The following is a 57671-nucleotide window of genomic DNA, read 5'->3' as shown; positions in this document are numbered from 1 at the left end:
TTGTTTGCATATGGATTCTGGCTGATGAAGCCGTTCTTAGTCTCAAGCAGCGCGCTGACACCGTTAATGGCAACATTTGCCAGCAGTTTATGCCAGATGGCATTCATGACGTTGTCATGGACATCAACATCCAGATCTGCTGCACGGAAAGCTTCTGCCACTTCAAGTACCTTCTCCTTAGGTGCCTTGATGGTTCCGATATTCATTGCGCCATAGCCAGTATGCTTGACATGTCCCGGTTCTACTGGAGTTGCTCCGAATGCCGTATTTCCAATCACGATCTGTTCTTCCGGAACAACCTTGGCAATCTCATCATAATTTCCATAGCCATTCTGCAGGCACATAACCATGGTATGCTTATCGATCATCGGAAGGGCATTTCTGACAGCCGATTCCAGATACTGATAGTGAACAAATACAACGAGGATATCGACAACTCCGATTTCCTTCGGGTCAGTGGTGGCAATGGCAGGATGAACGGCAACCGTTTCTCCGTTTCCATGACCCGGAGCGCACTGATCTACCAGGATTCCATGTTCTTTAACGGCATTGATTACCTTCTCTGATGTATCCAGAACACAGACCTCATGTGCCTTTACTAAATAGCTGGCATAGCAGCTGCCAATTGCTCCGCATCCAACAAATCCAATTCTCATGATAAATAAGCTCCTTTCAGTCTTTTATCCAGGCAATAATTCGACCCGGTATTCCGCCGGCTTTCCCAGTCTATTAACATCCTACGTAGCATGTATATATCATCCTACGTCCTATCATGGTTTGACTGTAACACATATTTGTTCTTCTGTCAAAACTTTATTTATCCATTTCATTATTTTGACAGGGCTCTTCTGCAGTGTTAAGATAATGAATACAGAAGAATAACATGTACGTACATAAAGGGGAGCTGAAAGGCTGAGAAAGGTAATAACCTGACCCTGAAAACCTGATTTGGATAATGCCAGCGGAGGGATTATGGAAGATGAATTTTGAAGGGGCTGTTCCGGAAAGGAAGGCCCCTTTTTCAATGCGATCGGCATTTTCCTTGCTGCAGGCGGAGTTTCAGAGGGGCTTTCCGATTGAGGCTTCGCTGCGCGCATGCTTCTTCCTGCGGCGGATTGGGGGCACCACCTTCGGCCGCAATAGAAAATTAGTGCGTTTCTGAGAAAGGAGATCTCAAGATGAAGATGAAAACCGCATTAACAATCGCTGGATCGGATTCCAGCGGAGGCGCTGGAATTCAGGCAGACATTAAGACGATGACGGCCAACGGAGTTTATGCCATGAGCGCGATTACCGCTCTGACGGCACAGAACACCACCGGCGTTGCCGATGTCCTGGAGTCCACGCCTGAGTTTCTGGGAAAGCAGCTGGACTGCATTTTTACAGATATTTATCCGGACGCGGTAAAGACAGGAATGGTATCCTCTAAGGAACTGATTGCAGTAATTACGGAAAAGCTGGAGCAGTACGGCGCAAAGCACATCGTCGTGGATCCGGTTATGGTAGCGACCAGCGGTGCGCGGCTCATCAGCGAAGATGCCGTAGATGCCTTGAAGAATAAGCTTTTGCCGCTGGCAGAAGTGATTACACCGAACATCCCGGAGACGGAAGTCCTGGCGGAGATGCCGGTAAAATCAGAAGAAGACATGATTACCGCTTCAAAGAAGATCATGGAGCATTACGGCTGCGCTGTCCTCTGCAAGGGCGGCCATCAGCTGAGCACCGCCAATGACCTGCTGTTTGACGGGGAAGGCGCACACTGGTTCAGAGGAAAGCGGATCGACAATCCGAATACCCACGGAACGGGCTGCACCCTGTCCAGCGCCATTGCGTCCAATCTCGCAAAGGGCCGGGACCTGAAGACTTCCGTCCGCCTCGCAAAGGCGTATATTTCCGGCGCGCTGGCAGCCATGCTGGATCTGGGAAAGGGCAGCGGCCCGATGAATCACGCGTTCAGAATTGAAGGAGAGTACGGAGATCTGCTTCCGGAGGAGGACGCAGATGACTAAAAAAACTTCGACTTTCAGCAACGCGCTGATCTGGTTCGGCGCAGGCGTGTCCATCGCGGAAATCCTGACCGGCACGTATTTTGCGGGACTTGGCTTTAAGAAGGCTCTTCTCGCAATTCTGCTGGGCCATCTGATCGGCGGCGTCATGATGCTCCTGGCCGGTCTGATCGGAGGATTTGAAGAAAAGAGCGCGATGGAAACTGTCAGCATGAGTTTCGGAACCGTCGGCTGCAAGCTGTTCGCGATCCTGAATGTCCTGCAGCTTCTCGGCTGGACGGCCATCATGACCTACGACGGAGCCGTTTCCGCCCAGTCGATTTTCCATATGGGTGTCTGGTTCTGGGCGCTGATCATGGGAGTTCTGATCCTGATCTGGATTCTGGTTGGCGTGACCAATCTGGGAAAACTCAGCCTGGTTTCCATGGTCCTGCTTCTGATTCTGTCGGTGATCCTCTTCAAGCTGGTTTTCTTCAGCGGGAACAGCATGGGGAAGGTTTCAGCGGGAACGCTGACCTTCGGAGGCGCCGTAGAGCTTGCGGTTTCCATGCCGCTCAGCTGGCTCCCGCTGATTTCCGACTACACGAGGGAGGCGGAGAAACCGGCCGCGGCCGCTGCAGCAAGCGTGGTGACCTACAGCATCGTTTCCGTCTTCATGTTCGTGATTGGAATGGGAGCATCGCTGTTTACCGGAGAGACGAACATCGCCGTCATCATGACCAAGGCGGGTCTTGGAATCGCCGGACTTCTGATCGTCATCCTGTCCACAGTAACGACAACCTTCCTGGACGCATACTCCGCGGGGGTATCCAGCGTGACGGTTTATCATAAGATCAATGAGAAGCACGCGGCGCTGATCGTAACGATTATCGGAACTGCCGGCGCCATGATGTTTAACATGGATAACATCACTAATTTCCTGTATTTCATCGGAAGCGTTTTTGCGCCGATGATTGCCGTGCAGGCGGCGGATTACTTTATCTTGAAGAGGGCGGACTGTGAAGACCGTTTCAACAGGGTCAACCTGATTGTCTGGCTGATTGGTTTCATTCTTTACCGCTGGCTCATGACGGTGAATACCCCGGTGGGGAATACCCTTCCGGATTTCGTCATTACCATGGTAATCTGCGTGATTGCGAACCTTCTTGCAGGCAGAGGCCGCAGGAGGGCCTAGACAAAAAATTACCGTATGACGGGAAAAAACAAGGAGTCTCCTTGCTTCAGGCCGTCGGAAAGCTTTTGGTTTTCAAGGCTTTCCGGCGGCCGTTTTCTTTTTGTCCGGGAAAATAAACATAAGTTAGACTTGTTTCATGATACCCTATGGGGGTATAATGCATGTGTCAGCGAGAGATGAAAAAAGACAGAAGATAAATCACTGCCGAGGAGGGGATAGAATGTCGTGTGAAGCATGTGAGAAGATGCCGGATGAGCAGAATCCGCCAAAGCACGCGGATGCTGCAGTCCACGCGGACGGATCGGTGACGGTCGACGACGGATGCTGCAAGATGAAGAAGCGTTCGCCCAAAGAGTACCGGGACCTGGTTAACCGGCTGAGCCGCATTGAAGGACAGATCCGGGGAATCCGGAGGATGATCGAGGAAGATGCCTACTGCCCGGATGTGCTGAGACAGTCCTCGGCCGCGGCAGCAGCGTTGAACAGTTTCAATAAGGTGCTTCTGGCCAGTCATATCAAGACCTGTGTCGCCGATGACATCAGAAATGGAAAGGATGAATCCATCAACGAGCTGGTGAATATGCTGCAAAAAATGATGAAGTAGCCGGAGAAAGGGGGATTCACAATGAACGTTGGAGTTATCGTTGTAATAGCCGTTATTGCCTTGATTCTTGTTTTTGCCATCAGAAAGTCGATTAAAACCGTTAAAGGCGGATGCTGCGGCGGTGGCGGCGGAGATCTGAAGCCGCTGAAGAAGGAACTGGACGGCAAGGTCGTTTCTGAAAAGGTCATGCACATCGACGGAATGCACTGCAAGAACTGCCAGTACCGCGTGCAGAGAGCGCTGGACCGGATCGACGGGGTATCTTCCGATGTAAGCTTCAAGAAAAACCAGGCGATTGTAAAGATGGACCGCGAGGTTTCCGACGAGCGTCTGTCTTCCGCAGTAACGAATACGGGATATGAGGTTTCCGGAATTGAAACGGTTCCGGTAGCGTAAGAACATACATGGCACAGGCAGGGGTAAAGCAGAATGCCTTGGAAATAAGGGGATCTGAGGCGTGCGCCTGATGCGGAAATCTGGGATAAGGAAAAGAGATTGCGGTTGTCAGGGTATTGATAAGGAAAGGAAAAAGAGATGAAGCAGGATTATAACGTTACGGGAATGAGCTGTGCGGCCTGCCAGGCGAGAGTCGAAAAGGCTGCAGGAAAAGTTCCCGGTGTGGAGAGCTGCACCGTCAGCCTGCTGACCAACTCCATGAGAGTTGAAGGTGATGTGTCTCCGGGCGAAATTATCAGGGCTGTGGAGGATGCGGGATACGGCGCCGAGCTGAAGGGCGGCGAAGCGAACAAGTCCACTGCGGATATGTATGCAGAAGAAGAGAAGGCGCTGGAGAATAAGGACGTGCCGGTGATGAAGAAGAGACTGATTTCTTCCGTCATCTTCCTGCTGGCGCTGATGTATTTCTCTATGGGCCACATGATGTGGAACTGGCCGCTGCCGTCCTTCTTTGAGGGAAATATGGTGGCAGTAGGCATTCTGGAAATGCTGCTGGCCGGAATTATCATGGTGATCAATCAGAAATTCTTTATCAGCGGATTTAAGTCGCTGATTCACAGAGCGCCGAACATGGACACGCTGGTCGCAATGGGCTCGATGGTGTCCTTTGCATGGAGTTTCGTCGTACTTCTGAAGATGACCAGAGACCAGATCACCGGTGGAGACGCTGCGGCGATGGCCGAGATGCACAACCTGTACTTTGAGTCTGCCGCGATGATCGTCACCCTGATCACCATCGGAAAGCTGCTGGAAGCCATTTCCAAGGGCAGAACCACCGACGCGCTGAAGGGCCTGATGAAGCTGGCTCCGAAGACTGCTGTCGTCGAAGTGAATGGTCAGGAGCAGGAGGTTCCGATCGATCAGCTGAATGTCGGCGATGTGTTCGTCGTCCGTGCCGGAAGCAATGTTCCGGTTGACGGAGAAATCATTGAAGGAAACGGATCTTTCGATGAATCCGCCCTCACCGGAGAGAGCATTCCGGTGGATAAAGAAGTGGGTGACCGTGTTTCTGCGGCAACCACAAGCAGTTCCGGCTATGTCAAGGCCAGAGCCCTGAGAGTCGGAACAGATACAACTCTGTCTCAGATCATTCAGATGGTCAGCGACGCGGCGGCAACCAAGGCCCCGATCGCCAAGATTGCGGACAAGGTATCCGGAGTTTTCGTACCGGCCGTTCTTCTGGCCGCACTTGCGACTTTCCTGATCTGGCTCCTGGCAGGCGGCGCACTTCCGTATGCTCTGTCCAGAGGCATCGCCGTGCTCGTCGTCAGCTGCCCGTGCGCACTGGGACTCGCAACACCAGTTGCCATCATGGTCGGCAATGGAAAAGGCGCCAAGAACGGAGTCCTGTTTAAGACCGCGGCTTCCCTGGAAGAGACAGGCCGTGTGGATATCGTCGCGCTGGATAAGACCGGAACCATCACAGAGGGTCATCCACAGGTAACCGACATTATCCCGGCAGAGGGATACACGGAAGATCAGCTTCTCAAGCTAGCCGGAGCACTGGAATCCAAGAGTGAGCACCCGCTGGCCAGAGCAGTCATGGACAGGCTTTCTGCTTCCGGTATGGAAGAAGAAGCCGTGGAAGATTACCAGACCCTGTCCGGCAGCGGCGTTTCCGGAGTTTATCATGGAAAACAGCTCTTCGGAGGAAACGCCCGTTTCATTTCGACAAAAGCTGAAATTTCAAGGGAGCAGTCGGAAACGGCTGACCGCCTGGCCGATCAGGGAAAGACCTGCCTGTACTTTACTGAAGATGGAAAATCCGCCGGCATGATCGCCGTTGCCGATACCATAAAGGAAGAAAGTGCCCAGGCCGTGAAAGAACTGCAGAACATGGGTATCCATGTAGTCATGCTGACCGGAGATCACGAGAAGACCGCAAAGGCAATCGGAGCTCAGGCCGGTGTGGATGAAGTCATTGCAGGTGTTCTGCCGGACGGAAAAGAAGCCGTCATCCGGAAACTGCAGAAATTCGGTAAAGCAGCCATGGTCGGTGACGGAATCAACGATGCGCCGGCCCTGACCAGAGCGGATACGGGAATTGCCATCGGTGCCGGCGCAGACGTTGCTGTCGACGCAGCCGATGTCGTCCTGATGAACAGTAAGCTGACCGACGTATCTGCAGCCATCCGCTTAAGCCGCGCGACCCTGCGGAACATCCACGAAAACCTCTTCTGGGCATTCTTCTACAATGTCCTGCTGATGCCGCTGGCAGCCGGCGCCTACGCCCACCTGCTCGGCATCACCATGAATCCGATGCTTGGCGCTGCGGCCATGAGCCTGTCCAGCTTCTGCGTTGTCACCAACGCCCTGAGACTGAACCTCTTCGACCTGCATAACGCCGCAAAAGATAAAAAGAAAAAGAACGCGATTTCAGCAGAAAGCCTGATTACCCAGGATTCTGAGGAAGATAAAGAGACAGCGGGAAATAACGCCGCCGCAGCAATCACGGAAGGAGAAGACGATATGAAAAAGACAATCAAGATTGACGGAATGATGTGCGAGCACTGCGAAGCTACAGTAAAAAAGGCCCTCGAGGCATTGGACGGAGTTGATTCCGCAGACGTCAGCCATACAGCAGGACAGGCTGTCGTTTCCATGAGCAGTGACGTCGCTGACGACGTCCTGAAGAAGGCCGTAGAGGACAAAGACTACGAAGTCAAGAGCATTGCGTAGTTCCTGATACGGGTCTGAAGTGTGTGACAGATAAATACTGCTGAAAGCGGCAGCCGTCTTAAGCGCAAAAGAGCCTGAGGCGGCTGCCGGAAACCGTGGAGGGAAGTGCAGAGGAGTGCTTTCCGCCGTGGTTTTTTCCTTGTGACTGAAAAATGGAAAAAAGCAGGTGAAGGTACGCGGCCCGGAGAAGGCCGGCGGAGTCGGAAGCGTGAGCATGCGCGAAGGAGCCGAGAGGTGTTCCAGGCATAGGCCGCGTACGGCTCACAAAACAACCTGTAGATCTGCCAGCAAAAACTCCCAGCGGCTTTTGACACCATCGTTCATGAATAAGGTTTTGACAGAAGAACAAAAGTATGTTAAAGTCAAATCAATATAGAACGTAGGATGATATATAACAAACTACGTAGGATGTTAAACATTAGAAGGTGTGCACGGGTGTGAGGCAGAGTTTCCTGCCATGAACATGGAGTGCCGCTGCCTGAAGCCGGACCAGAGACCGGCAGCGGGATATTTCCCGGTATCAGGTAAGGATAAAGAAACAGGAGGTGCTGTGCGATGAAACTGAAAAAGATAAAGAGTGAATCTGTGGTGCAGCAGATTATAGACAGTCTGACCGATGCGATAGCGAAGAGGGAGCTTCGTCCTGGTGACAAGATTCCAAAGGAAATGGAACTTGCGCAGCAGCTTGGCGTTGGCAGAAATTCTGTTCGGGAAGCTGTAAAAATTCTGGTTTATCTGGGTGTGCTGGAGATCAGGAGAGCGGAAGGAACATTTGTCTGCGAGGGCTTTTCTGAGGAAATGATCGACCCGATGGTTTACGGTCTGATTCTGGATAAGTCTGAGGATTATCACGATCTGATGGAAATAAGAGAGATGGTAGAGGTCGGTATTATGCGTCTGGCAATCCGCCATTCCAGTGAAAAAGAGCTAAATCAGCTTTGGGATCGTCTGCAGAATCTGAGAAAGCAGGCTGAGAAGGGCAGTGTGGATGATGCGTTTGAGGCGGATAATGCGTTTCATGATGAAATTACCCAGATGTGCCATAATCCGATTGCGATGAAAATCGACAGTGTCGCCAGACAGCTGACCTATCAGATGCGTTATGAGTCTGTAAAAGGGATGATCGAGTCGGGAAGGGCAGATGAACTGCTAAGTGCGCATGAGCGGCTTTATAATATTATTAAGGATAAGAATGAAGAGAATCTGAATCATGCTGTCCGGGGAACGTATTTCGTGAAGGCCGGCATGGATAATATGAAGCTGACAGATGTGGAAGAAGAGGAGGCAGACGAGAAATCTGCTGCATCTCCTGCTTCCGCATAACCGGGGAGAAATAATATGAAAAGGGCCGGGAAAGCCGTGGGAATTCTGCTTTTATCCCTGACAGTCGTCTTTTCTGCAGCTGCCTGCGGGGACGATAGTGACGAGTATTCTTATGACGGTCATTATATCGGAAATGAAGAGGATAACGGTTCGGCCTATGATGAAGATAATGACAGTGACAGCGCAGAGTCTGACGATGAATATGATGATTATGATGAAGACGACTATGATGCTGGCATTTCATCCGGCAGTTCTGATAGCGAGGACAGCGGCAGTTACGATCCGGATCTGGATAATTACGATGATCCGGATGACTATGCTGACGACTATGCAGAAGAATTTGGCGACGGAGATTATGACGAAGGCTGCGACGATGCCTATGACTATTATGAGGAAAACAAGGACGGCGAATAGGAGAGATCCTTTGCCGTCGTTTACGATGAATAAATGATTACGTGCGAAGCAGTTGCCCTGGTAGGAATTGAATATTAAGAATATTCAGTTTTAAATAGAAGCTTGGGAAAGTATTTTGTCTGGTACACATCTGCGGAGCCGGGCAGCCAGTATGAAGGGATTATTCGGAAAGGTGGCCTTTTCAGGCTGTTCGTTATCGTGAGTGGGAACGGAAACCGATCGGGGCACACGACCAGACCGGAAATGCCGTGCTGGGCAACGGTGCCGTATAATGAATATTGTATACAGAAATAACAGAAAATTTTATAAGTTTTTTACGTAGGATGTTGACAAACCCAACGTAGGATGTTAGGCTGATGTCAGCGAGATTACGTAATCATTAATTCTGGTTTACAGTACAGCAGGAGGTTTTCTATGAAGAAGAAAATTATCGCGGCGGCAATGGCCATCGTGGTGGCTGCAGCCATGCTCACAGGGTGTGGAAGCAGTTCATCCTCCCAGAATAGCAGCTCGAACAGAAGCGGGAAGTACAAGAAAATGGAACTGGTTATGGCGGTCAATGGAACGGATAACCAGATCGATTCGAAGGTCGCAGAGAAATTTGCTGATCTCGTATCGAAGAAGTCTGGCGGACAGGTCACGATTTCAGTTTTCCCGAACGATCAGCTTGCAGGAGGAAATGCAACAAAAGGTATCGAAATGGTTGCCGGAGGCAGTGTGGACCTGGCAGCTTATGCAACAAGTACTTTGTCCGTTATCGATGAAAAGCTGTCCGTGGGAACTATTCCATGGAGCTTTGACACATACGGACAGGCGGCAAAAACAATTGACAGCAAGGGGTATAAATATTATTCAAAGCGCCTGTCCAGAAAGGGCCTGACTTATCTAAGCTCTTTCCACAACGGTTTCAGACAGCTGACCAACAGCAAGAGAGAGGTAGCCAAACCGTCTGATCTCAAAGGACTCAAGATCCGTGTTCCGGGTTCCCAGGTTTACATGGGTGTGTTCAAAACTTTACATGCCGATCCGGTAGCCATGAGCTGGAGTGAGGTTTTCACCGCGATTCAGCAGGGCACTATTGACGGTCAGGAAAATGGAATCAGCATTACGTCCTCAGCGAAGATGGATGAAGTCCAGAAGTATATGACGCTCTGGCGTTACGCATATGACAGCGATCTGATTATTGCAAATACCAAGGTCTGGAAATCCCTGGATCCGAATACACGGAAACTGCTGAGCAGCTGTTCGGAAGAAGCCAGCGAATGGGGAAGAAAAGAGCTTGTAAAAGAGGAAAGTCAGCTGCTGACGAAGTTTGAAAAGAACGGCATGAAGGTGACGAAGCTGTCTGACAGCCAGATGGATGCTTTCAAGAAATCCGTAAACTCCTTCAGAAATCAGATGATTGACTTCTATGGACCTGAAGCATGCAAAGCATTCAACATTAAGAAGAGATAGGAGGGCGGACATCGATGAAAAAACTTCTGAAAATCTGCGATTGGATTGAAGAGATCGTAGCAGGCGTTTTCCTGCTGATGATGCTGGCGATTACAGTAGTTAACGTTGCATCCCGCTATATCTTCCATGCATCGTTCTCCTTCGCAGATGAGATTACGACATATTCATTTGTTCTGGTAACCCTGCTGGGTGCCGCGATTGCGGCCAAGCGCAGAGAACATCTGGGACTCTCCATTCTGACCGACAGAGTAAGTCCTGCAGCACGAAGGATTCTTCTGATTATCGGATTCGGATTCGGAACAGCTTTTGCACTCTGCATTTTCATTTACGGTATCCTGATGGTAAAAAGTCAGATCCTTCTGGGTCAGGTAACGGCTGCCATGCAGTGGCCTGAGTGGGTATTTGGATCTTTCGTACCAATCGGTTCCTTCTTCGTTGTCATCCGCTTTCTGCAGGCGATGATCGAGGAAATCCGTAAAAGCCCGGAGGATGAAGTCGTTGTCGATCCGGGAGAGGAGATCGTTGACAGAGAGAAGGAGGATATGAAATGATTGCTGGTACGCTGTTTATTTCTTTCGCGATATTGCTTATAATTGGCGCTCCTATCGCAGTCTGCCTCGGTGTATCGAGTATCTTCACGATGCTGGTTATGGGAGGCGGCCGTCCGATCGAGGCGGTCATGAGCGCCGTGCCGATGATTGTATCCGCATCGTCCAGTAAATTCGTTCTTCTGGCGATCCCTTACTTCATCCTGGCGGGAAACATTATGGATAAGGCCGGTGTATCTGAAAAGCTGATCCGGCTGGCAGATGCCTGCCTTGGCCATCTCAGAGGCGGCGTTGCCATCGTCTGCGTAGTCGTAGCCTGCTTCTTTGCCGCAATTTCCGGTTCCGGTCCGGCAACGGTAGCTGCTCTCGGACTGACCTTGATCCCGGCTCTGAAATCATCCGGTTACAGTTCTCCGTTCTCATCCGCCCTGATGGGCGCTGCAGGAGCGATCGGCGTAATTATTCCGCCGTCCATCACCTTTGTCGTGTATGGTTCTATTGCCGATACATCCATCGGAGACCTGTTTAAAGCGGGCATGGTCCCTGGAATTATCATGGGCGGTGCCTTCATCATCGTGGCTCTGCTTGTTGGAAAGAAATCGAACCTTGTAAAGAAACCGAAGGCTTCCGGAAAGGAACGCTGGGCGGCCTTTAAGGATGCGATCTGGGGTCTGATCATGCCAGTCATCATCCTTGGCGGAATTTACGGAGGAATTTTCACACCGACCGAGGCAGCGGCAGTCTCTGCTGTATATGGTCTCTTTGTAGGCGTGTTCATCTATAAGAGGGTAAGACTGAAGGAATTCTGGAGTATTATCGTTGATACTCTGTCTACCTCTGCAACCGTTATGTTTATTACAGCGGCAGCAAGTCTGTTCGCTTATGTCCTGACCAGAGCACGTCTGGATGTTGCGATTTCCAATGCACTGGTCAGTGCGACACATGGAAGCACGATCATCTTCTTCCTGATCGTAAACATCATTCTGCTGATTGCAGGATGCTTCCTGGATTCCACATCCGCGCTGTATATTTTCACACCGCTGATCGTCCCGGTAGCTACAGCGCTGAATGTCAACCTGATCCATCTCGGCGTTGTCATGATCGTAAACCTGGCAATCGGCCTGTTTACGCCGCCGGTTGGTGTTAACCTCTACGTTGCATGCAATGTCGGAAAGGTTAAGCTGAACGAAATGATTCGGGCAGTTATACCGCTTCTGATCGCGGCCCTGATTGTACTGCTCCTGATCACCTATATTCCTAAGATTTCACTCTTCCTGTTCTAGGCAGGAGAAAAATGTTTCGCATGGCTCTCCGCTTCTGCTCCGGCAGAAACGGGAGCCAGTATCATTCTGCTGCTGCAGAAATATTTTCAAAAAATGCAAATCTATACTTGACAGATACTACGTAGGACGTTAGGATGTGGCTGAAAGGTGAAGGGCACAAGAGAGGACCTGAAAAACGGAGATTTGAAGATCCAATGAGATCTGTCATCCGTAATGAGTGCCGGCGGAAACCCCGAGTCCTTCCCTGGAAGAATCCGGACAACAGAATTATTTATAGCATGAATGAACATACAGTTGACAAATTGAAAGCCGTTTTTATGCCAGATGAAAAGGAGAATGGGAAATGAAAAAGGCGAATATTACAGAATTAAAAAAACAGTGCCTGGAACTGAAGAAGAAGGTCATCACGATGATCTATAAGGCACAGTCAGGCCATCCGGGCGGGTCTCTTTCCGCAGCGGACTTCACTACAGCCTGCTATTTCTACGAAATGAACGTGGATCCGAAAAATCCGAAATGGGCAGACCGAGACAGATTCATTTTATCAAAAGGTCATGTTTGCCCGATTCAGTATGCTTCTCTGGCAACGCTTGGATACTTTGATGAGTCTGTTCTGGATACACTCAGAAAAGAAGGATCCATTCTCCAGGGTCATCCGGATATGAAGAAGTGCCCGGGCATTGATATTTCCACCGGTTCTCTCGGACAGGGACTGGCCTGCGGCGTAGGAATGGCCATCGCGGGAAAGAAAGACAAGAAAGATTACAGAGTCTTCGTCGTTGTCGGCGATGGAGAATGCCAGGAAGGCGAGATCTGGGAGGCTGCGAATACTGCTCATAAATATGAACTGGACAATCTGATCGTATTTGTCGACGCAAACAACCTGCAGCTGGACGGCATTACAGATGAAGTTATGCCGAATATGGATCTGGGTAAGCGTTTTGAGCAGTTCGGTTTTGAAACTTATGAGATCGATGGAAACGACATGGAGCAGATTGTAGATGTTCTGGACCGCATCCGCATGACGAAGAATGGTAAGCCGAAGTGCATTTATGGACATACAGTTAAAGGAAATGGTGTATCCTTCATGGAGAATGAGTGCGACTGGCATGGAGTTGCTCCGAATGACGAGCAGTATGCTCAGGCAATGAAGGAGCTTGATGAACAGCTCGCAGAGCTTGCATAGCCGGGCATCGGCCAGATAAATTCAGCGTTCACCTGAGGATTAATCATATTGGAGGAAACAGAATGAGCACGGAAATGAAGGCAACCCGCAACGGTTTCGGCGAAGAGATCGTAGAACTGGGAAAACAGAATAAAGATATTTATGTTGTTGATGCGGACATCGGAAAGTCCTGCAGAACGGCAGAGTTCAGAAAACAGCTGCCGGACCAGTACCTGAACGTCGGAATTGCAGAGCAGAACTGCGCAGGTGTAGCTGCTGGTCTTGCAACGACAGGAAAGATTCCTTTTGTCGTCACATACGCAGTATTCGGATCCCTGAGAATGGCAGAAATGATCCGTCAGGAGATCTGCTATCCGAAGCTGAATGTAAAAATTGCCTGCTCTCACGGCGGCGTTACACCGGCCAATGACGGTGCCAGCCATCAGTGTATCGAGGACTTTGGTGTCCTGACTACGTTCCCGAACATGACGGTCATCATGCCGGCTGACTATGTTTCAGCAAAGAAGCTGGTAAAGGCTGCCGCAGAGATGGATGGACCGGTTTACCTGAGATTTACCAGAGATGCGATTCCGGTAATCTATGATGAAGACACAGATTTCAAGATCGGCAAAGCGCATAAGATCCAGGACGGAAAAGATGTCACAATCATCGCCAACGGCGATACAGTCAGACTGGCCATTGATGCCGCGAAGAAGCTGGAAGAAAAGGGCGTGTCCGTAAAGGTATTTGATTTCCACACGGTCAAGCCGCTGGATAAGGACGCCGTTATGGAGGCCATTGAAGAGACGGGAAAGATCGTCACTGTTGAGGATCATAACATCATCAACGGACTCGGAAGCGCGGTTTCCAGCGTCGTCGCCGAGAGCGGAAAGGCAGTCGTCCGGAAGGTCGGCATCCAGGATCAGTTCGGTCAGTCTGCTCCTTATGAGAGACTGCTGGCCATGAATGGCATCACGGTAGAAGATATCGTTGCAAAAGCAGAAGAACTGCTGAAATAGAATACTAACATCAAGGGCGGATCTCACATGAACGAAACGTTCATTTTTCGCCAGTAAGAAACTGAAAAAAGAAATTTCCTGATAATCCCATACCAAACACAAGGAAAGGAGCCGAATATCCGGATAGGAGTTCCGGCTCCTTTTCTCTATCTGGAGATGAGAGAGTTGTGCGGCTCAGAGGAATGAGCCGGGGAGGAGCATTATGGCAGAGGAAAAGGTAAAAACAATTGGTGTACTGACCAGCGGCGGTGACGCGCCGGGCATGAATGCGGCTATCCGGGCCGTCGTCCGGCGCGGCCTGGTAAAAGGCTTTAAGATAAAAGGAATCCGCAGAGGATACCTTGGGCTTTGCAATGAGGAAATCATCGACATGGAGGCGGATGATGTTTCCAATATTCTCCAGCGCGGCGGCACGATTCTGGAAACAGAGCGCTATCCGGAGTTTGCGGAGACGGAAGTCCAGCAGAAGGCGGTCGATATCTGCCGTAAACATGGAATCGATGCTCTGGTGATCATCGGTGGAGACGGCTCTTTTGCGGGGGCGGAAAAGCTGGCGGCGCTGGGACTGAATGTAATCGGCATACCGGGGACGATCGACGGAGATATCGGCTGCACCGATTATACCATCGGCTTTGATACCGCGATTAATACGGCGATGAGGGCGATCGACAATATTCAGGATACGGCCAGTTCCCATGAACGGTGCAGTATGATCGAGGTAATGGGCAGAAATGCCGGATATATCGCCCTCTGGTGTGGTCTGGCCTGTGGCGCCGAGCAGGCCCTGATCCCGGAAACCTTTGACCACAATGAGAAAAAGGTCGCCGAAAAAATCTTAAAACACCGCGCCTGGGGAAAGAATAACAACATCATTGTAAATGCCGAGGGTGCCGGCACTGTCGATCAGATCGCAGAGAAGGTCTCTGAATACAGTGGCATCAGCATCCGGAAAACTGTCCTCAGCTATATTCAGCGAGGCGGAAGTCCGACCTGCCGGGACAGGGTCGTTGCTTCCATAATGGGAGCGATGGCCGTGGATATTCTGGAAGATGGCGGGAAAAATCGCGTGATTGCAATGAAAAAAGACGATTACGTCGATTATGACATCCATGAAGCGCTGCAGATGAAGGGATCCGTTCCTGCCTATATGGAAGGAATTATGGAAGATCTGGCTCTTTAAGGCCGGCCGGACACGGCGCTTCGGCCATGCCGGTCAGCCGGCAGCAGGAAAAGCCAGTCATAAGGATGAAATAGAGAAAACCCGCCCGGGCATCAGGTCCGGACGGGTTTTTGCATGAAAGAAGCCTTATGCTTCCTCAAACTGTTTCATATGTTTTTTCAGCGCGTCAAACGTCTCTTCACTCAGGTCGTGTTCTACGCGGCAGGCATCGTCTCTCGCAATTTTCGGGTCGACGCCGATCTTCTCGAACAGGAAAGTAAGAACGCGGTGGCGCTCATAGATGTTGCTGGCAATCTCCATGCCGGAATCCGTCAGGTGGATCATGCCTTCCTTATCCATATGGATATGTCCTTCCTCTTTCAGACGGCGCGTTGCGTAAGATACGCTCGGTTTGGTGACGCCGAGCTGATTCGCGATGTCTACAGAGCGGACGTATCCGTGCTCATTATGCAGCATCAGAATAGCTTCCAGATAATCTTCTGCCGATTTACGTACTTTTCCCATATGCTTGTTTCAGGAAAACAGTGTGCTGAGCTGTTCCCTGGTCTCCTTTCCCTCATCTGCCGATGAAAATTATTCATGACAAAACACGATCCGGCAAGGCTGTATCCGCGTATTCTGCCGCATACGCAACAGGTCTGCCATCTCGTGCAGTTTCATTGCATCTTTGATTCATCTCTTGCTATCAATTAAGATTGTATACTCTATATATTACCATTTTTTCCGGATTTGTACCATACTTTCCCATATTTACTGTGAGTGATCCAGATGAAGCCAGAGACTGCTGCGTCCGGAAACAGGCGGGAGATTCCGACATTCCGCATAATATTCTTTGTTAATGAAGAGAGTTATCGTTCTCATCGTTAAACCGTAGATTTTCCTGCTGCTGCCGGACTATAATATAGTATAGATAGTTAAAGTCAATGAAATCGAGCAGATGAATCTGAATTTCTTCCGCAGGAAGGTTGTGATGATTGATGAAAACGGAAATATCGATGGAAGAACTGGAAAAGCGCCTGAAAGAACGTGAAGACGGAAAACTGCTTCCCATGAATGAGATGGTCTTTTTAAATATGGATTTGTCCGGCCGGGATTTATCCGGACTGGAATTAAAGTGGGCGGATTTTACTGACTGCAGGCTGGAGGGGACCCGCTTCGACGGAAGCGACCTGTCCAACGCCTGTTTCCGCAGAGTCAGCCTGAAGGACGCCAGCTTTCGCGGCTGCACCATGCACGGAACGGATCTGAGATGGGATGATCTCCGGGGCATGCACATTGAAGCTGCGGACATCTATGCCGCCCAGCTCGAGGGATCTCAGGTTGAGGGGATTGTCGATGATGAGAACACGAAGTTCTTCCGGATGGCCTGCCCGGAAACGGGCCCTTTTGTCGGGTATAAGAAATGCTTTAATAATACGCTGGTGCAGCTGCTCATTCCGGCCGATGCCAAGCGTGTCATGGCGACTACCAGGGCCGGGCGCTGCAGCAAGGCCAAAGTGCTGTCCATCAAGACCTTTGACGGGACCCAGAGCTTCGAAGAGACCTGCGCGCTGGCAGACCCGAATTTCATTTATAAAAAAGGGTGCTGGGTGCATGTCGACACGTTCGATGAAAATCGCTGGCTGGAGTCCACGCCGGGAATTTATTTCTGGCTGACACCGGAAGAAGCGCTGGCCTATTAGGAAATAATGAGTATTGACTGGCAGTATGCAGTATACACGAGATCGGTCAGCTTCAGAACAACCCTTTCTTCTGTAAGCCTGGTAATTAATAAACTGCCGTTCCGGGATAATGTTTGTTATCCAGAGCGGCAGTCTGTATTCTGTTTAATTTTATTCCTTCTATCTATTACCTCGCAGTAAGGGAAAATAGTGTATTATCTGACAGGCTGTTCCTTCTTGGATGGTTTATTTTTGTCCTGGAAGAAGGCGATGGCAATTCCCATGAGGATGGCAATGCCGCAGAATACCTGCAGGGTAAAGGTTGGGACCTGGCTGTCCGGGATGATCATGGCGAGCAGGCCCATGGCAGCGGCAGGCGGGATCCACAGGCTGCTCTGCTTGATGGTCAGGAAGCTGCAGATGATGACGCAGAGCACACAGAGGGTGAGCGGCAGATGCAGGGTGTCCATGATCAGGAAGCGGAAGAAAGCACCGTACATGGCGCAGGCAGTGATCAAAAGGGAAACCGCAAGAGGACGCCGCCTTGCCGGACTTTTCGGATTGGTGAATTCTGTAAAGGCAACCAAAATCGGAGGAGCCGCCATGAACAGGAATTTTGCGTTGATGGCGATCCAGGCAAACAGCATGACGGTGACGATGCGCTTTCCGGCACTGACCAGGTCATTTCTGCCCGGAGCAGGAGCCGGTGTGAAGACGGCAGGAATGCGTTTCCCGGTTCTGACCAGGATTTCATGCAGGATGATGACGCCCAGGGTCAGGGAAGACGCAGAAATCGGGTAGACGATGCTGTGTGTCTGCAGGATGACCGGCAGGACTGCTGCACTGATGATCGGTGCCATGGTCGTTCCGCCGAAAAGGTAGAAGATCTGGCTGACGAGGAAGGCAAGGATGATCTGATACCAGAGCGGAAGCGGCACATAGAGGACAATCAGAAGTCCGGACCAGGCACAGCAGCTGATCAGAATGAACATCCGGACAGACGTGACACGCCAGGGCTGTCTCGGAGAAATTAAATAGCCAAGGGCCATTGCGGCAATTTCCGGGAAGATGACTTCTTTATCATGTATGCCTTCAGAGACGGCTGCCATGGCGAGCAGGATTGCGGCGGCGAAGATCAGAGAAACCGCGTTCAGTTTATTTCCTTTGCCAGTGCTGTTTTCCGTGCTGATGCGCGTGATTGCTTTCGTAATTTTCAACATTGTACTTTACCTTTTTTAGACATTGAGATTGTTTATTCTTTATTTTACTACATACTGATAGGTTGTACAAGAAGAGCGGAGGTATGCTGTGCAGTGTGAACAGCTGTCGCAGGGAGGCAGCACGGGATGGCTTTCTCTGTAAGATAGCTGCGGAGATTCCGTTCACGGCTCTGCCTGTCTTGCCGGGGGAGGGCAGCGTTCAGGTTTCCTTCTTTGCGCGGTTATTTTTGTCTGTAGGACTTCTTTTATGATCGTTATATGAAGAAATTTTCATGTAAAGGATTGACAAGTGCAGTTAGTTCCATTAAACTAATATATGTTAAACATCGCTAATGAAAAGCAGAGGCATTTAACCTGTGTTTTTCGATGCAGAAAAATCAAGACAGGAGATACCGTTAAGCTGCGGTGTCTGGAAAGGAAAATCGATGATACCGATTACAATGATGAATCCGGGAGACAGGGTAAAAATCAAGAAGATTACCGGCAGTGATAAGGTGCGCCAGCATCTGTCCGAGCTGGGCTGTGTCGTCGATGGTGATATTACAATTATCTCCAGAATGGGAGGCAATGTAATAATCCAGGTGAAGGACAGCCGTGTCGCTCTGGATCGCAGCATGGCAAACCGTATTCTTGTCTAGAAGGGGGAAGTCAGATGAAAACATTGAAAGATCTTCAGATCGGAGAGACGGCAACCGTTGTAAAAATCACTGGTGCCGGTCCGACCAAGAGAAGAATCATGGACATGGGCGTGATTAAAGGCGCTAAGGTCATGGTCAGAAAGGTCGCGCCGCTGGGCGATCCGATTGAGGTGAACCTGAGGGGATATGAGCTTTCCCTGAGAAAAGCTGAGGCAGAGAACATCATTGTTGAGTAGTTTGTGCGGCACTGACGTTGTACAGGCAGAATCAACAGATGATATAACTGCTGATGCAGATCGAGTGGAGTTAAATTTTTTTCACTGTTAGTAAGATATGATTAACTTGCGGTAAGTAAATTGAACTCCAAAAAGGAAAGCGCCGCGGACGCAAATCAGCGGCATATAAACGAATCGCGAAAGATCGCAGAAGAAGATACACTTCTGGGATCAGCGGAATGACACGCAGAAAGCTGTGAACGACAGCATTTCGATTCATACATTCATTCAGCCTGCATGAGAAAGAAAGGAGAATCAGCGCGTGGAAATTAAGATTGCGCTGGCCGGAAACCCAAACTGCGGAAAAACAACCCTGTTTAATGATCTGACAGGAAGCACGCAGTATGTCGGAAATTGGCCCGGAGTTACAGTTGAGAAAAAGGAAGGGCGTCTGAAGGGTCATAAGGATGTGATTATTCAGGACCTTCCGGGAATTTATTCGTTGTCGCCATATACGATGGAGGAAGTGGTTTCCAGAAATTATCTGGTAAATGAAAAACCGGATGCCATTATCAATATTATCGACGGTACCAACATCGAGAGAAACCTCTATCTGACGACACAGATCCTGGATTTACACATTCCGACTGTTATTGCAGTGAATATGTATGATCTGATAAAGAAAAACGGTGACCGTGTGGATCTGAAGAAGCTGGCAAAAGAGCTTGGGTGTCCGGTCGTCCCGATTAGCGCGCTGAAAGGCGAGGGAGGAACGGAGCTGGTCAATAAGGCCATCGAGATTGCCAGACGTCACCAGTCTGGAGAAGCGCCGCACGTGTTTGCCGGAAGCGTCGAGCATGCCCTTGCACATATCGAGGAGTCTGTTTCACCTTTTGTCGATCAGAATAATCTGAGATGGTACGCCATCAAGCTGTTTGAACGCGATGAGAAAGTCATCGAAGAGCTGGGGCTGGATGAACCTCTGATGAAGCACCTGGACATGCATATTCAGGACTGTGAGAAAGAGATGGATGATGACGCAGAAAGCATTATCACCAATCAGCGTTACGCTTACATCCAGAAAGTTGTGGATGACGCAGTTCATCAGAAGAGGGCACGAGGCAATATGACCCTGTCTGACCGTATTGACCGGGTAGTCACCAACCGCTGGCTGGCACTCCCGATATTTGCGGGCGTCATGTTCCTGATGTATTACATTTCCATTTCTACACTGGGCGGCTGGCTGACAGACTGGACCAACGATACGCTGTTTGGAACGTACATCACCAATGCTGCGAACGCCGGACTGAAGGCGATCGGATCTCCGGCCTGGCTGCAGAGTCTGCTGGTTGACGGAATCATCGGCGGCGTCGGAACTGTACTCGGATTTGTTCCGCAGATGGTGCTGATCTTCATCTTTATGGCGCTTCTGGAAGACTCCGGGTATATGGCGCGTGTCGCGTTTATCATGGACCGTCTGTTCCGCAGGTTCGGACTTTCTGGAAAATCTTTTGTGCCGATTCTGATCGGAACCGGCTGCGGTGTTCCGGCAATTATGGCAACCCGCACGATTGAAAACGAACGCGACCGGAGAATGACGATCATGCTGTGTACATACCTTCCGTGCGGCGCGAAACTGACCATTATTGGTGTTATTGTTTCGACGTTCTTCCCGGGATCCAAGTTCATTGCTCCTGCGATGTACTTCCTTGGAATCGCGGTCATCGTTCTTGCGGGTATTGCACTGAAGAAAGTCGGGTATTTTGCCGGTGATCCGGCTCCGTTCGTCATGGAGCTTCCGGCTTACCATCTGCCGACCGTCAAGGGTGTGGCGATTCATACCTGGGACCGCGCCAAGCATTTCATCATGAAGGCCGGAACGATCATTTTCTCGATTACGGTCATCCTCTGGTTCCTCCAGTCGTTCAACTTCCGCCTGCAGATGGTGGATATGGACCACTCCATGCTGGCAGCCATCGGACATGCACTGCACTGGATCTTCATCCCACTCGGTTTCGGAAGCTGGAAAGGAACTGTTGCTGCAATCTCCGCATTCGCTGCAAAAGAGCAGGCTACATCCACACTGGCCCTGCTCGGAGGATTCAGCGAGGCAAGCAGAGTCGGAATGCATGCGATCTTCGCAGGCCCTGGAGTTCCGTCTGCTACACTGGCAGCCTTCAGTTTCCTGATGTTCAACCTGTTCGACCCGCCGTGCCTGGTTGCGATGGTTACTGCGTTTAAAGAACAGGGAGAGCAGAAATGGGGCTGGTATACCGTCGGATTCCAGTTCCTGGTCGGATTCATGATGTCCTTTATCACCTACCAGATGGGGGCATGGCTGATTTACGGCGTCAAGTTCGGCATCGGACAGGCCGGGGCTTTAGCGGTTCTTGCGTTTATCGCGTTCTGTGTATTCCGCAGACCTTCTAAATCCAAGGCCGGAAGCATCCCTGACGGAGAGCCGGCGGTGAAGTAAAGCGTCATACATTTGCGGTTAATCCCTGTTCAGGGACAAAATGGAACTGAGCAAGGTTAATCGGATGGAATCTGCCGATTTCATCTCTTGCGCCGGGCGGACCGGATGCATAATTGGCATCTGTCTGCCCGGTAATATAAAAAATATGAGTTAGATATGTTTAACCAAAGGGCGGCGGGGTATTATAAAAATGTCTTCGGAGGAAGATCGGTCAATCTAGTGTAAAATCTGGATGTGAACAGTTGAAATGAAATGTGAAAGGATCCGGAAATCGTGTGTTTTCGGTCTTTGGAGGTATGGAGATGAACCCTGTTGTAGTAATCCTTATAATTGTAATTGCTGTGCTGTTTCTGCTGGCGCTTCGCCATTCCATCAAGAATGCCGGGAAATGCAGCGGTTGCGACGGGACCAAATGCGGTACCTGCGCGGCACTGAATGAGATGGCGGAAGATCTGCAGAAAAAAGAGGCAGACCGGATGCAGAATAATGCGCGCGGATCAGAGTAAAGAGAAATCTGCGCCGGAACAGGAGGTATTTCGTGAGTGTTGTTATTTTAGGCGGAAACGAACGTATGGAACGGAAGTACGCAGATATCTGCAGAGAGCATAACTGCAGTGCTAAAGTCTTTACCAAAATTAAGAGCGGGCTGAAAGGGAGGATTGGAAATCCGGATCTGCTCGTCATGTTTACGAGCACCATGTCCCATAAGATGGTGAGGGCTGCAGTTGCGGCAATTGATGAAGAATGCGTCGATATTATCCATGCTCCGAGCAGTTCTGCCAGCGCGCTCAGAAATATCCTTCAGGATAAAGTAAACATAACAATGTAAAAGTAATAGTGAGTATACAAGATTGCCTGACGGTGGGGTTGTGTATACAAGGCAAACGGACGGGAAACAGGGTTATTAAGACCAAGGATTCCCGTCCGTTTTTAACATGTTCATGAATTATATTTCATCTCTGAAGTTCAGCGTCTTCTTCAGCCCGTCAACGCCGACTCTGGCATTCGGGAAAACTTTCGTCGCGTTGGACTCATATTCCTTTGGATCGGTAATGCTCTGGCTGAAGTGGGTGAGCCAGAGCTCTTTTGCGTCTGCTGCTTCTGCGAGTCCGGCAGCCTCTGCGAATGTCATGTGTCCCCACTGTTTTGCTTTTTCGATTTTCTCATCGTCCGGGTAATTGCCTTCCAGAATCATCAGATCTGCATCTTTTCCGTAATGGATGATCGAATCACACGGGCGGGTGTCTGTGGAGTAGACGATCTTCAGTCCCGGCCGGCTGCGTCCAAGTACATCCTTCGGTTCATAGAGCTGATCGCCGATTTTTACCGGTTCGCCGCTCTGCAGCACAGACCAGGCGCGTACAGGAATATTCAGAGCCTTTGCTTTTTCAGGATCAAATTTTCCGGCGCGCGGCAGGGAAATCTGATACCCGAGGCACGGGATCACATGCTGTACCGGAAAGGCTTCGATCTGCATATCTCCGCAGCTCAGCTCCGTCTCTGCCTTTCCGTCCGTCTCGCAGGCGAGCACTTTAAACGGAATCGGCGCGATGACGAGAAGGCACTGCAGAAGATTGGCAAGGCCCGGCGGTCCGATGATTGTGACGTCCTCGGTGCGTCCGGCGTTTCCCATGGACAAAAGGAGACCGGCAAGGCCTGCAACGTGATCGGCATGAAAATGGGTCAGACAGATTGTATCAATCGGTTTCAGACGGCAGGACGCCTCCGCCATTGCAATCTGCGTTCCTTCCCCGCAGTCAATCAGGATGCTGTGTCCTCCGGATGTAATATAAAAAGAGGTCAGCCAGCGATTCTTCAGCGGAACCATGCCGGCTGTCCCGAGCAGGCAGACATCAATCATAATTATCATTCCTCCTGTACTTTTGTTTATCTGTTGATGCTGTACAGCATGCCGGCATCCGGCATACTGTAATTTTTGCATCTCTATTTCTCTGTATATGTCTATTGTAACTTTTTTTCGGTTGTCTGTAAATCATTGCACTATGCGGATGATGTTCTGCACATTATGCAGAGAAACATGCGGAAGAAAATCAAAAATATTAAACGCGGAACTATCGTGCAAACGCAAAAATTGTGAAAAGATTCTGTGATGATAGCGTGAAAGGTATTGAAATGAACGAGAATGTTCTGTATACTTTTTATTAGCCTAAAGATATTTTTTTGTAAAAAGGCTGCGGCGAGTGAGCTGTCCCGCCTGAAAATGGATTCTGCATTCCTGGCGGAGCGACAGAGCACCCGTCTGTTCTTTTCAGCATGAAATATGCTTTATGAGGGGGGGATCGGGAATGATACAGTTTGAACATGTCAGTAAGAGTTATGGTAAAAACCATATTCTCAAAAATATTAATTTTACAATTCCGGACGGTAAATTTGTTGTGCTGATTGGAAAATCCGGATGCGGAAAAACGACAACGCTGAAAATGATCAATCGTCTGATCACACCGACTTCAGGGCGAGTTTTGATCGACGGGCAGGACATCAGCCAGATGAATCCGTCTGATTTGAGACGACATATCGGGTATGTTATTCAGTAGATTGGACTTTTTCCGAACATGACTATTGAGCAGAATGTCTCTGTGGTACCGAGACTGCTGAAATATGATAAAGATAAATGTCATAAAATTTCGGAAAATCTTCTGGAGTCAATCCATATGGAAAAATATAAAGATAAGTATCCCTCGGAACTTTCCGGAGGACAGCAGCAGAGAATCGGCGTATTACGGGCGCTTGCGGCATCGCCTCCGGTTGTCCTGATGGATGAGCCGTTCGGCGCACTTGATCCGATGACCAGAGACGAGCTTCAGATTGAAATCAAGAATATGCAGAAGCGGCTGAATAAGACGATCGTCTTTGTTACGCATGATATGAATGAGGCGCTGCGTCTTGCCGATATCATCGTCTTCATCGATCACGGTGAAATTGTCCAGATGGACAGCCCGGAAGAGATTCTGCGTCATCCGGCAAACCGGCTGGTCCGCGATTTCCTGGGGAAGCATGTGTCAGAAGAACAGAAGCCTTCCAAGGTTGAAGATTTTATGCTCACCAAGGTCAAGTATGTGCGAAGCAGCCGCGGTGTTCGGGAATGTGCAGAAATGATGGCCAGAAACAGCATTGACTCTCTGCTTGCCGTTGACGATGAGAATCGGTATATCGGAACGATCAAAATCGGTGATATGATGCACTGGGGCAGGAATCTTGAGACTGTAGAGCCGTTGATCCGAACAGATGCACGGACGGTACAGGTTGGTGAAGAGGCGAAAGAGAGCTTTGACTACCTGCTGGATACCAATGCGGATTATGTCGTTGTTCTGAATCCGGATAAGTCGATTGCAGGAATCATCACCAAGACCAGTGTAGCGCGTTCTGTCGCTGAAAATCTCTGGGGAGGTGAAGAATCGTGAGAACTATCATGGCAACTTACGGGCACCTGTTGCTGAAAGCGATCGGCGTGCACATGTTCTACGTAACTGTTTCTGTGGTCTGCGGATTCTTTATCGGGTTAATCGGAGGTATTCTGCTGTCCAGGATCCCGCGCGCATCGTTCGTCATTCTTCCGGTTGTTTCTGTATTTCAGACAATTCCGGGTCTGGCGTTCATCGGAATTTTGTTTCTGGTCATCGGCATGCATCCGGTTACGGTGCTGATTGCGTTGACAGTATACGCCATATTTCCTGTACTGAAGAACACGTATGAAGGCATACTGAATATCGATCCCAAGTACATCGAAGCCGCGAGGGGATGCGGGATGACGAGCGGACAGATGCTCCGCATGGTGCAGCTTCCCCTCGCATCTCCGGAAATCGTCGCCGGCCTTCGCATGGCAGCGGTGTATACCGTCAGCTGGGCCGTCCTTGCGGCGATGATCGGACTTGGCGGACTGGGAGACTTCATCTATCAGGGAACAGCTTCAAATAACAACACTCTGATCCTTCTGGGCGCAGTGCCGGCAGCGCTTCTTGCGATTGCGATCGGAGCCGTCATTGATCTTCTCCAGAAAAAATTGACGCCGAAAGGAATGCAGGAGGTGGTGGATCGATGAGCATGAGCATCATTGTAGACCATCTGTTTATGGTCCTTGCGGCGAGTGTGCTGGCGATCGCAATTGGAATTCCGCTCGGCATCCTGGCACATGTATATAGGAAAGCAAAACCATGGATTCTCCATGTTGTCGACGTTCTGCAGACGATCCCGGCGCTGGCTCTTCTGGGCTTGATCATGATTGTTGCCGGCGCAGGCAAACTCACAGTAATCATCGGTCTGACCCTGTATTCACTGCTTCCGGTTGTGCGAAACACCTACCTCGGACTGCATCAGGTCGATCCCGGAGTCAGAGAAGCAGCCAGAGGAATCGGCATGACCAGAATGGAACGGATCGTTCAGGTAGAGTTTCCTATTGCTTTTCCGACAATACTGACCGGAATCCGCATCGCCGTCATCAATGCGATCGGAACGGCTGTATTTGCGGCGTTTGTCGGGGGAGGCGGCGTCGGAGACGCCATGTATCAGGCAATCCGTATTCACGATATGAAGATGGTCCTAGGATCTACGGCAGTCCTGATGCTGATGGCCGTCGTCCTCGATTCCCTGATGAGCCTGTGTGAGAAAAAGATCCGGAAAACGCACAGTGATAAAACGCACATCATACGCACCCTTGCTGTGATCCTTGCGGCATTTGTCGTCATCATCCCGTTTGAAGCCGGGCAGAAAATCAACCCGGATGAACTGATTATGTACGACGGGAATTACAGTGAAGTCCGGATCATGGTCAGAATGGCAAAAGATCTGATTGAGGACAAAACAAACCTGCATGTGGTCATCAAGGATGAAATGTCGCAGGTGAACAATTTTAAAATTATGAAAGGAAAGAAACGCAGCTGTGACCTGATGTTCAGTTACGACGGAACGGTGCTGACTACGTTTATGCACAAAGATCCAAAGGACGTACCAGAGAATATGGCACTGTATGACTATGTGAACCGTCAGTCAAAACAGAGATATGGTATTTCCATGACAGGAAAAGTCGGCTTCAATAATACATATGCGATTGCTGTTCCAAAGAGAATCGCGGAAAAATATCACCTGAAGACGATTTCTGATCTGGTTCCGGTTGCCGATAAACTGACCTTCGGCGCAGAGCATGAATTCTTTACCCATGAAGGAAGCGCAAAATATTATCCGTTTGTAAAATACTACGGACTGAAATTCAAATCGTATAAGGCGGTTGATGAGAGTCTGAAATACAATGCGATCGAGCATGGCGCATTTCAGATTACAGAGGTATATGCCACAGATGGACTGAATAAAAAGGCCGGTCTGGTCATTCTGAAAGATGACCGACATTTCTTCCCGGAGTATAACGGGTCCTATTATGTGAAAGACAGCACCTATAAGCGATTTCAAAAGAAGGCGCCGGAGCTGAAGGAGGTTCTGCAGGAACTGAATGGAAAAATATCCACAGAAGATATGCAGAACATGACGTATCAGGTTGATGTAAAAGGAAAGACACCAGATGAAGTCGCAGAGAAATTCCTGAAACAGAAGGGACTGATTCATTAAGAAGGCTGGGTAAACAGATTCCCTCCGGGTATTCTGGCATGATTCCGGAAACAAAAGACGTGTCTGCCCAAATGCCGCGATTCGTGGTAAAATAAAAGATAAACTGAAATTGCAGAAAAGCCGGCGCGCCGTCGTCCGTGAAAGACACTGGGCGCGCCGGCCTTGATGTATAGAAATGCACACTTTGATGCATGCAGAAAGGGAAGGCACAAATGAATCAGAATGTTGATTTTCAGAAGCTGCGTGAAGATGCAGTCCATATTTTCCATAACGGTTTTGCCTGTTCAGAATCGGTTATTTATGCGATTCAACAGGATCTGGATCCGGAAATCCCGGACGAGCTGATTGCGGCAAGCAGCGGCTTCCCCTGGGGCATGGGCGGAGCCGGATGCTCCTGCGGCGCTCTGGCAGGAGGAGTGATGCTGATTGGCCACTATTTCGGAAGAAAAGAGCCGAAGGGAAGCGAGTACGCAAACTGCCAGAAACTGACCAGAGAGTATCACGACGCATTCGCAAGCTGTGCCGGGCATGCCTGCTGCGGGGCGATCATTTCTGGCATGGAGAAAAATTCCGATGAAAGAAAGAACAAGTGCACGGGAATTGTTGAGTATTCTGTAACCAAAACGGCGCAGATTATTTTAAGAGAAAAAGGTCTTCTGACAGAAGAAAAGAATCAGGAACTTCAGAGCTGGCTGGATGAGAAGGTCGCTGCATGCAGAAAGCAGGAGCAGGCATGAAGCGTATCGTAACGGGTATTCTTGCACACGTTGATGCCGGGAAAACGACACTGTCTGAAGCTATGCTATATAAGACCGGGGAAATCACCCGTCTGGGACGTGTCGACCACGGGACATCCTTCCTGGACACCGGAAAACTGGAACGGAGCCGGGGGATCACGATTTTTTCTAAACAGGCGCAGCTGAGCTGGCAGGACATGCAGATGACGATTCTGGATACTCCTGGCCATGTGGATTTTGTCTCGGAAACGGAGAGAACCCTGTCTGTCCTGGATTACGCGATTCTTCTGATCAGCGCGGGATCCGGTATCCAGAGCCACACAGAAACCCTCTGGAAACTGCTGAAGAGAAGCCAGATTCCTACATTTATATTCATGAATAAGATGGACCTGTCCATCCACAAAAAATCCGAATGGATCGATATCCTGCAGGAGAAATTCGGCAGCGGATTCACCGATTTTTCCGTAACCGGAGGAGAGCGCTTCACCGACAGCCTGACCATGGGATCAGAAGCTCTGATGGAGAGGGTCCTGGAAGACCAGAAAATTACCGACCAGGATATCGCCCGGGCAGTAAAGAGACGGGAAGTTTTCCCGGTATTTTTCGGCTCGGCTCTGAAGATGGAAGGCGTTTCCGAGTTTCTTAAAGGCCTTGCCAGGTTTACTTTGCCGGAAAAGAAAGAGGAGCAGTTCGGCGCCAGGGTCTATAAAATCGCCAGAGATGAGGATGACCGCCGCCTGACCTTTATGAAAATCACGGGAGGAAGCCTGCGGGTAAAGGACAAGATCAGCGGAAAAACGGATGACGGAGAGCCATGGGAAGAGAAGGTCAACCAGATCCGTCTGTATTCCGGCCAGCAGTATAACGCCGTGCAAGAGGCCGGCCAGGGCATGATCGTTGCGGCGGAAGGGCTGTCTCAGTCTGAGGCCGGCGATGGCTACGGATTCGAGAAGAACACGCATCCGGAGATTCTGGAGCCCTTCCTGACCTACACGGTGATTTCTGAAGACGGAACGGATTACCATACCCTGCTTCAGGAAGTCAGAGAGCTCGCGGAGGAGGATCCGAAGCTCCATGTCAGCTGGAAGGCTGCGGCGCAGGAGATCCACATCCAGATGATGGGGCAGGTGCAGCTTGAAGTCCTGGCCCAGACCATGCTGGACCGTTTTGGAAGGAAAGTGTCTTTCGGCTCCGGGAAGATTCTGTATAAAGAGACGATTGCGGCTCCGGTGGAAGGGGTCGGGCATTTCGAGCCGCTGCGGCATTACGCGGAGGTGCATCTTCTGATCGAACCCCAGGAGCGGGGGAGCGGGATTTCCTATCAGTCGGTGGCGCCGGTGGATCAGCTGAACCGGAACTGGCAGAGTCAGATTATGACGGCGCTCCAGAAGTATTCCCACGTCGGTGTTCTGACCGGATCCCTTCTGACGGATGTGAAAATCACCCTGGTCAGCGGAAAGGCCAGCAAGAAGCACACGGAAGGCGGGGATTTCCGTCAGGCTGCTCTGAGAGCTGTGAGAAACGGACTGATGAAGGCAGAGAATATCCTGCTGGAACCGTGGTTCTCCTATACGATCGAGCTTCCGACAGAAAACGTCGGCCGGGCCATGACAGATATGCAGAAAATCAATGGCAGTTTCCAGCCGCCGGAAACGGGAGAGGACCATTCCGTGCTGAGGGGCCGGGGGCCGGCATCCGGCCTGATGACTTATCAGGAGGAACTGACCCGTTATAGCAGGGGAAATGGAAGAATTTACCTTCAGCTCGATGGCTACGATGTCTGCCACAATACCGGGGAAGTGCTGGATGAAATCGGCTACGATCCTCTGCGTGACGTGGACAATCCGGCGGATTCCGTCTTCTGCATGCACGGAGAGAGCAGCATCATTTCCTGGGATCAGGTGGAAGATTACATGCACCTTCCGAGCATTCTGGAGCAGGATGCCGGCGCGGATGACGATGACCTGACCGCCGCGAGGGTGCATGAGTATGAACACCGGATCGCAGATGATAAGGAGCTCATGGCGATTTTCGAGAAGACTTACGGACAGATCGGAGGCGATAAGACTTCTGGCAGCAATGTGCGCATGAACGCGGCAGGCTCCGGCATTTCCGGCGTCCGGATGATCAATGCAGACGGAACGGTGGACTACGGTTATTCGACAAAAACCACCCGCCAGGAGACAGCGCCGGAAAGTGCGGCCGCAAGAGATCTTTCCACGGAACAGAAGGCCCGGCAGAAGCATTCCCACATGGCCGCCAGAAAAAAAGAAATGGAAAAGCGTGCCCAGGAATACCTGATCGTGGACGGCTACAATGTCCTCCACAACTGGGATAATCTGGAAGGACTCTGCAAGATGGACTACGGCGCTGCCCGCCAGCAGCTCCTGGAAACCCTCTGCAATTATCAGGGCTTCATGCGCTGTAAGATCGCGGTGATTTTCGATGCCTATAAGGTAAAAGGAGGAGGTTCCGCCAGTAGCGGAAAGTTCCATGATATCGAAGTCATCTACACGAATGAGGACCAGACCGCCGACTCCTATATCGAGAGGATGACTAAGGAGCTGTCTGGAAAATATCAGGTCCGGGTCGTGACCAGCGACAGCCAGGTGCAGCAGATTTCTTTAGGTCACGGCGCGCTCAGGACATCCTCCCGGGAATTTGAGGCAGAAGTGCGCTCCGTAGAAGATGCCATCCGGCGCGTGATCAGCAGGGAATCGAGTTGAAGTGACTGCTGAAGTCATGCTATAATAAAATATAAATGGGTACTTGAGGATCAGAGAACAGGGAATACTTATTTATTTGAAATACAATCATATATAAAGGAGCAGAACTGTATGGAACCAAAATATAACCGAGTGCTTCTGAAGATCAGCGGTGAGGCCCTTTCCGGCGGAAGCGGAAGCGGCATCAATGAAGAGACGACGGCACTGGTCGCCAGAGAGATCAAGCAGCTGCATGATCTGGGTGTAGAGGTTGCGATTGTCGTCGGAGGCGGAAATTTCTGGAGAGGCAGAACGAGCCAGAGCATGAAGCGTGAGACAGCGGACTATATCGGAATGCTGGCTACCGTTATGAATTCCCTTGCCCTGCAGGACGCGCTGCTTGCAGAGGGCGTCAAGGCCAGAGTCCAGACTTCCATTACGATGAATGAAGTCGCAGAACCGTATATCTGGAGAAGAGCGCTGAAAGAACTGAGCGACAAGGATGTCGTGATTTTCGGAGCGGGCATCGGAGAGCCGCATTTTTCCACGGATACAGCGGCTGCCCTGCGTGCGGTAAACATAGATGCGGATATCATTCTGCTTGCAAAGAATATCGACGCGGTATACTCTGCAGATCCGAAGACGGACCCGAATGCAGTGAAGTATGACCACCTGACCATGAAGGAAGTTGTCGAGCAGGAGCTGAAGGTCATGGACCTGACCGCGGCAACCATCTGCATGGAGAACAATATGAAGATTCAGGTGTTCGGACTGGCTGAGGAGAACAGCATGGTCAGAGCCGTCTGCGGAGAGCAGATCGGAACCCTGATTGAATAGACAGGATTTTCAATACGTCTGATGAAAGAACGTATAGAATAGATAAGCAGCAAGTGTCCGTGCATGTAAACGGACATGGGATACAGAATTTGCCGTTGAAAAAGAGAGTGTTTTCTTGCTGAGTATTTTTTGTCAGAAGAAAAGAGGCAGGAAAGCTCTGCCGGCGGCAGCCGGATTATCACAGGAGGACTGAAAATGGCTAAGAATAAGTCTTTAGATGAGAAGATCGAAAGAACCAAGATCGACCTGAAGGAGGCGCTGAACACGGTGCGAGCAGGACGCGCAAACGCGGCGCTGCTGGATCGTGTAACGGTTAATTATTACGGATCGCCGACACCGCTGAAGAGCCTGGCGAATATTTCCACACCGGATCCGAGAACGCTGATGATCACACCGTTTGATCCGAAGTCCGTGGGAGACATTGAGAAAGCAATCGAGGTTGCCAACCTGGGCATCACGCCGACCAATGATGGAAAGGTCATCCGCCTTGTCATTCCGCCGCTGACAGAGGAGCGCCGTAAGGAATTGAAGAAGACCACCAAGAAGATGGGTGAGGAAGCCAAGGTTGCAGTCAGAAACCTCAGAAGAAAGGTTAATGACGACATCAAGAAGCGCGAGAAGGACGGAGAAATTTCTGAGGACGACCGCAATGAAGAGCTGGAAGAAACACAGAAGACCATTGATAAGGCGATCAAGGACATCGATCAGATTATCGCGCAGAAAGATAAGGAGATTATGGAAGTATAATTCCGAAAACTTTATAGGGCGGCTGCTGTTGGATGCAGCCGTCTTTTTCACGTTATGGAAGATGCCGCATTATACACGCGCTGTGTGCACGGATGCGGAAAAATCAGACGAAAGGAACAGAATCGATTATGCTGGATAAAGACAGAATGCCTCGTCACGTTGCGATCATTATGGATGGAAACGGCAGATGGGCGAAGAAGCACGGCCTTCCGCGCCTCGCCGGACACAATGCGGGCATGGAATCCATGAAGGAAATCGTGCGCTGCGCTTCCAATCTGGGCATTCAGTACCTGACGGTCTACGCCTTTTCCACGGAAAACTGGAAACGCTCGCAGGAGGAGGTCGGCGGGATTTTCAGACTGCTGACCAAGTTCGTGGACCTGGATCTGGATGAACTGAATGAAGAAAATGTAAGGGTAAAATGCTTCGGCGATTATTCCATCATCCCTCCGAAAGCGAAGAAGAGTATGGATGAAACCCTGAAAGAAACCGCGGACAACACAGGAATGCAGTTCAACATTGCGTTAAATTACGGCGGACGCGCGGATATTCTGCGCGGTGTGAACAAGATCGCTGACAAGGTTCGCAGCGGGGAGATCAGCGGGGAAATCACGGAAGACATGATCAGCCGGTCTCTCTGGTCCGGAGATGAGAATGGAAATGTCCCGGATCCGGATGTGATCATCCGCACCAGCGGAGAAGAGAGGCTTTCCAACTTCCTGCTCTGGCAGTGCGCCTACAGCGAGTTTGTATTCACCGATGTGCTCTGGCCGGACTTCACTCCGGAAGTGTTTGAGCAGCTTCTGGAAGAATATCAGGGAAGAGACAGAAGGTTCGGCGGAAGAAAGTAATTAAGGAAACCGGGAGTCATGAAATATCCCGGTATCCGGAGCTACAGGCCCGGGACTTCCGCCTGCAGTTGTTTTAGAAAGTGTGAAAAAATGAAAACAAGAATTATTTCCGGCGCGTGCATGGTGCCGCTTCTGCTTTTCGTCTGGCTGGGCGGCTACTGGCTGACGGCGCTGGCCATCTTAATCGGTGCCATGGGCGTCCACGAATTTTACCGCGGATTCCGCGAGATCGGCGTCCATGCAAACGAACCGATGGCCTACATCTTTATGTTCATCCTCTACCTGTTAAACGGCTTCTGGCCGGATGATTACAAGCTGATCGCCGCCTGGCTGGTCGCTGTCATCATGGCAGGCTCCGTCTATATGTTTAACGTGCAGAAGAGAACCCCGGACGATGCAATGGTTACCATCATCGGAATCATCTACATTATCTTCTTCTCCTTCCACGTCACCATGATCGACGAGACCGGCGCATTCAGCATCTTCAAGTGGCTGATCCTGCTGACGGCCTTCGGAACGGACATCTGCGCCTACTTCACGGGTGTGTTCCTGGGAAAACACAAGATGGCGCCGCATCTGAGCCCGAAGAAGACCTGGGAAGGCGCAATCGGCGGCATCATCGGCTGCACGCTGGTCTGCTGGGCTTTCGGCATGATTTTCTGCAGAGAGTTCGTCGGAACCTGTGTCATCATGGGACTGATCGGCGCACCGATTTCCATGTTCGGCGACCTGACCGCATCCGCATATAAGAGGAAAATGGGCATTAAGGACTACGGAAACCTCATTCCTGGCCACGGCGGCATCATGGACCGTTTTGACAGCATCCTGTTCACGGCTCCGTTCATTTACTACTACACCGCCATCATCCTGATGCATTTCCATATCATTTTCTAGAGAGGACAAAAATCACATGGCAAGGAAGAAAATTACAATTCTCGGCAGTACCGGCTCGATCGGAACCCAGACACTGGATGTGATCAGCCGGCATCCGGAAGCCTTTCAGGTGACTGCGCTGACCTGCGGAAAAAATGTGGATCTGTTAAGAAAGCAGATCAGAACGTTCCGCCCGGAGATGGTCTGCACCGCAGAAGAGGAAGATGCAGCCGCATTAAAGAAAGAATTTCCGCGCCTTGAAGTGGTTTCCGGAAAAGGCGGCCTGATCGAGGCGGCAGAAAAGGAAAGCGACCTTCTGATCAACTCCCTGATGGGCATGCGCGGCATGGTGCCGACTTATCACGCGATTCAGAGCGGAAAGGACATTGCGCTGGCGAATAAGGAGACACTGGTCACCGGCGGACACCTGATTATGGATGCCGTGAAGAAAAACAAGGTGAACATGCTTCCTGTAGACAGCGAGCACTCTGCGATTTTCCAGTGCCTGCAGGGAAATAAGGGAAAGAAGATCAGAAGAATCCTTCTGACCGCATCCGGCGGTCCCTTCCGGGGCTGGAATTACAGCCAGCTGAAAACGGTGACCCCGGAGATGGCCCTGAAACATCCGAACTGGAAGATGGGAAGAAAAATCACCATCGATTCTGCGACGATGATGAATAAAGGACTGGAAATGATTGAAGCCAAATGGCTCTTCCATGTAGACATCGATGATATTCAGGTTCTGGTTCATCCCCAGAGCATCGTGCATTCCGCCGTGGAGTTTGATGATACGACGGTCATCGCGCAGATGGGAAAGGCGGATATGAGAATTCCGATCAGCGTGGCTCTGGGATACCCGGAAAGACTGCACTGGGACGGAGAGGGACTGGACTTCTTCCATTCTCCTGCGAACCAGCTGACCTTTGAAGAGCCGGATACGACAGCCTTCCGCTGCCTTCCGCTGGCGGTTTCCGCGTCAAAAGAGGGCGGAAGCTGCCCGGCAGTCATGAATGCGGCAAACGAAGTTCTGGTACAGGCCTTCCTGGACCACAAGATCGGCTTTACCGATATTCCGGAAAGCATCGAAAAAATCATGCAGCAGCATCACAAAGTAGAAAATCCGGATCTCACGCAGATTCTGGAAATCGATGAACAGACGCGTGAGAAGACCTACAGAGATTTCGTCGAAAAGTAAAGGATAGATTATGCAGACACTGATTCTTGCAGTCCTCTTGTTTGCGGTAATGATTTTTCCGCATGAGCTCGGACATTTTCTTGCTGCGCGGGCGGTGGGCGTTCAGGTTAATGAATTTTCCTTTGGCATGGGACCTGCGCTCTGGAAAAAAGAAAAAAACGGAACCCTGTACGCTGTAAGGCTTCTTCCGATCGGCGGCTACTGCGCCATGGAAGGAGAAAATGAAGACAGCGGTCATGAAGGTTCATTCAGCAGTAAGACAGCAGGCCAGAAGTTCCTGGTCCTTGTGGCGGGTGCATGCATGAACCTTCTCATCTGCATCATGCTGTTTATGCTGGTGTTCTGCGTCAACGGCATGACCACGACGACCGTTTCAAAAACTGAGGCGGGAAAACCTGCCTATACGGCAGGCATTCAGGCCGGAGACAAGATCACGGAAATCAACCAGAAAAAGGTCAGTTCCTGGGAGAATATAGGAATAATTGTGCAGGCACAGAAGGGGAAAACCGTTTCTGTAACGGTCGACCGCTCAGGAAAGCAGAAAAGTTTTTCGATTACTCCGGTGAAGAGCCAGGGAAGATATCTGATCGGCATTGAGCCGGTGCTGTCCCATAATCCGGGCAGAGCTTTCGTCCGCAGCATCCGGGCCACAGGATATGCAGGCGCCTTTATGTACAAGACGCTCGGCCAGCTGATCACAGGAAAGGCCGGCATGAAGGACGTCAGCGGCCCTGTTGGAATCGTGACGGCGGTGCATAAGACGGTCAGCTACGGATTCACCTATTTCCTGACATTTACGGCCTTTATCAGCCTGAACCTGGCAATAGTAAATCTTCTTCCGCTTCCGGCGCTGGACGGAGGAAGAATTCTCTTCCTTCTGATCCGGAAGATCGGAGGAAAGCATATCACAGATTCTATGGAAGGAAGCGTTCATCTGATCGGCTTTGCCCTCCTGATGGCGCTGACCATTGTGGTTACCTGGCATGACATCACCCGTCTTTTCTGATGGACAGAAAGCGGGTTCTGTGATAAGGTAGTCAGACACAGAAAAGAGGAAAACGATGAGCAGCAGAAAACAGGTTATGGTGCGCAATGTTCCCGTCGGAGGCGGCGCGCCGGTTGTTATACAGTCGATGTGCAATGTGGATTCCCGGAATGAAGAGGGAATTCTGAAACAGATCGGAGAGCTTCAGGAGGCGGGCTGTCAGATAGTCCGCCTGGCCGTTCCGAATCAGGAGGCGCTGCAGGTCTTCTCCCGCATCCGGCAGAAGACCGACATGCCTCTGGTTGCAGACATCCATTTTGACTGGAGAATGGCCGTCGGCGCGATCGAGGCCGGAGCAGACAAGATCCGCATCAACCCGGGAAACATCGGCTCCCGTGAAAACGTGCAGCGGGTTGTCGATGCCGCGAAGGAGCATCAGGTGCCGATCCGTGTCGGCGTGAACTCCGGATCGGTAGAAAAAGACCTGCTGCAGAAATACGGCCACGTGACGGCAGAAGCCCTGGCAGAAAGTGCCGTAAAGAACGTCCGTATGATCGAGGACATGGGATACGATGACCTGGTCGTCTCCATCAAGTCCAGCGATGTGCAGATGAATTTTGATGCCCATAAGATTGCGGCGCAGAAGATCGACCATCCTTTCCATATCGGCATCACAGAGGCAGGAACGGTCAAAATGGGAAAGATCAAGAGTGCAGCCGGGATCGGCGCGCTGCTGCTGTCCGGTATTGGAGACACCCTCCGTGTTTCCCTGACTGCTGATCCGGTGGAAGAGGTTCTTTTTGCCAGAAATCTGCTGGAAAGCATCGGCCTGAGAAAGCCGAAGTTCGAACTGGTGAGCTGTCCGACCTGCGGAAGGACCAGAATTCCGCTTCAGCAGCTTGCAGAGTCGGTAGAAAAACGCCTGACGGAGGAAAAGGATCTTCCGGAAGGTCTGAAAATCGCGGTCATGGGCTGCGTGGTCAACGGACCGGGGGAGGCGGCAGAAGCGGACTACGGCATCTGCGGAGGCGATGGAAAAGGCATTATCTTCGCTAAAGGAAAAGTACTGAAAACCGTTGAAGAAGACCAGCTTGAGGACGGTCTGATCGCGGCAATTCGTGAAGGAGCGGGAAAGATTGAATAAACTGATTCAGGATTTTGTCAGCTGGAACAGATTACCGGAAAATAAGAAAGAACAGATGGAGTGCGTCATTGAAGACGCGCAGATCAGAAAGGAAACAGGCGTACTGTCTATGGACATGCGCCTGAATTTTATCGTGCCTGCAGAAGATGACCGGAAGCTGAAAGAAGCAGTGATCCGCCAGCTTCAGGGACTTGCCGGGGTGGAGCTGCATTATCACTATGACCGGGACCAGATGGTGCTTTCTGAAGAGGAGATTCTGGAGCTGTATCTTCCGCGTCTGATCAGAGAATCTGGTTCCATCGGAAAGGTCGCCTTTGACCCGTCCAGAGTAAAGATAGAGGGACGTACGGCTGTCCTCGGATCTTTTGGCCGGATGGCAACAGAGAAAATGAATGACGAGCTGGCAGCAGAGCTGTCCCAGAAAGTCAGAGAAACTTTCGGCTTCACCTGCACTGTCCGCTTTGAAAATGATGAAGAGCGCTATAAAGAGGTGGGAGAGAAGAGAAAACGCGAACTTTCCCAGGATGAAATTCTCTCTTCTCCGGGATCTGACCCATATTATGACGCGGCGGCAGACACAGGGTTTGACGCCTATGACCAGGGTATGAGAGATGCCCAGGGTGCTGACGCGGACCAGCTTCTTGCGGCTTACGGAGGAGGTATGCCGGCTTCTGACGGAGCAGGGGAAATTCCGCCTTGGGAAGATGCGCCGCAGGCGCAGCCGGCTGCAGCTTCTTCTGCAGCGGCCCCGTCCGGCCTGACCAGATCCAGAAAAGAGGGATCCGGAACCGGACACGCCAGAAAGGCCCGTCCTGCAGCGGGACATTCTTCTGGCGGCATGAAGAGAGGCACAGAAGTTGTGCTGGGCCGCGGAATTCACGGAGAATCCACCCCACTCATGCAGCTGACTCCGGAGAGCGGAAAAGTCGTCATCGAGGGAATCGTTTTCCATAAAGAGAACCGGCCGATCAAAAATAACAAGCAGATCGTCACCCTGCTGATTACCGATAAAAAGTCGTCCACTTGCGTGAAGGCTTTTGTCAAAAACGAAAAATGGAATGACATCGATAAGCGGATCAATGAAGGCGACTATATCATCTGTCAGGGAGAAACGGAGTGGAGTAAGTACGACAACGCGCTGAATGTCATCGTCCGTAATATCTCCAAGGGGGAAGGCATCCCGGAAAGAAAGGATACCTGGGAAAAGGGCCGCCGCGTGGAGCTGCACTGCCATACCAAGATGAGCGCCATGGACGCCCTGAACGATCCGGAACGCATCGTGCAGCTGGCTTCCGACTGGGGCCAGCCGGCTGTGGCCATCACCGACCACGGCGTTGTCCAGTCCTTCCCGGACGCGGCGGCCATTGCCGGAAAACTGGCAAAAAAAGGAAAGCCGATCAAGGTCATTTACGGCATGGAGGGCTATCTCTATGACGATGAAGGCTGCATCGACGCAGAGGGAAACATCGACTACAAGAAGAAAAAGGGAACGAACCATATCATTCTTCTCTGCCGCACCCAGCACGGCCTGAGAAACCTCTATAAACTCGTTTCGATTTCTCACGTTAAATACTTTTATAAGAAGCCGAGAATCCCGAGAACCGTTCTGGATAAATACAGAGACGGGCTGATTGTCGGTTCCGCCTGCGAAGCGGGAGAAGTCTACCGTGCCCTGGAGCAGGGAAAGTCCGATGAGGAAGTCGCGGAAATCGCGAAATACTATGATTATCTGGAGATCCAGCCGCTGATCAATAACCGTTTCATGCTGGACTCGGACAAGTTCCCGGAGGTCAACAGCTGGGATGACCTGAAAGCCTATAACAAGCGGATTGTCCACATCGCAGACATGCTGGACAAGCCAGTCTGCGCTACCACCGACGCCCACTACGATGAGCCGGATTCCGCCATCTACAGAAACATCCTGCTTTACGGCATGGGATTCAAGGACGCGGAAAACGGCCAAGGCCTTTATTTACGAACCACGGACGAGATGATTAAAGAATTCTCCTACCTTGGAGAAGACATGGCCCAGAAGGTTGTCGTCGATAACACCAATAAGATTGCGGACTGGGTGGAAGAGGGCATCAAGCCGGTTCCGGATGAAAAATGCCCGCCGAAGATCGACGGCGCGGAGGAAGAACTGTATAATAAGTGCTTCGAGAGAGCCCACCGGATTTACGGCGACCCGCTTCCGGAAAAAATCCAGAAGCGCCTGGACACGGAGCTGAACGCCATCATCAGCAACGGCTACGCAGTCATGTACGTTTCCGCGGAGCGTCTGGTAAACAAGTCCCTGCAGGACGGTTACCTGGTCGGATCCAGAGGATCCGTCGGTTCGTCTTTTGCGGCTACCATGGCGGGAATCACCGAGGTCAATCCCCTTGACCCGCATTATATTTGTCCCAAGTGCAAGCACCTTGAGTGGGGCGATATGTCCAAGTACGATAACGGACTGGACATGCCGCCGAAGAAGTGTCCGGAATGCGGCGCGGAGATGAAGCGCGACGGCTTCACCATTCCGTTCGCGACCTTCCTGGGATTCAAGGGAAACAAAGAGCCGGATATCGACCTGAATTTCGCGGGTGAATATCAGGCGCGGGCGCATAAGTACGTCGGCGTGATTTTTGGAGAGAAGAATGTATTCAAGGCGGGCACGGTAGGCACCATCGCCGAGAAAACCGCTTACGGCTACGTGAGAAGGTTTTTCGAAGAGACCGGGCGTCCGGTCAATAAGTTCGAGATCGACCGTCTGACGGAAGGCTGCACGGGTGTAAAGCGCACTACGGGCCAGCATCCGGGCGGAATCATCATCGTGCCGAGAGACCACGACATTTTCGAGTTCTGCCCGATCCAGCATCCGGCAAACGACACCAAGACCGACATCATCACGACGCATTTCGATTACCATAAAATCGATAAGAACCTGCTGAAGCTGGACATTCTGGGACACACCGTCCCGTCCATGATCCGCCAGCTGCAGGACATGACCGGTGTGGACCCGCTGCACGTCGATCTGACCGACCAGAAGGTGCTGAGCATTTTCAACGGAACCGAGGCCCTGGACATCAAGGACCCGGACTACCGCTTCCGTCACGGCACCTTCGCGATTCCGGAGTTCGGCACGGGATTCACCCGGCAGATGCTGGACGATGTAAAGCCGAAGCGTTTCGAGGATCTGGTCAGAATGTCCGGCTTCTCCCACGGAACCGATGTATGGCTGAACAACGCCCAGGAATACATCCGGGACGGCACCGCCACCATGCGTGAAGTCATTTCCACCCGAGACGACATCATGAACTTCTGCATCGCCCACGGCATTGAAAACGAGACCTCCTTCCGCATCATGGAGGAGACCCGTAAGAAGAACCTGATTCTGACCGAGGAGCATAAGCAGGTCATGCGCGACCACGGCATTCCGCAGTGGTACATCGATTCCTGCTCCAAGATTAAGTATATGTTCCCGCGGGCCCACGCGGTGGCTTACGTCATGATGTCCTTCCGTATGGCCTGGTATAAGGTGTATTATCCGGTTCCTTTCTACGCGACTTATTTCACCAGCGTGCTGGCCGACTTTGATGCCGAAACCGCGCTGAAGGGAAAGGAAGCCGTCTTAAGAAAGATGGACGAGATCAATATGAAGGGAAACAATGCCACCGCCAAGGAGAAGGACAGCGAGACCGTTCTGGAGGTCATCTACGAGATGTTCGCCAGAGGCTATGAGTTTCTCCCGGCGGAGCTGGGTTCCTCCTATGCGGAGCGCTTCTGGGAAAAAGACGGCAAGGTTCTGCTCCCGTTTGCGGCCTATGAGGGCGTCGGCGCGGCGGCGGCCAATCAGCTGGTGGATGCCTATAAGGAGAAGCCGTTTGATACGGTCGAGGACTGCCAGACCAGGGCGCATCTGGGAAAGAGTGTCATAGAAACCCTGCGGAGTCATGGGATTTTCGAGGGGCTGCCGGAGACCGACCAGATCTGCTGGGCAATTTAATGACTGACTGACGCCGGTGAATCTTTCGATTATTCACCGGCTCATTTCAGGACAAAATGAAACTGGCAGAGAAGCACGCGCCGGGCGTGATTTTCCATAAATATACATTACCTGTTTTTGAATATTTATGCACATTTTTCTCCTTGCCGGGTGAGGGCTTTGCCCTTGTAAAAAAAGCACTTGTCATGTATACCGGATGATTTGTAAAAAGTACTTTAAAAAGACGGGTGATGGGTATAAGATAGATATGTCGCAGGAACACAAGATATTGTGGAGATGCGGGAATAAAATGAACTAGATCTTGTGTAGTGTATGAAACACTGCACAAGATTACGATAATGCAGAGTTACGGGACCGCAGGCAGATGCAGAGATCTGGAGGCAGAGAATGCAGCTGAGGCTGTGAAAATATGCGGCCCTGCGGTTTTCTGCGCCTATCTGTATACATAATTTATGCACAGGGGTGTGGAAAACTCAGATTGTGGATAAGGTAAAGGAGAGCGGCAATGGGCAGAGAAATTGTTTGTAACGTCATTAAAAGAAGCGGTCAGGAAGTGCCGTTTGACCAGACGAAGATCGTCTGCGCGGTCAGCAAGGCCAATAAGGAAGTGGACCGCATCCATCAGATGAGCCAGTACCAGATCGAAGCCGTTGCGGAAAATGTAACGCAGCAGGTGGAGAAGATGCAGCGCGCAATCAATGTAGAAGAAATTCAGGACATGGTCGAAAAAGGCATCATGGAAATGCGTGCCTTCGAGGTTGCGCAGAAATACGTCCGCTACCGTTACCGCCGTTCCCTGGCGCGCAAGGCCAACACCACAGACGACGAAATCCTGTCCCTGATCGAGCAGGCCAACGAAGAAGTCAAGCAGGAGAATTCCAATAAGAACCCGGTGATCAATTCCACACAGAGAGACTACATGGCCGGCGAAGTCAGCAAAGACCTTTCCCGCCGTGTTCTGCTGCCGGAGGAAATCGTCAGAGCACATAATGAAGGAATCATCCACTTCCATGATATGGACTACTATGCACAGAAGGAACATAACTGTGACCTGATCAATCTGGAAGACATGTTGCAGAACGGAACCGTCATCAGCGAGACGATGATCGAGAAGCCGCACAGCTTTTACACCGCCTGCAACATCACCACACAGATCATCGCTCAGGTTGCGTCCAACCAGTACGGCGGACAGTCCTTCACTCTGTCCCATCTGGCACCTTTCGTCGACGTCAGCAGAAAGAAGCTGCGCAAGCTTGTCATTCAGGAGTTTAAAGATACCGGTGTTAGCGTTGACGACAAGGTTATCGACGACATCACGGAAATGCGCCTGAAGAAAGAAATCAAAGACGGAATCCAGACGATCCAGTACCAGCTGATCACCCTGATGACCTGCAACGGACAGGCTCCGTTCGTCACCATGTTCATGTATCTGGACGAGGTTCCGGAAGGACGCACCAGAGACGACCTGGCTATGATGATTGAAGAAGTTCTGCGCCAGCGCATGCAGGGCGTCAAGAACGAGAAGGGCGTATGGATCACTCCGGCATTCCCGAAGCTGATCTACGTTCTGGATGAGGATAACATCCACGAGGATTCCCAATACTTCTATCTGACAAAACTCGCCGCAGAGTGCACCGCCAAGAGAATGGTTCCGGATTACATCTCCGCCAAGATCATGAAACAGCTGAAGGACGGCAATGTCTACACCTGCATGGGATGCCGCTCCTTCCTGACCGTTGAAGATTCCCAGCGCAACCCGGACGGCAGCCATAAATTCTACGGCCGCTTCAACCAGGGTGTTGTCACCATCAACCTGGTCGACGCAGCATGTTCCTCTGACGGCGACATGGACAAGTTCTGGAAGATTCTGGACGAGCGTCTGGAACTCTGCCACCGCGCTCTGCGCTGCCGCCACGAGAGACTGAAGGGAACCGTTTCCGACGTTGCCCCGATCCTCTGGCAGAACGGAGCCCTGGCCCGCCTGAAGAAGGGTGAGACCATCGACAAGCTCCTGTACGGCGGATATTCCACAATTTCCCTGGGCTATGCAGGACTTTGCGAGATGTGCTGGAGAATGATCGGAAAGAGCAATACCTCTGAAGAGGGACGTGAATTCTGCCTGAAAGTCATGCAGAAGCTGAATGACAAGTGTAAAGAGTGGAGAGCCGCAGAGAACATCGCCTACTCCGTTTACGGAACCCCGATGGAATCCACAACCTACAAGTTCGCAAAGTGCCTGCAGAGAAGATTCGGCATCATCCCGCACGTCACCGATAAGAACTACATCACCAACAGCTACCACGTACACGTCACCGAGCCGATCGACGCCTTCCACAAGCTGAAGTTCGAATCCGAATTCCAGAAGCTGTCCCCGGGCGGAGCCATCAGCTACGTTGAAGTTCCGAACCTGCAGGACAATATCCCGGCCGTCATCACCGTCATGCAGTACATCTACGACAACATCATGTACGCCGAGCTGAACACCAAGAGCGACTACTGCGAAGAATGCGGCTACGACGGCGAGATCAAGATCGTCGAAGATGAGAGCGGCAAGCTCGTCTGGGAGTGCCCGAACTGCGGAAACCGCGACCAGAATAAGATGTCCGTTGCCCGCCGCACCTGCGGATACATCGGAACCCAGTTCTGGAACCAGGGCAGGACGCAGGAGATCAAGGATCGTGTAATGCATCTGTAAAGCAGAATGCAAGATGGTCTGCAAACATAAAAAGCGAAAAAGAGGTCATGGGCCGCTGTGTGAATGGGGACATTCATGCAGCGGCTCTTTTTATATATTCTTTTTAAAATAGAACTTGCTGCAGAAGATAGCTGTATTCTGAAAATATAGCGCGTCTGTTTCGACAAAATGTAACTGTGCAAGATCTTAGTTGACAATATCGAACATCGATATTATAGTGGAGATACAAAGAGATATCGATATTCGATATAAAGGAAATGTGAAGCGAAATAAACAGGAAGGGGAGGAGAGCGTGGCGAGGTCGAAGTTCCAGACGCTGACGGAGCAGATGTTCTACATTCTCCTCTGCTTTCAGGAAGAGTGTTTCGGAATGGAAGTCATGAAGAAGGTCAGTGAAATGACGGGCGGCAGGGTGAATGTCGGTCCGGGGACACTGTACAATCTTCTGGAACAGTTCACGAACGCTGACATGATTGAACAGACCCGGACAGAGGGACGGAGACGCTGCTACCTCCTGACAGAAACGGGAAGAGAAGCCCTTCAGGAAGAGTATGAACGGCTGAAATGCCAGATTCACGATTACGAGCTGTACATCAAGAGCTAGTTTTCGGTCTGCTTTTTCCTGAAAGTCCTGAATAACGGGATATAAGGCAGGCTGACTGGATGGATCTGTCGTATAATGACGTAAGTAAATGACTGCCGGCGGACAAATAACAATTTTCAAGAAAGCTGTCCCCTTGGCCGGTAATGTTTTGTCCGCGGAGAAAATTAAGAGAAAGAAGGCATATTGATGAAAGTACTGTTATTAAATGGAAGTCCGCATACGCAGGGATGCACGGCACGCGCGCTTCAGGAAGTGGAGAAGACGCTGAATGAGCAGGGCCTGGAGACGGAAGTGATTCAGGTCGGAAATAAGGATATACGCGGATGCACTGCCTGTGGAAAATGCGAAACTCTGGGGAAATGTATTTTCGATGACCTGGTGAATGAAACTGCAGAGAAATTGAGGGATGCGGACGGCCTGGTTGTCGGAAGTCCGGTTTACTATGCCTCTCCGAACGGCACGATTCTGTCCTTCCTGGACCGGCTGTTCTACAGTGCGGATTTTTCCATGCATATGAAGGTTGGTGCGGCAGTGGTCAGCTGCAGACGCGGGGGAGCAACGGCTTCTTTCGATGTGCTGAATAAGTATTTCTCTATCGCAGGAATGCCAATCGCCACCAGCACCTACTGGAATCAGGTTCATGGATTTACTGCAGAGGACGTCGAAAAGGACCTGGAAGGCCTGCAGACCATGCGGAATTTAGGAAGAAATATGGCGCATCTGATCCGTCTTATTCATATGGAGAAAGAGCAGGGGGGATGTCCGGCTGAGGAAACGGAGTATTTCACAAGCTTTGCGGATGGAAAATAACGGATGAATCGTTACTGACTGTGCCGCCCGGTCTGGCGTAAGGAGAGGTGTCCAATGAAACAGTTTATCGAGTTGATGGCGTTTCCGTTTTATGATCACAGCAGCATGGAAACACATTTTACCGCTAAAGCAGAATCCGGCTGGCGCGTTGATGGAATTGGGCTGACGATCCATTATCGCCGTGCAGAGCCTGCCAGGGTGAAATATGCGATTACTTATGTAGATGACAGCAGGCAGTGGTCGCCTCCAACCGGAAGTGAACTACGCTTTCAGGAATTCTGTGAAGAGGCAGGATGGGAGCTTGTCGCAGAAAATAAAAAGATAAAGGTTTTCTGTAATGAGGACCCAGATGCTGTTCCGCTGGAAACCGATCCGCTGGTGCAGGTAAATAACATTTCCATCTGTGCTGTCGGGTATAAAATGGGATGGATGATTTCGTTTTTCGTATGCATGGTTTTGGGTTTGATAAACGTAAAGCAGCTGATGGCCAGCAAATCACTGCTCAAACGTTCGGATACGCTGGCCTTATGTGCTATATGGCTGTTTGCTGCAGCAATCAATGCAGATACATTGCTTACCTATATACACTGGGAACGTCAGGCGAGGAGGAATGCGGAAAATCAGATCTTTACGCCGACGTGGTCGCATCATAAATTACAGTTATGGGGATTGTCGCTGTTCTGGTGCGCTGTGCAGGTCTATCTGTTTTTTAGAAGCGGCGGAGGATTCTATGGGGCTGCCTGGGTTTTGATCGGTCTTCTCTGCTTTGGACCTGTTTTTTCACAAACGACAGCTAATTTCAAGCTGAGGAGGAAGGGTGTTTCCGGACCGGTTAACTGGTTCCTGAGTTATGGATGGTTTGCAGCAGTATTGATTGCACTTATTGTGATCTTCACAATCATGGATGCCAGAATAGCATAATTTTATTCGTTACTGGAAGGAAAAGAAAGATGTCTGATAAACATAAGCGTATACGTTCAATTATAGGTCTTTGCATTCTCGCAGCCCTTGCCGCTGCACTGATTGTGAATATGTTTGTGTCCTCCGGGGAGCATTCGCAGGAGCCGGCAGACAAAAGCAGAAGCGCAAGTGCGGCATCCATGAAGAACTGGGTCAGATGCCAGAAACAGGGCATGGACCTGCGTGATAAACTAGGCTATGAAAGCGCGTATACGTATATGTATACCTACGCGCAGGAGCAGGAAAAAATGTTCGGAAAGAGTCGGAAAAGCGCCTGGGCGAAAGCGCAGACAACGATGATCAGCCAGAGAGCCCTGCTGTCCTATGCGAAATCACAGGGAATCCGCTGGACAAAAAGCGACATCAACGCCTATATCAAGAGGCAGATCGCCTCAGGCCGGAAAGCGAAAAGTTATAAGAAAATCAATAAAGCCTGCAGGGAGGCAGGAATCAACTTTTCCGATATCTACTGGAAAAGCCGGGAGACCTATACATTCGACTATGTGACAGACAAGCTGTATAAGCAGGAACAGAAACAGTTCCAGAAGAGAAAGAAAGGCGGAAACTGGAATCATCAGTGGAAAAAGATCCAGGATACGGCGCTTCAGGAATATAAGTCTCGCTCCGGGTATGCCCGCGAAGAAAAGCTGTATCAGGCATGCAGGAAAGTTTATCTGAGTAAAGACAGGCGGAATGCTGTGCTGATAAAGGAAAGAATCAGCAAATATCCGCAGGACAGGCTGGACTGAGATATAGAAGCAGTATACATCAAAAAACAATGAATAACTAATAATATATGTTTTCAGCTGCGCTATTCAGTGTATAATAGTAGAAACGAAGGGAGGTGGTCCTGATGACCAGAAAATCCAACCATTACCTTCCGATCACGGGTGCGCTCTGTATTCTATCACTGGCCATGCTGTTCAGTCTGCGTGGGCCTCTGAATCAGAGCATTGCGAATTTCCAGCCGGATAAACTGCTGGTGCTGCTTTATGGATTCCTTGCAAAGCCGCTTTTTGTCTTCTGTCTGAGTACAGTAATTGCGATTGCGATACTGAAAAGGCGGAATTATCAGATAAAAACAGCTGCTGCAAGGGTAATCCGCATCATTCTCTATGCTGCACTCGCCGCCTACCTTCTGATTATTATCAGCTGGCTTGGCGGGCTGTTTGCGAGAACAACGGCGTATATTACCCCGTTTAAGGTAATTGACTCCGGAATTCCGTTCATTGCAGCAGGAGTACTCTCCGCAGCATTATCCGCTTCAGGAAAACGCTCAGAAGTATAGCATCCGGAAACCTTGGGGAGCCGGTTCAGGCTCCTCTTTTTGTGCTTCGTATCCCTGAAGAAATCGGCCCTTTACATAAATTTTATCCAATTTTCTTATTTTCATTGACGGAAGATTCTGAGGGTGGTAGATTAAGGGTAGATGTGAGCAGTCGCTCACAAGTCTGGTGAATAATTTACAGGGCATAAGACTGCAGCCTGAAAAGAAAATTCAGAATAAAAAGAGAACAAGCAAGTGTTGAATCAGGGAGGTAAGGAAATGGCATATAACGGTTACGCGATTGATGAGTATCTCGATGCAGATGCGGTTACGAAGCAGCTGGATGAGCTGATCAGAAAGCCTGTTTATACGATTCGTAAAGGCGCACTGAGAAACTATGTGGACAACTATTTTGAGAAGAAATGCACGAAGTCGAAGGCAATGATCACTGAGGCGAAAACGGTGATCCCAGGCGGCGTGCAGCATAATCTGGCCTTCAATTACCCTTTCCCGATCGTGATCACGAAGGCTGAAGGTGCCAAGCTCTATGACATCGACGGAAATGAGTATTATGATCTGCTTCAGGCAGGCGGCCCGACGATTCTGGGAAGCAATGACCCGGTTGTCCGGGAGCATGTGATCGATCTTCTGAACACATGCGGCCCGTCTACCGGACTTTTCCATGAATATGAGTACAAGCTGGCGAAGAAAATCTCTGATATGGTTCCGAGCGTTGAGATGTTCCGTATGCTTGGTTCTGGTACAGAAGGCTGCATGGTCGCGGCCCGTATCGCCCGTCTGGCAACGAAGAAGAAGAACATCCTGAAGATGGGCGGTGCTTATCACGGCTGGTCCGATCAGCTGGCATACGGTATCCGGGTTCCGGGGACAAAAGGTCTCATGTCCAAGGGCGTGCCTGGATTTGTCTTTAAGCACACCGATGAATTTTTCCCGAACGATCTGGAAGATCTGGAGCGTCACCTGAAGAAAAATCAGCTGACGGGCGGCACCGCAGCAGTATTCATCGAACCGATCGGCCCGGAGAGCGGAACCCGTCCGGTTTCGAAGGAATTCGTAAAGGGCTGCGAAAGACTGGCTCACCGCTACGGAGCGCTTCTGGTCTGCGATGAAGTTGTTTCCGGTTTCCGTATCGGTCCGGGAGGAGCGCAGGGCTACTACGGAATTGATCCGGACTTGACCGTATTCGGAAAGATTATCGCCGGCGGTTATCCGGGAGCCGGCGGTGTCGGCGGACACCGGGACGTCATGGCTCACCTGGGCGCCGGACTCGACTCCTCCGGAAAGAAAGTTTCCAAGGCCCTCTGCGGCGGAACGATGGCTGCAACTCCGGTCAGCTGTGTAGCCGGTTACTACACCTTATGCGAAATCGAGAAGAGGAATGCCTGCGAAGTTGCAGGAAGAATGGGCGACCGCCTGACAAAGGGCCTGCAGAAATCCATTAAGAAATACAATCTGCCGTTTGTTGCTTTCAATATCGGCTCTGTCTGCCACCTGGATAATGCAGGCACCATGCACTTTGCCATTGACTGGACCAAGCCTTGGCAGATTCCGCATATCCTGAAAGAGACCAGCATCCGCCAGAAAGAAATGGAGCATATGGGGGCCGCTTACATGGCAGAAGGCATCGTTACACTTGCCGGAACCCGTCTTTACACGAGTGCCGCTTACACAGAAGAAATGATCGACGATGTCATCGCCCGTTTTGATAAAGTGCTGAGCCAGTGCGGACCAATGGAAGCGTAGAGGAGGAAGGCAGAAATGAGTTATACGGAAGAAGAAGCCAGGCGGCTTGTCATCGAGGCGGGACACCGTCTGCTGAAGGAAGGGCTGACCGCCAGAACCTGGGGAAATATCAGCGCCCGGATTTCAGAGAAAGAATTCATTATCACACCAAGCGGCATGGCCTATGAAACTCTGCTGCCGGAAGAACTGGTCCGGGTCAGAATCGAGGACTGCAGTTATGACGGAGAGATCAAGCCGTCCAGCGAGAAGTGGATCCACGCAGATGCCTACCGTCTGCGTCCGGATGTGAATTTCCTTATCCACACCCACCAGCCTTGTGCTTCTGCGGTCAGTGTCATGGGAAAGGCTGTTCCGGTCAGCGATCCGGCTGCGGCAGAACTTCTGGGCCATTCGATTCCCTGCGCGGGTTATGGCATTTCCTCAACCCAGAAACTGCGCCGTCAGGTAGAGAAGGTGGTGAAGCAGTATCCAAGCCGCAGCGTTTTTCTGATGAGAAGCCACGGCGCCTTTATTCTGGCCGCTGATGAGGATGAGGCCTTCCATAAGGCACAGCTGCTGGAGGATGCCTGCCGGGAGGAACTCCGCTGGGCAGGCGGAAAAGAACCGTTTTTCAAGCGCTTCCACTGTCATCAGCCTTATCAGATTCCAGACTATGGCAGCAGCTTCAGAAGCGGGGACAAAATGAACATCCTGGTAAATGGCACAGCAAGGGAATACCGGATCGGTGACCTGCCGGAAGATGCCGGCCCTGCCGCACGGATGCATGAAGGCATTTATCAGAATGATCCGGATCTGACCTGCATTCTGCATGACCAGTCTGAGGACATCACCGCATACAGCGCGGCAGGCATCTCCCTTCCGCCATATCTTGACGACCTGGCCCAGGTAGCGGGCCCGGATATCAAATGCCTGCACTTGACGGAGATGAAGGCCGGGCCTGTTGTCCGCGCGCTGCGCGGCAGAAACGCCGTTCTTCTCTCTTATGGCGGGGCGCTGGTTACCGGCGTGACAAAAGAAGATGCGGAGGCCGTCGGTATGATTCTGGATAAGGCCTGCAAGGCTGCGATCTACGATTCGGCCTGCAGCCGGATTCCGTGCCACGCCCTGATGAAAGCAGACGCGCTGCTGCAGCGCTGTTTTTACCTGAACAGTTATTCAAAGAGGATCGGACAGGCGGATGAAGAGACTGACGGAGAGTAAGCAGAAAGAAATTATCCAGACGGGAATTGCAGAGTTTGCAAAACTGGGTTACGACCGCGCAAACATCAATGTCATTGCGAAGAAGGCCGGGATCAGCGTCGGCGTGCTCTATAAATATTACGAGAGTAAAGAAGCGTTTTTCCTGGCCTGTGTGAGGAAGAGCCTGGAAACCCTGCATCAGCTGCTGGATCCGGAAGGCTTTAAAGGACTTAAGCCGGATGAAATTGCAGAGAAGCTTGTCCGGGCAGCTGTGGATTTTTCCAGAGACAGCCGGGATGAAATACTTCTCTATCACCAGATTACCAATTGGGAGAAAGGTGAAAAAACAAGAAAGCTGGCCCGGGAAATCGAAGGAGATTCTTCTTCTGTTTACGTACAGATGATGCGCGGCTTTCAGGAAAAGGGCATGCTGCGTTCCGATGTGAAAGCGGAATATCTGGCCATGTTCTTTGATAATCTTCTGATGATGCTGCAGTTTTCCGGAAGCTGTACCTATTATGACGAGCGCTGGCGGCTTTACTGTGGAAAGACAGACAGAGAAGAGCTGGCCTCGCAGATGATCAGGATGCTGACAGGATTTTTCCGGGAGCCGGATGAAAAGAAAAATCCATCGTCCGGCGATGCTGATCCCGGTTCTTCAGAAAAGAAAAACGGCCTGCCTGATCATAAAGAGTGAAGTGATGCGACAATAATCTGATACACGGGAGGTGTGAAATGGCGAAGATATTAGCATTCGATGTGGGCACCACCGGAGTGAAAACCTGTATCGTAGAAGCCGGAAGTACATTGAAACTGCTGGCCGGGGTAAGCGCGGGATATCATCTGTATCTGTTCCCGGACGGCGGAGCGGAGCAGGATCAGGACGAATGGTGGGATGCCATGTGCAGAACAAGCCGCGAAGTTCTGGAACAGACGGGAACAAAACCGGATGAGATCGTTGGTATTTCTTTCTGTTCGCAGATGCAGGGGCTGGTGCTGGTGGACCGGGAAGGAAAACCGGTCCGCCGGCCGATGAGTTATATGGACCAGCGGGCAAAGGAAGAAATCCGGGAAGGGATGCAGAAGGGCATCTGTGTTGCAGGAGGAAATGTTTTCCGCCTGCTCCGGTGTATCCGGACAACAGGTGCGGCTCCCCTCAGCGTAAAGGATCCGGTCTGGAAATATAAATGGGTAGAGAAACATGAACCGGAAAACTTCCGCCGCGTCTATAAATGGCTGGATGTCAAGGAAAGCCTGATTGCAAGAGCGACGGGAAAATTCGTCATGACCAGGGATTCCGCTTTTTCCACGATGATTTATGACACCCGGAAAGGTCACGAAGGCTGGAGCAGGGAACTCTGCAGGATGTTCGGTGTAAACATGGATCATCTTCCAGAAATCATTGAATGCCAGGATAAGGCCGGGATGCTGCAGGAAGGCCCTGCGGAAGAATTGGGACTTCAGGCAGGAACCCCGGTTTTCGGCGGAGGCGGCGATGCGACCCTGATCGGAGTCGGCGCCGGAGCGGTGGGACTTGGAGATACGCATATCTACCAGGGAACCAGCGGATGGGTAGAAACCGTTACCAATAAACAGACCGTCGATGCTTTTTCCATGATTGCCGCGATTGTCGGAGCAGAAAAAGACCGCTTTAATTATTTTGCGGAGATGGAAACGGCAGGAAAATGCCTGGACTGGGTAAAACAGCATCTGGCTCTGGATGAAATCGGCATCTACCTGGAGAAACACGATGTAACAGAGGGAAGAGATGCCGTCTGCAGCAGTCTGTTTACCTATCTGACGGAAACAATCAAGAAGGCACAGCCGGGTTCCGGCGGTGTAATTTTCACTCCCTGGCTTCATGGAAACCGATGTCCGTTTGAAGATCCCTCTTCCGCAGGCATGTTTTTCAACATCCACCTGGAAACCGGAAAAACAGAACTGATCCGTTCCGTCATTGAAGGAATCTGCTTCCACCTGAAATGGATGCTGGAGTGTGCGGATAAGAAGGTGAAATCTTCTCAAAATATCCGTTTTGTAGGTGGCGGAGCGCTCTCCCCGGTGACTTGTCAGATTCTTGCTGATATACTGGGAAGAAGAATTGAGACCGTTCCCGGCCCTCAGGATGTGGGTTCGGTGGGCGCTGCGGCAGTGGCCTGTCAGGGCCTCGGCTATTTTGATCGTCTGGAAGATGTCCGGAAAATGATTCCCGTCATGCATACTTACGAACCGACAGAAGATCCGGAAATCAGGAAAATCTACGACCGGAATTACGGGGTGTTCAAAAAACTCTATGCAGATAACCGGAAAAATTTTTCACAGCTGAATGGGTTTATGGAAGGAGAGCTGTGATGAGTAAAATTAACAGTAAAAAAGAAGCCGTGCGATCGATCAAGTTTTTCTTATTCTCGATTTCCGCAGGCGTGATTGAACTTGGTGTTTTTGCTTTGTTAGAAACAATAACAGACTGGCCTTACTGGCCCCGCTATCTGATCGCCCTGATCTGTTCTGTCCTGTGGAATTTCACGCTGAACCGGCGCTATACCTTTAAATCAGCGAACAATGTGCCGATTGCAATGCTGAAGGTAGCATTGTTCTACTGCGTGTTCACACCGGTTACAACGATTACGGGAAATTATCTGGCAGAAAGCTGCGGCTGGAACGATTACCTGGTAACAATTCTGAATATGCTCTGTAATTTTATTACAGAATTTCTGTACGACCGCTTCTTCGTGTTCGGAAAAACACTGGACACCAATGCGCTTGCCCAGAAGGAAAGAGAAAAGGCAGCGGTCAGAAAGGAGGAAGGATAAAAAGTGGGAGAAACAATGAGCGAACTGAAAGAAATTATTTCCCGTCAGAAAGCCTTCTTTAACAGTAACCGGACCAAGCCGGCCGATTTTCGAATCCGGATGTTGAGAAAGCTTGACAAAGCTGTCCGGGCCAATGAAAAACAGCTGTTTTCTGCCCTTCGTCACGATCTGGGAAAATCAGAGGCAGAAAGCTATATGACAGAAATTTCCATTGCTTACGGGGAAATCCGGGAAGCCATCCGGAAAGTCAGATGGTGGAGCCTGCCAAAACCGGTCCTGGACTCGGTCGGAACCTTTCCGTCCCGGAGTTTCGTGTATCCGGAGCCTTACGGTACTGCGCTGATTATTACACCGTGGAATTACCCGGTCAACCTGTCCCTGGCTCCGCTGACGGCGGCGATTGCGGCCGGGAACTGTGCAGTTCTGAAGTGTTCCCGTCAGAGCAGCAGGACTTCTCAGGTCCTTCACAACATCATTAATCATACCTTCCCTGACTACTATATTTACTGTACAGAGATGGACATCGATTATGACGTACTGCTGGATCAGAACTACGACTATATGTTCTTTACCGGAAGCCCGGGAGTGGGAAAAACTGTCATGAAGGCGGCCAGTAAACATCTGACGCCTGTTTCCCTGGAACTGGGCGGAAAAAGTCCCTGCATCATTGATGAAACTGCCGACCTGAAACTGACAGCAAAACGGGTTGCCTGGGGAAAGCTTCTGAATGCCGGGCAGACCTGCATCGCCGTGGACTATGTACTGGTGCAGAATCAGGTGAAAGAGTCTTTTATCCATGCTCTGGAAGAGGAATTTGACAGAAGATACCCGGATCCTCTGCAGAATGACAGTTATCCCTGCATCATCAACCGGGAAAGCTATGACCGCCTGATCCATCTGATCGGAAGTGAGGAGAAGGTAATCGGCGGCGAGGCCAGCCTGGAGAAGCATAAGATCGCGCCGGCGATTTTCCCCGACGCAGATTACGATCATGAAATCATGAAAAGGGAAATTTTCGGCCCGCTTCTGCCGGTGATCGGATACGACCATTTCGACCAGGCCCTCAGCGAAGTGAAGACAAGGGAGAAACCGCTTGCCTGCTACGTATTCACCCGGGACAAAAAGCGAGCGGACAAGGTGATACGGGAACTGTCTTCCGGCGGAGTCTGTGTGAATGACGTCATCATGCATAACGCCAACGGCCATCTGCCTTTCGGCGGCGTCGGAAACAGCGGCATGGGCGCCTACCACGGAAAGTATGGATTCGATGCCTTCAGTCATAAGAAAGCTGTCCTGAAGAGCGTCACCCTGCTCGACCTGCCTTTCCGCTATCCGCCTTTCGATGAACACAAACTGAAACTCCTGAAAAAGCTGCTTTAAGTGAAAGTATTAATAGCAGCAGCCTGACTTTATCTCGCTCTGGAACATGAAAACCAGAAGCGGGATTTTTGCTGTAATTTTACAGATCTTGAGAACATATGTTCTTTACAGTGGATGAGTTCTGTGCTATAATGAAAACTCAAGATGCATTAAAAGATATTTTCATCGGGAGGAATATATGAACATTCAGCGCGCGATTCTGCATATCATTGACTTTGTATCCGGCGTCTATCTGCCGTCGCAGCATGAGCTGGACACGGGCAGTGAGGTGGTCCGCACCTATCTGGAGACGCATATTGAACGGAGTCAGTCTGAGGCGCGCGCGAATCTTGCGGCCTTTTCCGAGGACAGCAGTTTCAGAAAGCTCATGCAGGATTACCTGGACGGAGCGAAGGATTTCGTTGATTTTACACAGGAAATCGCGGAGAATCTGAAGGCCGCTTTGGAGGTATCCGATGCAGACACTTCTTTTGATCTTCTGGCTGCTGAGTTCACTGATGACGAAGGTCCCCAGCTGGCGCTGCTTCTGCTGGATCACCGGACGGCGTATACGCATGTGGTGGAGCATAATGAAGAGGGAACCACGGCGACCATCATCCGCAATCACGCCATTCTTCCGGGAGAAAAGCAGAAAGCTGCCGCTGCGGCGCTGATTAACAAGTCCACGATGCGCATCCGCTACCGGGACAAGGCGGTGGAAATCAACGGTCAGAAGGTGAATCTTCTGCAGGACGAGATTCTGCAGTGTGAGAAAGAACTGGCCAACCATAATCTTCTGGTCGCGGTCGAGAAAATCACCCGCGATGTAGCGGAGGAGTTCGGACAAAACGCACCGCTTGCGCTCGCAAGGGCAAAAACGTATATTTCGGAGAACGCGGAGTCTACGGACCGGCTGTCGCCGGATGATGTGGGACGGAAAGTGTTTGCGGGATCCCCGCATATGCTGGCCTCATACGATGAAAAGATTCAGGATGCGCAGCTTCCTTCTGAGGCGGTTGTCGATCAGGAGGTCGCGGTAAAGAAGGGCCGAAGCCAGAAAATCAAAACCGATACCGGCATTGAGATTACATTTCCTGCGGAGTATGCCGGAAATGAAGATTTTATTGAGTTCATCAATCAGCCGGACGGAACGATTTCCATTGCGGTAAAAAATATCGGAAAAATTATCAGCCGGCTGTAAATATAGGTATGATGATTTCCTTACACCCAGTTGCAAAAGGCCAGATCTGCCCCCTGGCAGGTTTGTTTTTGTCGTGCGGAAAAAAGCAGAAGGGAGATGTTTATGATATGGGTATGGAATGCATTTCTGTAGAAAACATGAGAAGGAGTGATCAGAATACGATCCGGGAGAAAGTGCCGAGTCTGGAACTGATGAGAAGGGCCGCGGCAGGAATCCGGATGGCAGGGGATTTCAGCACGGATCCGGTTGTGATCTGCGTGGGCTCTGGAAACAACGGAGGCGACGGGTTCGCACTGGCAGAGATTCTGAGAAAGGAAGGAATGGAATGCCGGATTCTGACGGTCAGTGATCACTGGTCTGAAGACAGTCAGTATTATAAAAGAAAAGCGGAGCTTCTGGGCGCGGAAGTAATTCCGTATGAACCGGGAACGGATCAGCTGGACGGAGCGGCGGTCATCGTGGACTGCCTGCTCGGGACCGGTTTTCAGGGGGAAGTCCGCGGTAAATATAAGCAGATGATTGAGGAAATCAATCAGTCGGAGGGCTTCGTCGTCAGCTGCGACATCAACAGCGGAATGAATGGAGACAGCGGACAGGGCAGCCTGATCGTTCACTCTGATCAGACGGTGACGGTCGGATACGTGAAGACCGGCCTGATTACAGAAAACGCAGGGAAATATATGGATCTGCTGACTGTCGCAGACATCGGAATTGATCTGGATCATCCGGAAGATGAGATTATGAGTGAAAAAGTCTGGAAAGAGCTGACGATGCAGAAAACGTCGGAGATAAAGAAGCTGGATGACGGAACGCAGTATCTGGAAAGGGGCGGACACCGCGCATTCAGATGCCCGGAGTGGATAGATGTTGTTCCGGTGGTCAGCCGTTAGAAAAAATAAGTTACTGGTTAAAGAGAAGGTGCACGGACTTCATTCTGATGCACCGGGAAAGATGTTGGTTTAATGGAAAACGAAGAGGATATTTATTATTTTGAAAGAAAAAGCTGCAGTTCTGCAGTTAAAAAATTCATTTTGTTTGCAGCAGTTCTTATTCTGCTCCTGCTTGCTTCCGCGGCAGCCGGGCAGGTTTATGCTGACAGTGCAGACAGCTCGGCCAGTACAGCCGGCAAGACAGCTGCGCCGCAGAAAAAGGTGATTCAGGTCTCGTATAGTCAGGGGCAGAAGGGCATTCAGAAGGCTCTAAACAAGGCCAGAGATCACGCGACGGCAGACAGGCCGTATGAAGTGGTTGTGGCAGCGGGAACGTATAAACTGAATACTGCGCTGCATATCTACTCGAATACAGAACTGACCTGTGAACCGGGTACGGTATTTAAGGAAAAGGTGCGGAATAATCTGCTGAAGGTCGGAAGACCGGGGGTGGATAAAGAGGCACACGGATTCTATTATCAGAATATCACGATCAACGGCGGAATATGGAACCGCTGTAAATTACACGATTCCACCGGAATCAAGATTGCCCACGCCGCCAATGTGACCCTGGAAAATGCGGAACTCTGCAATGCGGAAAACAGTCATCTGGTGGAGACCGCCGGCGTAAACGGATTGTACATCAAGAACTGCCGCTTCCATAATTCCGGCAGAACGAATTACGGAAATCCTGGATATGAATGTGTACAGATCGACATTCTGGCAAAGCAGCATTTTAACGGATACCAGGCGCTGGATTCGGAGATTGACTATGTTTCTAAGAACATTGTCGTAGAAAACTGTAGCTTTGACCATGTGGTGCGCACTGTCGGTTCACATACGGCGGTGATCGGAAGGCCGTTTAAGAACGTCGTGTTTAAGAATAACACAGTGACGAACTGTCAGGATGCCGGTTTTTACATGCGTAATGTGCAGGG

Annotated in this window: 51 protein-coding genes, 1 pseudogene and 1 riboswitch (2 of these 53 running past the window's edge); of the genes and pseudogenes, 48 read left to right on the top strand and 4 right to left on the bottom strand. The window is 50.8% G+C overall.

What is annotated here, in order from left to right:
• Positions 1–656, bottom strand: partial view of a ketopantoate reductase family protein gene (locus tag ACI77B_RS10360; RefSeq protein WP_409336736.1) — the 5' portion only. It extends 283 nt beyond the left edge of the window; only the first 656 of its 939 coding nucleotides appear in the window; the start codon lies at positions 654–656; its stop codon lies beyond the left edge, outside the window.
• Positions 657–887: 231 nt separating this feature from the next.
• Positions 888–987: riboswitch (TPP riboswitch) on the top strand.
• Positions 988–1184: 197 nt separating this feature from the next.
• Here ACI77B_RS10360 and thiD point away from each other — a divergent pair.
• The 13 genes from thiD (at position 1185) to pfkA (ending at position 15306) form a co-directional block, all read left to right on the top strand.
• Entirely contained in the window at positions 1185–2009 is an 825-nt protein-coding gene (gene thiD / locus ACI77B_RS10355) for a bifunctional hydroxymethylpyrimidine kinase/phosphomethylpyrimidine kinase (protein WP_409337733.1), read from the top strand.
• A complete protein-coding gene (gene cytX / locus ACI77B_RS10350) occupies positions 2002–3180 on the top strand; it encodes a putative hydroxymethylpyrimidine transporter CytX (protein WP_409336735.1) in 1179 nt (392 codons plus the stop codon). Before thiD ends, cytX begins: the two co-directional genes overlap by 8 nt.
• A 220-nt stretch (positions 3181–3400) precedes the next feature.
• On the top strand, positions 3401–3784 hold the full coding sequence (locus tag ACI77B_RS10345) for a metal-sensing transcriptional repressor (RefSeq protein ID WP_409336734.1): 384 nt from the start codon (positions 3401–3403) through the stop codon (positions 3782–3784).
• Positions 3785–3805: 21 nt separating this feature from the next.
• Positions 3806–4180 carry a heavy-metal-associated domain-containing protein gene (locus ACI77B_RS10340; protein WP_409336733.1) on the top strand — a complete coding sequence of 125 codons (375 nt, stop codon included), beginning with the start codon at positions 3806–3808 and terminating at the stop codon, positions 4178–4180.
• Between the two features lie 138 nt (positions 4181–4318).
• Complete coding sequence (locus ACI77B_RS10335; RefSeq protein WP_409336732.1) at positions 4319–6919, top strand: heavy metal translocating P-type ATPase; 2601 nt, start codon at positions 4319–4321, stop codon at positions 6917–6919.
• Positions 6920–7474: 555 nt separating this feature from the next.
• Positions 7475–8242: a FadR/GntR family transcriptional regulator gene (locus tag ACI77B_RS10330; RefSeq protein WP_409336731.1), complete on the top strand. Its 768-nt coding sequence runs from the start codon at positions 7475–7477 to the stop codon at positions 8240–8242.
• Positions 8243–8257: 15 nt separating this feature from the next.
• Positions 8258–8656 (top strand): hypothetical protein, encoded by a 399-nt coding sequence (locus tag ACI77B_RS10325; RefSeq protein WP_409336730.1) that lies wholly within the window; start codon positions 8258–8260, stop codon positions 8654–8656.
• A gap of 414 nt (positions 8657–9070) precedes the next feature.
• The gene (locus tag ACI77B_RS10320) at positions 9071–10111 is read left to right on the top strand and encodes a DctP family TRAP transporter solute-binding subunit (protein WP_409336729.1); all 1041 of its coding nucleotides are present in this window, start codon (positions 9071–9073) and stop codon (positions 10109–10111) included.
• 14 nt (positions 10112–10125) lie between these two features.
• Positions 10126–10662: a TRAP transporter small permease gene (locus ACI77B_RS10315; protein ID WP_409336728.1), complete on the top strand. Its 537-nt coding sequence runs from the start codon at positions 10126–10128 to the stop codon at positions 10660–10662.
• Positions 10659–11942 (top strand): TRAP transporter large permease, encoded by a 1284-nt coding sequence (locus ACI77B_RS10310; RefSeq protein ID WP_409336727.1) that lies wholly within the window; start codon positions 10659–10661, stop codon positions 11940–11942. Before ACI77B_RS10315 ends, ACI77B_RS10310 begins: the two co-directional genes overlap by 4 nt.
• A gap of 343 nt (positions 11943–12285) precedes the next feature.
• Entirely contained in the window at positions 12286–13128 is an 843-nt protein-coding gene (locus ACI77B_RS10305) for a transketolase (RefSeq protein WP_409336726.1), read from the top strand.
• 62 nt (positions 13129–13190) lie between these two features.
• Positions 13191–14126, top strand: coding sequence for a transketolase family protein (locus ACI77B_RS10300; RefSeq protein ID WP_409336725.1), 936 nt, complete (start codon positions 13191–13193; stop codon positions 14124–14126).
• 202 nt (positions 14127–14328) lie between these two features.
• Positions 14329–15306 (top strand): 6-phosphofructokinase, encoded by a 978-nt coding sequence (pfkA, locus tag ACI77B_RS10295; RefSeq protein WP_409336724.1) that lies wholly within the window; start codon positions 14329–14331, stop codon positions 15304–15306.
• A gap of 126 nt (positions 15307–15432) precedes the next feature.
• On the opposite strand, the gene ACI77B_RS10290 is transcribed toward pfkA, so the two are convergent.
• A complete protein-coding gene (locus tag ACI77B_RS10290; protein WP_409336723.1) occupies positions 15433–15810 on the bottom strand; it encodes a metal-dependent transcriptional regulator in 378 nt (125 codons plus the stop codon).
• A 473-nt stretch (positions 15811–16283) separates the two neighbouring features.
• Between ACI77B_RS10290 and ACI77B_RS10285 the strand changes: the two genes are divergently transcribed.
• Positions 16284–16988 carry a pentapeptide repeat-containing protein gene (locus ACI77B_RS10285; RefSeq protein ID WP_409336722.1) on the top strand — a complete coding sequence of 235 codons (705 nt, stop codon included), beginning with the start codon at positions 16284–16286 and terminating at the stop codon, positions 16986–16988.
• A gap of 194 nt (positions 16989–17182) precedes the next feature.
• Here ACI77B_RS10285 and ACI77B_RS10280 read toward each other — a convergent pair whose 3' ends face one another.
• The gene (locus tag ACI77B_RS10280; RefSeq protein ID WP_409336721.1) at positions 17183–18187 is read right to left on the bottom strand and encodes a hypothetical protein; all 1005 of its coding nucleotides are present in this window, start codon (positions 18185–18187) and stop codon (positions 17183–17185) included.
• A gap of 425 nt (positions 18188–18612) precedes the next feature.
• On the opposite strand from ACI77B_RS10280, the gene ACI77B_RS10275 reads away from it, so the two are divergent.
• The 5 genes from ACI77B_RS10275 (at position 18613) to ACI77B_RS10255 (ending at position 22345) form a co-directional block, all read left to right on the top strand.
• Positions 18613–18825: a FeoA family protein gene (locus tag ACI77B_RS10275; protein WP_409336720.1), complete on the top strand. Its 213-nt coding sequence runs from the start codon at positions 18613–18615 to the stop codon at positions 18823–18825.
• 14 nt (positions 18826–18839) lie between these two features.
• Positions 18840–19061 (top strand): FeoA family protein, encoded by a 222-nt coding sequence (locus tag ACI77B_RS10270; RefSeq protein ID WP_409336719.1) that lies wholly within the window; start codon positions 18840–18842, stop codon positions 19059–19061.
• Positions 19062–19362: 301 nt separating this feature from the next.
• A complete protein-coding gene (gene feoB, locus ACI77B_RS10265; protein ID WP_409336718.1) occupies positions 19363–21516 on the top strand; it encodes a ferrous iron transport protein B in 2154 nt (717 codons plus the stop codon).
• Between the two features lie 302 nt (positions 21517–21818).
• Positions 21819–22022, top strand: coding sequence for a hypothetical protein (locus ACI77B_RS10260; protein WP_409336717.1), 204 nt, complete (start codon positions 21819–21821; stop codon positions 22020–22022).
• A gap of 32 nt (positions 22023–22054) precedes the next feature.
• Positions 22055–22345 carry a DUF2325 domain-containing protein gene (locus ACI77B_RS10255; RefSeq protein ID WP_409336716.1) on the top strand — a complete coding sequence of 97 codons (291 nt, stop codon included), beginning with the start codon at positions 22055–22057 and terminating at the stop codon, positions 22343–22345.
• 117 nt (positions 22346–22462) lie between these two features.
• On the opposite strand, the gene ACI77B_RS10250 is transcribed toward ACI77B_RS10255, so the two are convergent.
• Complete coding sequence (locus ACI77B_RS10250; RefSeq protein ID WP_409336715.1) at positions 22463–23377, bottom strand: ribonuclease Z; 915 nt, start codon at positions 23375–23377, stop codon at positions 22463–22465.
• Positions 23378–23804: 427 nt separating this feature from the next.
• Here ACI77B_RS10250 and ACI77B_RS10245 point away from each other — a divergent pair.
• The 29 genes and pseudogenes from ACI77B_RS10245 to ACI77B_RS10105 all read left to right on the top strand — a co-directional run.
• Positions 23805–24293, top strand: a pseudogene (locus ACI77B_RS10245) (ATP-binding cassette domain-containing protein); the annotation flags it as partial.
• Positions 24291–24938, top strand: coding sequence for a CBS domain-containing protein (locus ACI77B_RS10240; RefSeq protein WP_409337732.1), 648 nt, complete (start codon positions 24291–24293; stop codon positions 24936–24938). The pseudogene ACI77B_RS10245 and the gene ACI77B_RS10240, both read left to right, overlap by 3 nt.
• Complete coding sequence (locus ACI77B_RS10235) at positions 24935–25576, top strand: ABC transporter permease (protein WP_409336714.1); 642 nt, start codon at positions 24935–24937, stop codon at positions 25574–25576. Before ACI77B_RS10240 ends, ACI77B_RS10235 begins: the two co-directional genes overlap by 4 nt.
• Positions 25573–27093, top strand: a complete 1521-nt coding sequence (locus tag ACI77B_RS10230; RefSeq protein WP_409336713.1) for a glycine betaine ABC transporter substrate-binding protein — start codon at positions 25573–25575, stop codon at positions 27091–27093. The genes ACI77B_RS10235 and ACI77B_RS10230 overlap by 4 nt, the downstream gene beginning before the upstream one ends.
• A 212-nt stretch (positions 27094–27305) precedes the next feature.
• The gene (locus tag ACI77B_RS10225) at positions 27306–27830 is read left to right on the top strand and encodes a C-GCAxxG-C-C family (seleno)protein (protein WP_409336712.1); all 525 of its coding nucleotides are present in this window, start codon (positions 27306–27308) and stop codon (positions 27828–27830) included.
• On the top strand, positions 27806–30556 hold the full coding sequence (locus ACI77B_RS10220; protein WP_409336711.1) for an NYN domain-containing protein: 2751 nt from the start codon (positions 27806–27808) through the stop codon (positions 30554–30556). Before ACI77B_RS10225 ends, ACI77B_RS10220 begins: the two co-directional genes overlap by 25 nt.
• A gap of 111 nt (positions 30557–30667) precedes the next feature.
• On the top strand, positions 30668–31372 hold the full coding sequence (pyrH, locus tag ACI77B_RS10215) for a UMP kinase (RefSeq protein WP_409336710.1): 705 nt from the start codon (positions 30668–30670) through the stop codon (positions 31370–31372).
• Positions 31373–31567: 195 nt separating this feature from the next.
• Positions 31568–32119: a ribosome recycling factor gene (gene frr, locus ACI77B_RS10210; protein WP_409336709.1), complete on the top strand. Its 552-nt coding sequence runs from the start codon at positions 31568–31570 to the stop codon at positions 32117–32119.
• Positions 32120–32211: 92 nt separating this feature from the next.
• Positions 32212–32970 (top strand): isoprenyl transferase, encoded by a 759-nt coding sequence (locus ACI77B_RS10205; protein ID WP_409336708.1) that lies wholly within the window; start codon positions 32212–32214, stop codon positions 32968–32970.
• Positions 32971–33060: 90 nt separating this feature from the next.
• The gene (locus ACI77B_RS10200; protein ID WP_409336707.1) at positions 33061–33864 is read left to right on the top strand and encodes a phosphatidate cytidylyltransferase; all 804 of its coding nucleotides are present in this window, start codon (positions 33061–33063) and stop codon (positions 33862–33864) included.
• Between the two features lie 16 nt (positions 33865–33880).
• On the top strand, positions 33881–35038 hold the full coding sequence (dxr, locus tag ACI77B_RS10195; protein WP_409336706.1) for a 1-deoxy-D-xylulose-5-phosphate reductoisomerase: 1158 nt from the start codon (positions 33881–33883) through the stop codon (positions 35036–35038).
• A 10-nt stretch (positions 35039–35048) separates the two neighbouring features.
• Positions 35049–36044: an RIP metalloprotease RseP gene (gene rseP / locus ACI77B_RS10190; RefSeq protein ID WP_409336705.1), complete on the top strand. Its 996-nt coding sequence runs from the start codon at positions 35049–35051 to the stop codon at positions 36042–36044.
• A gap of 55 nt (positions 36045–36099) precedes the next feature.
• Entirely contained in the window at positions 36100–37167 is a 1068-nt protein-coding gene (gene ispG, locus ACI77B_RS10185; RefSeq protein WP_409336704.1) for a flavodoxin-dependent (E)-4-hydroxy-3-methylbut-2-enyl-diphosphate synthase, read from the top strand.
• Complete coding sequence (locus ACI77B_RS10180; protein WP_409336703.1) at positions 37160–41152, top strand: PolC-type DNA polymerase III; 3993 nt, start codon at positions 37160–37162, stop codon at positions 41150–41152. Before ispG ends, ACI77B_RS10180 begins: the two co-directional genes overlap by 8 nt.
• Before the next feature lie 505 nt (positions 41153–41657).
• Complete coding sequence (nrdD, locus tag ACI77B_RS10175) at positions 41658–43847, top strand: anaerobic ribonucleoside-triphosphate reductase (RefSeq protein WP_409336702.1); 2190 nt, start codon at positions 41658–41660, stop codon at positions 43845–43847.
• Between the two features lie 292 nt (positions 43848–44139).
• The gene (locus ACI77B_RS10170; protein ID WP_409336701.1) at positions 44140–44451 is read left to right on the top strand and encodes a PadR family transcriptional regulator; all 312 of its coding nucleotides are present in this window, start codon (positions 44140–44142) and stop codon (positions 44449–44451) included.
• A gap of 186 nt (positions 44452–44637) precedes the next feature.
• Positions 44638–45261: a flavodoxin family protein gene (locus ACI77B_RS10165; RefSeq protein ID WP_409336700.1), complete on the top strand. Its 624-nt coding sequence runs from the start codon at positions 44638–44640 to the stop codon at positions 45259–45261.
• Positions 45262–45315: 54 nt separating this feature from the next.
• Positions 45316–46182, top strand: a complete 867-nt coding sequence (locus tag ACI77B_RS10160) for a DUF2812 domain-containing protein (protein ID WP_409336699.1) — start codon at positions 45316–45318, stop codon at positions 46180–46182.
• A 29-nt stretch (positions 46183–46211) separates the two neighbouring features.
• Positions 46212–46970 (top strand): hypothetical protein, encoded by a 759-nt coding sequence (locus ACI77B_RS10155; protein ID WP_409336698.1) that lies wholly within the window; start codon positions 46212–46214, stop codon positions 46968–46970.
• Positions 46971–47074: 104 nt separating this feature from the next.
• Positions 47075–47509 carry a hypothetical protein gene (locus tag ACI77B_RS10150; RefSeq protein ID WP_409336697.1) on the top strand — a complete coding sequence of 145 codons (435 nt, stop codon included), beginning with the start codon at positions 47075–47077 and terminating at the stop codon, positions 47507–47509.
• Between the two features lie 258 nt (positions 47510–47767).
• Positions 47768–49252 carry an aspartate aminotransferase family protein gene (locus tag ACI77B_RS10145; RefSeq protein ID WP_409336696.1) on the top strand — a complete coding sequence of 495 codons (1485 nt, stop codon included), beginning with the start codon at positions 47768–47770 and terminating at the stop codon, positions 49250–49252.
• Positions 49253–49267: 15 nt separating this feature from the next.
• Entirely contained in the window at positions 49268–50452 is a 1185-nt protein-coding gene (locus ACI77B_RS10140; RefSeq protein WP_409336695.1) for a class II aldolase/adducin family protein, read from the top strand.
• Entirely contained in the window at positions 50430–51128 is a 699-nt protein-coding gene (locus ACI77B_RS10135; RefSeq protein WP_409336694.1) for a TetR/AcrR family transcriptional regulator, read from the top strand. Before ACI77B_RS10140 ends, ACI77B_RS10135 begins: the two co-directional genes overlap by 23 nt.
• 38 nt (positions 51129–51166) lie before the next feature.
• Entirely contained in the window at positions 51167–52783 is a 1617-nt protein-coding gene (locus ACI77B_RS10130; protein ID WP_409336693.1) for a xylulokinase, read from the top strand.
• A complete protein-coding gene (locus ACI77B_RS10125) occupies positions 52783–53244 on the top strand; it encodes a GtrA family protein (RefSeq protein WP_409336692.1) in 462 nt (153 codons plus the stop codon). The genes ACI77B_RS10130 and ACI77B_RS10125 overlap by 1 nt, the downstream gene beginning before the upstream one ends.
• Before the next feature lie 3 nt (positions 53245–53247).
• Positions 53248–54624: an aldehyde dehydrogenase gene (locus ACI77B_RS10120; protein ID WP_409336691.1), complete on the top strand. Its 1377-nt coding sequence runs from the start codon at positions 53248–53250 to the stop codon at positions 54622–54624.
• 178 nt (positions 54625–54802) lie between these two features.
• On the top strand, positions 54803–55804 hold the full coding sequence (locus ACI77B_RS10115; RefSeq protein WP_409336690.1) for a nucleoid-associated protein: 1002 nt from the start codon (positions 54803–54805) through the stop codon (positions 55802–55804).
• A gap of 107 nt (positions 55805–55911) precedes the next feature.
• Entirely contained in the window at positions 55912–56694 is a 783-nt protein-coding gene (locus ACI77B_RS10110) for an NAD(P)H-hydrate epimerase (protein WP_409336689.1), read from the top strand.
• 72 nt (positions 56695–56766) lie between these two features.
• Positions 56767–57671, top strand: the 5' portion of a protein-coding gene (locus ACI77B_RS10105; RefSeq protein ID WP_409336688.1) for a right-handed parallel beta-helix repeat-containing protein. 457 nt of this gene lie beyond the right edge of the window; the window shows 905 of its 1362 coding nt (coding positions 1–905); the start codon lies at positions 56767–56769; its stop codon lies off the right edge, out of view.

Origin of the sequence: Eubacterium sp. F2, assembly GCF_046244355.1 — a bacterium.
Taxonomy (GTDB): Bacteria; Bacillota; Clostridia; order Peptostreptococcales; family Anaerovoracaceae; genus Aminicella.
The sequence above is the reverse complement of the archived record's forward strand: the minus strand, read 5'-3'. Positions and strand labels throughout refer to the sequence as shown.

Coding starts and splice junctions, on each gene's coding strand:
- thiD (WP_409337733.1), top strand. CDS start 1,185: ATGAAAACCGCATTAACAATCGCTGGATCGGATTCCAGCGGAGGCGCT.
- cytX (WP_409336735.1), top strand. CDS start 2,002: ATGACTAAAAAAACTTCGACTTTCAGCAACGCGCTGATCTGGTTCGGC.
- ACI77B_RS10345 (WP_409336734.1), top strand. CDS start 3,401: ATGTCGTGTGAAGCATGTGAGAAGATGCCGGATGAGCAGAATCCGCCA.
- ACI77B_RS10340 (WP_409336733.1), top strand. CDS start 3,806: ATGAACGTTGGAGTTATCGTTGTAATAGCCGTTATTGCCTTGATTCTT.
- ACI77B_RS10335 (WP_409336732.1), top strand. CDS start 4,319: ATGAAGCAGGATTATAACGTTACGGGAATGAGCTGTGCGGCCTGCCAG.
- ACI77B_RS10330 (WP_409336731.1), top strand. CDS start 7,475: ATGAAACTGAAAAAGATAAAGAGTGAATCTGTGGTGCAGCAGATTATA.
- ACI77B_RS10325 (WP_409336730.1), top strand. CDS start 8,258: ATGAAAAGGGCCGGGAAAGCCGTGGGAATTCTGCTTTTATCCCTGACA.
- ACI77B_RS10320 (WP_409336729.1), top strand. CDS start 9,071: ATGAAGAAGAAAATTATCGCGGCGGCAATGGCCATCGTGGTGGCTGCA.
- ACI77B_RS10315 (WP_409336728.1), top strand. CDS start 10,126: ATGAAAAAACTTCTGAAAATCTGCGATTGGATTGAAGAGATCGTAGCA.
- ACI77B_RS10310 (WP_409336727.1), top strand. CDS start 10,659: ATGATTGCTGGTACGCTGTTTATTTCTTTCGCGATATTGCTTATAATT.
- ACI77B_RS10305 (WP_409336726.1), top strand. CDS start 12,286: ATGAAAAAGGCGAATATTACAGAATTAAAAAAACAGTGCCTGGAACTG.
- ACI77B_RS10300 (WP_409336725.1), top strand. CDS start 13,191: ATGAGCACGGAAATGAAGGCAACCCGCAACGGTTTCGGCGAAGAGATC.
- pfkA (WP_409336724.1), top strand. CDS start 14,329: ATGGCAGAGGAAAAGGTAAAAACAATTGGTGTACTGACCAGCGGCGGT.
- ACI77B_RS10290 (WP_409336723.1), bottom strand. CDS start 15,810: ATGGGAAAAGTACGTAAATCGGCAGAAGATTATCTGGAAGCTATTCTG.
- ACI77B_RS10285 (WP_409336722.1), top strand. CDS start 16,284: ATGAAAACGGAAATATCGATGGAAGAACTGGAAAAGCGCCTGAAAGAA.
- ACI77B_RS10280 (WP_409336721.1), bottom strand. CDS start 18,187: ATGTTGAAAATTACGAAAGCAATCACGCGCATCAGCACGGAAAACAGC.
- ACI77B_RS10275 (WP_409336720.1), top strand. CDS start 18,613: ATGATACCGATTACAATGATGAATCCGGGAGACAGGGTAAAAATCAAG.
- ACI77B_RS10270 (WP_409336719.1), top strand. CDS start 18,840: ATGAAAACATTGAAAGATCTTCAGATCGGAGAGACGGCAACCGTTGTA.
- ACI77B_RS10260 (WP_409336717.1), top strand. CDS start 21,819: ATGAACCCTGTTGTAGTAATCCTTATAATTGTAATTGCTGTGCTGTTT.
- ACI77B_RS10250 (WP_409336715.1), bottom strand. CDS start 23,377: ATGATTGATGTCTGCCTGCTCGGGACAGCCGGCATGGTTCCGCTGAAG.
- ACI77B_RS10240 (WP_409337732.1), top strand. CDS start 24,291: ATGGATGAGCCGTTCGGCGCACTTGATCCGATGACCAGAGACGAGCTT.
- ACI77B_RS10230 (WP_409336713.1), top strand. CDS start 25,573: ATGAGCATGAGCATCATTGTAGACCATCTGTTTATGGTCCTTGCGGCG.
- ACI77B_RS10225 (WP_409336712.1), top strand. CDS start 27,306: ATGAATCAGAATGTTGATTTTCAGAAGCTGCGTGAAGATGCAGTCCAT.
- ACI77B_RS10220 (WP_409336711.1), top strand. CDS start 27,806: ATGCAGAAAGCAGGAGCAGGCATGAAGCGTATCGTAACGGGTATTCTT.
- pyrH (WP_409336710.1), top strand. CDS start 30,668: ATGGAACCAAAATATAACCGAGTGCTTCTGAAGATCAGCGGTGAGGCC.
- frr (WP_409336709.1), top strand. CDS start 31,568: ATGGCTAAGAATAAGTCTTTAGATGAGAAGATCGAAAGAACCAAGATC.
- ACI77B_RS10205 (WP_409336708.1), top strand. CDS start 32,212: ATGCGGAAAAATCAGACGAAAGGAACAGAATCGATTATGCTGGATAAA.
- ACI77B_RS10200 (WP_409336707.1), top strand. CDS start 33,061: ATGAAAACAAGAATTATTTCCGGCGCGTGCATGGTGCCGCTTCTGCTT.
- dxr (WP_409336706.1), top strand. CDS start 33,881: ATGGCAAGGAAGAAAATTACAATTCTCGGCAGTACCGGCTCGATCGGA.
- rseP (WP_409336705.1), top strand. CDS start 35,049: ATGCAGACACTGATTCTTGCAGTCCTCTTGTTTGCGGTAATGATTTTT.
- ispG (WP_409336704.1), top strand. CDS start 36,100: ATGAGCAGCAGAAAACAGGTTATGGTGCGCAATGTTCCCGTCGGAGGC.
- nrdD (WP_409336702.1), top strand. CDS start 41,658: ATGGGCAGAGAAATTGTTTGTAACGTCATTAAAAGAAGCGGTCAGGAA.
- ACI77B_RS10165 (WP_409336700.1), top strand. CDS start 44,638: ATGAAAGTACTGTTATTAAATGGAAGTCCGCATACGCAGGGATGCACG.
- ACI77B_RS10160 (WP_409336699.1), top strand. CDS start 45,316: ATGAAACAGTTTATCGAGTTGATGGCGTTTCCGTTTTATGATCACAGC.
- ACI77B_RS10155 (WP_409336698.1), top strand. CDS start 46,212: ATGTCTGATAAACATAAGCGTATACGTTCAATTATAGGTCTTTGCATT.
- ACI77B_RS10150 (WP_409336697.1), top strand. CDS start 47,075: ATGACCAGAAAATCCAACCATTACCTTCCGATCACGGGTGCGCTCTGT.
- ACI77B_RS10145 (WP_409336696.1), top strand. CDS start 47,768: ATGGCATATAACGGTTACGCGATTGATGAGTATCTCGATGCAGATGCG.
- ACI77B_RS10140 (WP_409336695.1), top strand. CDS start 49,268: ATGAGTTATACGGAAGAAGAAGCCAGGCGGCTTGTCATCGAGGCGGGA.
- ACI77B_RS10135 (WP_409336694.1), top strand. CDS start 50,430: ATGAAGAGACTGACGGAGAGTAAGCAGAAAGAAATTATCCAGACGGGA.
- ACI77B_RS10130 (WP_409336693.1), top strand. CDS start 51,167: ATGGCGAAGATATTAGCATTCGATGTGGGCACCACCGGAGTGAAAACC.
- ACI77B_RS10125 (WP_409336692.1), top strand. CDS start 52,783: ATGAGTAAAATTAACAGTAAAAAAGAAGCCGTGCGATCGATCAAGTTT.
- ACI77B_RS10115 (WP_409336690.1), top strand. CDS start 54,803: ATGAACATTCAGCGCGCGATTCTGCATATCATTGACTTTGTATCCGGC.
- ACI77B_RS10110 (WP_409336689.1), top strand. CDS start 55,912: ATGGGTATGGAATGCATTTCTGTAGAAAACATGAGAAGGAGTGATCAG.